The following is a 57671-nucleotide window of genomic DNA, read 5'->3' on the forward strand; positions in this document are numbered from 1 at the left end:
GCGATCGGGGAGGCGGGCAGGTTGATGTTGAAGTCACCGCGGCCAATCTGGTCGGCCACGCTGGACAGCTGCTCGATGGGGTCGCCGAAGCGGCGGGCGAAGCTGTGCGCGGTAATGAAACCGATCAGCAGTACCGCCATGCCGGTCAAACCGAGCAGTCCGGCGAGCAATTGCGCCCGTTCCCGGCTGCGTGTCTCGGTGTCGCGGATCTGGTCATAGGCGTTTTGCTGCATGTCGACCATCAGCTCGCGCACATGGTTGAAGGCCTGGCTGAGCGCGTTGTCTTCGAGCAGCGACCGCGACCATTGAGGGTCGGACGGCGCGTCCAGCTCGTCGGTGAAGCGCGCATAGGCCTCGCCGATGGCCTGATAGGCATGGCGGTCATCGGGACGCGCCGCCTGCGACAGGCCTTGGGCCAGCGCCGCCTGAAAGCTGCTGCGGGCGTCGGCCAGCGCGGCATCGTCGCGCTGGCCGCGCACCAGCAGCAACAGATGGTTGCTTAACGACTGCCGCAGTTGCTGATTGACCTCGATGACGCCGAAGTTCTCGCGGATGAGCTTTTCCTGGCTCTTGGCCATTTGCACGACGCTGACGAGTGCCAGTAGCAGCCCCAGCAGCGCTACCGTCATCAGCGCCGAGAAGCCCAGAAAAAGTCGGGTTCTCAGCTTCATCTGGAGTTTCATAGGCCGTATTGCTTGCGTTTTCGGTACAGCGTCGAGGCGTCGATGCCGAGAATTCGCGCGGCCTGTTCGAGGGTGTCGCTGGTGCTCAGAACACCTGAAATGTGTGCTTTTTCCAGCTCTTCCAGGCTGAGCGCTTCACCGATGCGCGGGGCGTTGTTGATGTTCTGATCGGCCAGGCCGAGGTGACTGACCTCGATCATCGCCTGTGGGCAGATGATGCTGGCGCGCTCGACCACGTTACGCAGCTCTCGTACGTTGCCAGGCCAGCGATAGGAGCGCAGCGCCGAGACCGCCGCGTCGCTGAAGCCTCGCGCGGGGCGGCCGTAGCTCTTGACGAAGAAGGCCAGGAAACGCTCGGCGAGGGCCACGACGTCTTCGGGGCGCTCGCGCATCGGTGGCAGGTTCAGCGTGATGACGTTCAGGCGGTACAGCAGATCCTCGCGAAAACGGCCTTCGCGCACCATTTCCTCGAGGTTCAAATTGGTGGCAGCAAGGATCCGGACATCGGCCCGGCGTGTGACGGGGTCGCCGACGCGCTCGTACTCCTTGTCCTGGATGAATCTCAGCAGCTTCGGCTGCAAGGCCAGGGGGAAGTCGCCGATCTCGTCGAGAAAGAGCGTCCCGCCATCGGCCTGGTTGACGCGGCCGAGGGTGCTTTCCGTGGCGCCGGTGAAGGCGCCGCGGTTGTGTCCGAACAGCTCGCTTTCCATCAGGTCAGCCGACAGCGACGGACAGTTGATGGTGATGAAGGCCTTCTTCGCCCGTCGGCTCCAGTTGTGAATGGCCCGCGCCAACTCGCCCTTGCCCGTACCGGACTCGCCGAGGATGAGGATGTTGGCATCGGTGTCGGCCACCTGCCGGGCGGTTTCCAGCACGTTCATCATCGCCGGGCTATAGGAGCCGAGCGCGTCGCTGCGCTTCTGCACCTCGCCTTCCAGGGCCTCCAGGCGCGCGGCCATCTGCCGGACTTCCAGTTGCTTGGCCGCCGACAACCGCAACTGCTCCGGGCTGCACGGCTTGACCAGATAGTCCGCGGCGCCGGCCTGCATGGCGTCCACCGCGGTGTCGACCGCCGAATGCGCGGTCACGATCACCACGCGCATCCAGGGCGCCAGCACACGCATCTGCTGCAGGACGTCGAGACCGTTGTCTTCGCCCAGACGCAGGTCGAGAAAGCACAGGTCGAAAACCTGGCGTTGCAGTATCGCTTCAGCCTGAGAGGCGCTGGCAGCCGTTACCACCGTATAGCCGCGATCTTCGAGGCAATAACGAAAAGTACGCAGGATCGCGGCCTCGTCATCCACCAGGAGAATGCGGCCACCAGCGTCGGTCGTTTGGTCCATGAATGCTCCATCAGGTAAAGGCTGTGTTGGCGACGGTTCGAATAAAGACGGGTCGAACCCCGGCAGTTCGGCATGCCGAGTCAGGTTGGCGACTGCTTTAGTCTACGGAAAGTCTTGCAAGTTGCACGGTGACCATGGCCATTTCCTGCACCCTGCAATCTTCCCCTAGCCGAAACGGCAATTTAAGACGCTGATTATAAAAGCAATTTCTGATCCTTGAGGGCTGGCACGTGGCTTGCGGCGATGACCGCGAACGCGCTAGATCGGCTGTCAGCCGAGCGCATCGCAGCCGTACCGGAGGACCCATGAACCAGACCATGAACCAACTCAACGAGCTGATCGAAATTACCCGAGACGGTCAGCACTTCTATCAGCATGCGCTCGATGTGGTGAAGGACGTCGAGCTGCAGCATCTGTTTCGAGATATGGCCCAGGCCAAGACCCACGTCATCCAGGCCCTTTCGGTGAAAGTCGCCGCGCATCATGAGCGACCGGCCGGCGGCGGTACCGCGGCCGGCAAGCTGCGCGAGATGTACGCCGACGCCAAGGCACGGCTCGGCCACGCAGATGCGGTTTACATCGATCAGCTTGACCAGACCGAGGAACGGATTCTCGCCGCGTTCGAAGATGCGGTGAAGACCGCCGAGCCCGATGTCAGGGCGCTGCTTGCGATCGAGTTGCCCAAGCTGCGGGCCTGCCATGAGCGTATCCATGCGCTCAATCATGGCGCGGCCAAGCGCAAGGATTAGTCCGTCGTGCAAATCGCCCGGTGCGACGTATGGGCATCGTGCAATATAAACTGACACCCCGAAAGTTATGGCTCATAAGTTGTTGTTTTTGAAGGAAAAAATTATTAAGCAAGGCTGGCATGCGGCCTGCAATGTATCCCTCAAGAACGATATGCGCCGCACGCTTAGAAGGAGTTGAGGATGAATCGTCAAGCACGCTTCTCACTGGTTAGCAAAGGTTTCCTTACTGCCGCTGTGGTCACTCTGATCGTTGGCGCGGAGCGGCCGATGTCGCAACCGCTCAGCCAGGCGCAGCATGAAGCAGCGGAACGAATCCATATGTATGACGCTCAACCAGTAGGGATCGTGCAGACCGGCCCTGCCCCGAAGACGATTGATTACGTGCAGGAGCGATCGGAGCAGCGCTGGGTTTTCTAAGCCGTGAATCCGCGACTGATAGGTGGCTGGTATCGGTCCCGCTGAAGATGTCCTGAACCGAAGAGGAGTAACACCATGCTGAGTTGGGCTATTACGTTCCTGATCATTGCCATCATCGCTGCGGTATTGGGCTTCGGTGGTATTGCTGGTACCGCAACAGGCATCGCCAAGATCCTGTTCGTGGTGTTCCTGGTGCTGTTCGTTGCCTCGCTGATTTTCGGTCGTGGCCGCGGTCCGCGCGTTTGACGCTATAACGCCGCCCGCGAGGGCGGCGGCAACCCAAGGAGGCGACACGGGCCGGATGCCGATATTCATGAGGCTTCGCAGAACGTAGCGAAGGCTCGCAGCAGAATTGGGCAGTCATTGGCGACTTCCCATCAGCCCGCGCATCGCGGGAGAACCAAGGGGTCGGGACGCTCTGTTACAGGGGAGCGACCTAGGGGTACAAGGAGTACCTCCTTCAAGGACCAGGTTCGGCGAAGGCAACCAAAGGTGGCGCTGCCACCTTTGGCTTGTGATTCTGGTGTGCGACGTCCCCGGCCGGGGACGTCGACCTAAAAACTCCGAAGGCCATTTCGTTCCGCGCCGTGCCGATGGCTCGCGTGCGGCTTCGTCGTGCTCGTCCGTTGCGTGAGCGCTTCTCGCCGTTTCATGGCTGTTCTCCTGCTGCACCGCTATCATCGCGCGCAGTCACTCGTTGGAGAATCACATGCTCAACGGCCTCTGGCTGGGCTTTTTTCTGGTCGCTGCGGTGGCTGCCCTGGGGCGCTGGCTGCTCGGCGGCGATGCGGCGGTATTCGCGGCGCTGGTGGAAAGCCTGTTCGCCATGGCCAAGCTGGCCGTGGAAATCATGATCGTGCTGTTCGGCACCCTGACGCTCTGGCTGGGCTTTCTGCGCATCGCCGAAAAAGCCGGTCTGATCGAGCTGCTGGCGCGTCTGTTAGGCCCGCTGTTCCGCCGCCTGATGCCGGAGGTGCCGCCTGGTCATCCGGCCCTGGGGCTGATCACCCTGAACTTCGCTGCCAACGGCCTGGGCCTGGACAACGCCGCCACGCCCATCGGCCTGCGTGCCATGCGGGCCTTGCAGGAGCTCAATCCCAACAAGGCGGTGGCCAGCAACGCGCAGATCCTCTTCCTCGTGCTCAACACCTCATCGCTGACGCTGCTGCCGGTGTCGATCTTCATGTACCGCGTCCAGCAGGGCGCCCAGGACCCGACGCTGGTGTTCCTGCCGATCCTGCTCGCCACGTCCGCGTCCTCGTTGGCCGGCCTGCTGGCGGTGGCGCTGGTGCAACGGCTGCGCATCTGGGATCCGGTGGTGCTGGCCTATTTCGTACCCGGCGCGCTGCTGCTCGGCGGCTTCATGGCTGTGCTCGCCGGGCTGTCGGCCACCGCGCTGGCGTCCTTGTCGTCGCTGCTGGGCAACCTGACCCTGTTCGGCCTGATCATCACCTTCATCGTCGTGGGTGCGCTGCGCAAGGTGCCAGTCTATGAAAGCTTCGTCGAAGGGGCGCAGGAGGGCTTCGACGTGGCCAAGAGCCTGCTGCCCTATCTGATCGCCATGCTCTGTGCGATCGGTGTGCTGCGCGCCTCCGGCGCCCTGGATTTCGGGCTGGACGGCATTCGCTGGCTGGTCGAGGCGCTGGGTTGGGACAGCCGTTTCGTCGACGCCTTGCCCACCGCGCTGGTCAAGCCATTCTCCGGCAGCGCGGCGCGGGCGCTGCTGATCGAGACCATGCAGAGCCAAGGTGTCGACAGCTTTCCCGCGCTGGTGGCTGCGACGGTGCAGGGCAGCACCGAGACGACGTTCTACGTGCTGGCGGTCTACTTCGGGGCGGTCGGCATCCAGCGTGCCCGGCATGCGGTGGGCTGCGCGCTCGCGGCGGATTTCGCCGGTATCCTGGCGGCGATCCTGGTGTGCTACTGGTTCTTCGGCTGAGTCGGCCGGCAAGGGTTCAGCGCAGCGCCTTGGCTCGGCGGGATGCTTGAAAAAAGAACCCGCCAATCGGCGGGTTAAGACGTGGTCCGTTGCCAGAGCCGGAATATCGGCTCGGCCAGGAACATGACCAGGAACAATCGCAACACCTGCAGCGCAGTGACCAGGGCAACCGACAGTTGCAGCGCCTCGGCCGTCAGGCACAGCTCGGTGATTCCACCCGGCATCATCCCCAGCATCAGCGAGGTCTGGTTCAGTGTCGCCGCCCAGCCCAGCATCTTGGCCAGTCCAGCCGCGGCGAGCATCGCCAGCAGGGTGAACAGCAGGATTCGCAGCATGAATCGCGGAGCGCTGCGGAAAAACGGCCGATCGAAGTGACAGCCCAGCGAGCAACCGATCAGCCATTGGCCGAACTGGCCGACGCCTGGCGGCATGCCCAGATGCAGGTCGAACAACGCGCTGGCGGCGGCGCAGACCGTCAAGGGGCCGAGCATCCAGGGATTGGGCTGGTCCAGTCGCTTCCAGACCAGCGCCAGCAGCCCGCCGGCCGGTAGCAGCACGGCCAGCCAGGGCCAGCTGACCGGTGCCGGAGGCGGGGCGTCGACCGGTGGCAGACTCCAGGTGAACAGGGCCGGGATGATCAGCACCACCAGCAGCAGGCGCATGCTGTGCGCCGCGGCGACCATGGCCGGCTGTGCATCGTGGCGGCTGGCCAGATTGACCATTTCGCTGGCACCGCCGGGCATGCTGGCGAAGAACGCCGTGGCGCGATCGCTGCCACTGCGCAACAGAATGAAGATGCCGATCAGGCTCAGCAGCAGGGTACAGAGGGCGCCGGCGAGGATCACGCCGAAGTGGCTCAACACCTGCTCCATCACCTCACTGGTGAAATGCAGGCCGATGGCGCTGGCGATCAACCACTGGCCGGTCTGGCGGCCGCGGGGCACTTCCTTGACCAGCCAGCCGCTGCAGCGCACGGCAATCACCGCCAGCAGCGAACCGACCATCCAGGGCAGCGGCCAGTTCGCCAGGCTTGCCAGCCAGCCGCCGAGCGCGCCGATCAGCGGCGTCGCCCACCATCCTGGCAGCTGGCGTGGCATATCAGGCCTGCGCTTCGTTCAGCGTGGCGCGGCGGCGCTGACGCCACCAGCGCAGGCCCGGCAGGGCCAGCATCAGCGCGGCCAGCGCCCAGAGCACCAGCGTGATCGGGCTGCCCCAGAGGATGCCCAGATCGCCCGCGGAGATCGACAGCGCGCGGCGCAGGTTGTCTTCCATCATCTCGCCGAGCACGAAGCCGAGAATCAGCGATGACAGCGGAAACTCCAGCTTGCGCAGCAGATAGCCGAAGACACCGAGCCCGACCATCAGCACCAGGTCGAAGGTGGTGCTGTGCACTGAGTAGACGCCGACCAGGCTGATCGCCGTGATCGCCGGCACCAGGACCCAGTTGGGCACGCTGAGCATCTTGGAGAACAGGCCGACCAGCGGGATGTTCATCACCAGCAGGATCACGTTGCCGATGAACAGCGAGGCGATCAGGCCCCAGACCACGTCGGGTTGCTGTTCGAACAGCAGCGGACCGGGGGTGATGTTGTACAGCGTCAGCGCGCCGATCATCACCGCAGTGGTACCAGAGCCGGGAACGCCAAGCGTCAGCATCGGGATCAGCGAGCCGCAGGCCGAGGCGTTGTTGGCGGCTTCCGGTGCGGCCAGGCCGCGCAGGTCACCCTCGCCGAACTTGCCGCTGTCACCCGCCATGCGCTTCTCGCTCATGTAGGTCATGGCGCTGGCGATGGTGGCGCCGGCCCCTGGCAGGGTACCGATGACGAAGCCGGCCAGGGCGCTGCGCACCATGGTCCAGAAGGTCATGCAGAACTCTTTGAAGTTGAACAGCAGACGGCCGCTGGCCTTGACCGCTTTTTGCCCACTGTGGGTCTTTTCCAGCATCAGCAGCACTTCACTGACGCTGAAGAAGCCGATCACCACGATGACGAACTGGATGCCGTCCGACAGGCTCACGCTGCCGAAGGTGAAGCGGTAGACGCCGGTGGTCGCGTCGACGCCGACCGTGGCCAGGCCCAGGCCGATCAGGGCGGCCATCAGCGTCTTCACCGGCTTGTCGCCGACCATGCCGCCAAGGCAGGCGATGGCGAAGATCATCAGCACGAAGTATTCGGCCGGACCGAAGGCCACGGCCCATTTCGCCAGCAACGGGGCGAACAACACCACGCCGCAGGTGGCGATGATGCTGCCAATGAACGAGCTGACCGCCGACAGCGACAGGGCGATGCCCGCCTTGCCCTGGCGCGCCAGCGGGTAGCCGTCGAGGGTGGTCATCACGGCCGCGGCATCGCCGGGGACGTTGAGCAGGATCGCCGAGATGCGTCCGCCGTACTCGCAGCCGAGGTAGACGGCCGCCAGCAGAATCAGTGCCGTTTCCGGCGGCAGGCCGAGGGCGAAGGCCAGCGGCAGCAACAGCGCTACGCCATTGATCGGGCCCAGGCCGGGCAGCAGGCCGACGATGGTGCCGACGAAGGCGCCGAACAGCGCCACCAGCAGGTTCGTCGGCCGTGTGGCGACGTCGAAGCCCTGCATCAAGAAATTCAAGGTTTCCATTTTCAGCTCTCCAGCAAGCGCAGCACGCCGAGTGGCAGCGGCACATCAAGCAACAGGTCGAACAGGCCGTAGAGCAGCGCGCCCATCAGCACACCGCTGAGCAGGCTGGGCCATAGGCGGCCGTTGAACAGCAGCCCCAGGGCAAACGCGGCCAGCGCCGTGGTAATGACGAAGCCGAGCGGCTCGAACAGCAGGGCGTAGGCCAGCAGGACCAGCACGCACAGGACCGCTCGCCGGGCCTTCGCCCAATCGAACGGCGGCGTAGGGTCGCCGTGTGGTTTGCAGAGCAGCCAGAGCGCGCCGCAGGCCATCAGAAACAACAACAGCAGCGGGTAGGCACGCGGGCCGACCGGGTCGTAGGCGAACGGCGCCTCGAAGCCCCAGGCGAGCAGCGCAAGGCCGGCGCAGGCGAGCAGCCAGGCCGCAGCAAAAACACGAACGTACATGGTGGTTACCTCGAGCGGAGCGGGCCTGGGTCCCATCCGGAACCCGCGGCCCGCAGGGTGTTACTTGACCAGACCGAACTCGGTGGCGAGTGCCTTGTAGTCGGCGACCTGCTTGTTGACGAACGCGGTGAGCTCGTCGCCGGTCATCGACAGCGGGAACAGGTCACGCTGCTCGCGCAGCTTGGCGAAGTCCTCGTCGGCCAGCAGGGTGTCGAACTGGGTCTTCCACCAGTTGAAGTCCTCGTCGCTGACCTCCGGGCCCATGTAGAAGCCGCGGATCACCGGCCAGCTGATGTCGTACCCCTGTTCCTTGGCGGTCGGGATGTCGTGAAGCTTGCCCGGCAGGCGGTCGTCGGAGAGCACGGCGAGGATGCGGATCTTGCCGGCCTCGAGCTGTGGCGCGACTTCACCCAGGCCGCTGCTGGTGACCTGTACATGGCCGCCGAGCATGGCGGTAAGGGTCTCGCCGCCGCCTTCGAAGGCCACGTAGCGCAGCTTCTTCGGATCCACGCCAGCGGCGCGGGCGATCAGTGCGGTCTGCATCCAGTCCTGCCCGCCGATGGTCGCGCCGGCGCCGAACACCACGCTGCTGGGGTCCTTCTTCACCGCGGCGATCAGCTCGTCGAGGTTCTGGTAGGGCGCGTCGGCGCGTACCGAGATGGCGCCGTAGTCGGTGCCGATGCCGGCCAGCCAGCGCACCGCCGTCTCGTCGTAACGGCCGAACTTGCCCTGGGCCAGGTTCAGCAGCGAGCCGCTGGAGAAGGCAGTGATGGTCGAGGGGTCGTCAGCGCGCTGGGCGACCACCGCGTTGTAGGCGACCGCACCGACACCGCCCGGCATGTAGGTCACGCGCATCGGCGCCTTGAGCAGGCCGGAATCTTTCAGGCCGCTCTGGGCCAGCTTGCAGGTCAGGTCGAAGCCGCCGCCGGGCTTGGCCGGGGCGATGCATTCGGGGCGTTTGGGTTCGGCCAGCAACTGGCTCGAGAGCACCAGGCAGGTCGAGAGCAGGGCGAAACGACGAATTGCGTTCTTCATGATGTTTCCTCTGTTTTCTTATTGTGGACGGCGTTACCAGATGGGCAGGCTGTAGCTGACGATCAGGCGGTTTTCATCGGCGTCACGGGCGAAGTCGGAGCGGAACATGGCGTTGCGCATACGCACCGCGACATTCTTCAGCGGACCGCTCTGCACCACGTACTTGAGTTCGACGTCGCGTTCCCACTCGCTGCCATTGCTGCCGCCGCTGTATTCGGCGTTGTCGCCAGACACGTAGCGTGTAAGGAAGGTTAGGCCAGGGATGCCGATGGAGGCGAAGTTGTAGTCGTAACGCGCTTGCCAGGAGCGCTCGTCGGCGTTGGCGAAGTCATTGATCTGGACGAAGTTGACCAGGTAGGGGTCGCCGCCATCGATGTAGGCGTAGCCGGTGTCGCCGCGCATCTGCTGATACGCCAGGCTGATCTTGTGGCCGCCCAGCGAGTAGCCGACCACGCCGTTCCAGGCCTGGTTGTCGATCTTGCCGCCATTCGCCGCGCCGGTGTCGTCGCTGATCATCAGGCGCAGGTCGGCCGACAGCGCCGAGCCTTCGCCGAGGGGCTGCACGGCCTTGAGGTTGAAGAAATGCTGACGGTAGATGTCGTCCAGCTCGGCGGTGTAGTAGGTGCCGGTGACCTGCTCATTGAAGTCGTACTCGGCGCCTGCAAAGGCGAGGAAATCGGCTTCGGCGGCGCTGGCGAAGCGCTTGTTCTTGTTGTTCAGCTGCAGGTCTTGCGAGTTCGTCGAGGCCCGGTCGATGACCTGGTCGAAGCGCCCGCCGATGAGGGTCAGGCCATCGATGTCGCGCGAGGTGAGCGTGGCGCCTTCGAACAGCTGTGGCAGCGTGCGGCTGTCGCTGGCCTTGACCACCGGGGTTTCCGGCATATGGCTGCCGTAGCGCAGTTCGGTCTCGGAGATCTTCGCCTTGGCCGTCAGCCCGAGGCGGCTGAATTCGTCCGGCGTGCTGCCGTCGTCGTGCACCGGAAGCAGGTCGGTGCCGGTGCGACCGCCGCCCGAGTCGAGCTTGATCCCCAGCATGCCCATGGCATCGAGGCCGAAGCCGACGGTGCCTTCGGTAAAGCCCGATTCGATGTTGAGCAGAAAGCCCTGCGACCATTCTTCGCGTTTCGATTGGCCGGTGCCTTCGCGAAAGTCGCGATTGAGGTAGATGTTCTGGGTTTGCAGGGTCGCGTGGCTGTCTTCGATGAAATCAGCCTGGGCCAGCGGTGCCAACGAGGCGGCTGCTACGGCGAGGGCGAGACGAGCCTGTGCGGGGTTGGTTCTGACGGCAGTCAGCATCCTTGTATCTCCACTATTGTTCTTGTTGTAGCGGCGTTGTGCCGCACCTGGTGGATCGAGCCACCTGATGGCGATCCTAGGCGGCGAAACTTTCGCCAGGCTTTCAGGGGTGAGAGCAGCGTGCGGCGTGCCTTGCCGCTACACTGGCGCCCCGCTCCGTGAGTGGCAGAGGACAGGCAATGCGGATACTTCTGGTCGAGGATCACCCCCAGCTGGCTGAAAGCGTGGCGCAGGCGCTGCGGGCAGCCGGCTGGACGCTGGATCTGCTCAATGACGGCGTGGCGGCGGACCTGGCGCTGGCCACCGAGGATTACGCACTGGCGATTCTCGATGTCGGGCTGCCGCGGCTGGACGGCTTTCAGGTGCTGGCGCGCCTGCGCGAGCGCGGCAAGACGCTGCCGGTGCTGATGCTCACCGCGCGCGGTGAGGTGACCGACCGCGTCCATGGGCTCAACCTTGGCGCGGATGACTACCTGGCCAAGCCGTTCGAGCTGTCCGAACTCGAAGCGCGGGTCAAGGCGTTGCTACGGCGCAGCGTGGCGGGCGGCGAACGCCAGCAGAGCTGCGGCGCATTGGTGTACGACCTGGATGCCCGGCGATTCAGCCTCGACAGGCAACCCCTGACCCTGACGTCGCGCGAGCAGGCGGTGCTGGAAGCGCTGATTGCCCGGCCCGGGCGGGTCATGAGCAAGGACCAGCTGGCGGCGCAGGTGTTCGGTCTGGACGAGGACGCCAGTGCCGATGCCATCGAGATCTACATCCATCGCCTGCGCAAGAAACTCGAGGGCAGTGCCGTGCGCATCGTGACCTTCCGCGGCCTGGGCTATATGCTGGAGGCCGCCGCCGATGCCTGACGCGGCGCCGCTGCGCGCCGGCAGTCTGCGCACCGGACTGCTGCGCCGCCTGGCGATACTGCTGGCGCTGCTGCTGGTCCTCAGCGGTTGGAGCGCGTACTGGAACGGGCGTGCGGCCGCCGACTCCGCCTACGACCGCACCCTGCTGGCTTCGGCCCGAGCCATCGCCGAGGGGCTGGTGGCCAGCGACGGCAAGCTGCGTGCGAATGTCCCCTATGTGGCGCTCGACACCTTCGCCTACGACAGTGCCGGGCGCATCTACTACCAGGTGCTGGACACCGCAGGCCGGCTGATCAGCGGCTATGAAGACCTGCCAGCGCCGGGCGCGGGCGTGCCTCGCACCGATGATTACCCGGCGCTGGCGCGGTTCTACGACGGCCAGTTCCGCGGCGAGGGCGTGCGCCTGGTCAGTCTGCTGCAGCCGGTCAGCGAGCCGGAGCTCAACGGCATCGCCGAAATCCGCGTTGCCGAAACCCTGGGCGCCCGCGAGCGCATGGCGCGCAGTCTGCTGACCGATACGCTCTGGCGGGTGGGGTTGCTGGCGATCACCGCGCTGCTGCTGGTCTGGCTGGCGGTCAGCGCGGCGCTGCGGCCGCTGGGCAAGCTCAGCGAGGCGGTGGAACTGCGCCAGCCGGACGACCTGCGCCCGTTGCCGCTGGTCACCGTCCAGCAGGAGCTGCGGCCATTGGTGGCCGCGCTCAATCATTTCACCGAACGCCTGCGAGGCCAGTTCGAGCGCCAGGCACAGTTCATCGCCGATGCCGCGCACGAGCTGCGCACGCCGCTGGCTGCGCTCAAGGCGCGCATCGAGCTGGGCCTGCGGGAGCAACAGCCGCAACGCTGGCAGGAAACGCTGGAGGAGGCCGGGGCGCATACCGACCGGGTCATTCATCTGGCCAACCAGCTGCTGTCGCTGGCGCGCATCGAAAGCGGCGCGCAGGCAATCGCCGAGGGCGGCGCGCAGCGACTCGATCTGAGCCGGCTGGCCCGTGAGCTGGGGCTGGCGATGGCGGCGCTGGCCCACAAGCGCGGCGTGGCGCTTGCCCTGGAAGCGGACCAGCCGGTCTGGATTCAGGGCGAGCCGACCTTGCTGAGCGAGCTGCTGAACAATCTGCTCGACAACGCCCTGGCGCATACACCGAGCGGCGGCAACGTGGTGCTGCGCGTGCGCGAGGAGGGCGTGCTGGAGGTCGAGGATGATGGTCCCGGCATTGCGCCGCAGGAACGCGAGAAGGTCTTCGCTCGTTTCTACCGTGTGCAACAACAAGGGCAGGGCGCCGGCCTCGGGTTGGCCATCGTCGGGGAGATCAGCCGGGCTCACCGTGCGACCATCGAACTGGGTCAGGGCGACCTGGGCGGCCTGCTGGTCAGGCTGCGCTTCCCGCCAAGCACCGATTGAATCAGAGCGGCTGGCCCGGCGCCGTGACCACCACCTGGTTGCGGCCGTTGCGCTTGGCGCGGTAGAGCGCTGCGTCGGCAGCGGCAAGTAGCTCCGCCGGCGTATGGGCGATCGGCGGTTGCAGCGTGGCCACGCCGATGCTGATGGTCAGATCGAGCCGGTGGTCGCCATAGCTGGGATGCAACTCGGCGACCGCCTGGCGAATCCGCTCGGCCTGTTGCTGGGCCTTGTGGCTGTCGATGCCGGGCAGTGCGATGACGAACTCCTCCCCGCCATAGCGCGCCACCAGCTCGCCGGCGCGCTGTACGCGCTGCTTGAGCGTGGCGGCCACCAGCCGCAGGCACTCGTCGCCGAACGGGTGCCCGTAGGTGTCGTTGACCTGCTTGAAATGATCGATATCCAGCAGCAGCACCGACAGTGGCTGCTCGAGGCGCTGCGCGCGCCGGACTTCCTCGTCGAGGGTCAGATCGAAGTGCCCACGGTTGGCCAGCTGGGTCAGGGCGTCGGTGGTGCTCATCCGCTTGAGCTGCGCATTGACCGCTTCCAGGCCGCGCTTGGCGTCTTCCAGCGCCCGGGTGCGCTCGGATACGCGCTGCTCCAGCACCTCGTTGGCGCGCATCTGCAGCTGCAGCGCTTCCTGCTGAGCCCGCAGGCGCGACTCGCGCTCCTGGGCCAGTGCCTCCGACGTCCGCAGCGCGTTGTGCTGTGCCTCGATGCGGCGCTCACGCTCATGGTTGATGCGCTCGGCCAGCGCCATCGACAGCAGCACGAATTCGACGAACATGCCGATCAACTGGCCGTTGAGGGTCCAGATATTCAGCGGCAGTACGCCCTCCAGGGCGAGCAGATGGGCGACGGTGAAGACCAGTAGCGTCGCCCAGGCAATGGTGAATCGGCGCGCCGAAGCATTGCCGCGGATCCACAGCGTGACGGTCACCGCGATGGTCAGGCCGCAGTGGATCAGCGCCATCGTTTCGATCGCCAGGTAGCGCGTCAGCGCCGGTGCGAACAGGATCGCCAGCAGCACCGTGGCCCAATAGGTGATCAGCAGCAGGGTGACCTGCCAGACCCAGCCACCGTAGCGGCGGATATCCAGGAAGCGACTGGCGAACACCAGCGGCGTGAAGAAACACAGCGCCGCCGACAGGCCGTAGAAGCGATGCGAGAACTTCGGCGCCTCTGGCCAGAGAAACAGTTGGCCGAAGCCGGTGATGGTCAGCACGTAGAATAACGCGCTGAGCAGATAGGTGACATACAGCAGGTAGCTGAGGTCGCGGGTAAACACGAACAGGCTGCAGTTGTAGAGCAGGATCACCAGCATGCCGCCGAAGAACAGGTTGATCATGGCGACGTCGGCGATCTTTCCGGCGAGAAAGCCGGTTTCGTCGGCAATCGCCAAGGGCAGCGCGATCAGCTCGCGCGACTGCACATGGACGTAAACCACTGCGCCTTCTTCGGCATGCAGGAGCAGCGGGAACACGTAATTGTGATCGGGCTGTGGCCGCTCACGCATCGGCAGGGTATCGCCGGCTCGCATCGGTGGGCCCCAGCGGTCGCGTTCCGGGTAGTAGAGCTGCACCCGAACGTCATCCAGCACCGGCCATTTGAGACTGAAATACCAGGTGCCCGCCCGAGCGGAGGGATTGCGCAGGGCAAAGCGCAGCCAGGCGCCGTCCGGTTGTCGCTGCAGGTTGGGCCGCTCGAGGGGCTGCCAGTCCCCGGTCGCGCCACGGACGGTGTCGAAGTCGGCCGCCGGGTGCCCGGACAGGTATTCGATGGCGCCGACTTGAAGGCCATGAATGCTTTGGGTGGCCAGCGTTGGTTTGACCTCCGCCGCGGTCAGTCCACAAACGCTCATCAGCAGCGAAAACAACACAACGACCGACCAAGGCTGGCAACCCATTCGCTAAACCCTACTTAGTTCAGTGGCGCCCGCGGCGGGCGCCGTTGGTAAGAATGTCGCGCTTCTGACGTCAAAAACGATACGGTGAATACCGCCGCGATGCCAGCGCCAGGCGTGGCGGCGAGGGAGCCGGTTGATCGCCATCATGACGCCATCTCGGCGCGTGCTGGATGCTATGAGCCGGAACGCTCGCTTGACGGGCGAGTCAGATAGCAAGCGGCAACTGACGCGGCCGGCCAGAGGCGCTTTTTCGCAAGTGATTGCAGCCGCCGTGACTCGCGATTCCGATGGCCTGCTAGACTCCCAACTTCTCGCCAATGCTCACGAGGCCGCGCGAGACAATCCAAAACAACCAATAAGGAGTGAATCCATGAAAGGCAAATCCTTGGCATGGATATTTTCCGCCGCTTTGGCGGGAACTGGGCTGGGCGGTGTGGCTCAGGCGCAAGAACAATTCGTGACCATCGGCACCGGTGGCCAGACGGGCGTCTACTACGTCGCTGGTCAGTCGATCTGCCGTTTCGTCAACCGTAACGCCGAGGATCTGAAGTGCAATGCGCCCGCCAGCGGTGGCGGTGTGGCCAACGTCAATGGCCTGCGCAGCGGCGAGTTCAATTTCGGCATCATGCAGTCGGACCATCAATACAAGGCGATGAAAGGCCTGGAGCCGTTCAAGAGCGAAGGCGCGATGGACGACATCCGTGCGGTGTTCTCGCTGCAGAGCGAAGTCTTCACCGTGCTGGCGCGTCGCGACGCCAACATCAAGGGGCTGGACGACCTGAAAGGCAAGCGCGTCAACATCGGCAACCCCGGTTCCGGCCAGCGTGACACCCTCGAGGAGATCATGGCCGAGAAGGGTTGGGACAAGTCGGTCTTCGCCCTCGCCGCCGAGCTCAAGCCGGCCGAGCAGGCCAGCGCCCTGGGCGACAACAACATCGATGCGATGACCTACTTCGTCGGTCACCCCAACGGTGCGATCCAGGAAGCCACCACCACCGTCGACGCCGTACTGGTGCCCATCTCCGGCCCGGAGATCGACAAGCTGTTGTCCGAGAAGAGCTACTACACCAAGGCCGAGATTCCGGGTGGCATGTACAAGGGCAACGACAGCGCTACTCAATCGATCGGCGGCAAAGCCGTGCTGTCGACCACCTCCAAGGTGGATGCGGACGTGGTCTACAAGCTGGTCAAATCGGTGTTCGAGAACATCGAGCGCTTCCAGCGTCTGCACCCTGCCTTCAAGGATCTGAAGCCTGAAGACATGATCAAGGTCGGTCTGTCCGCACCCTTGCATGAAGGTGCCGAGCGTTACTACAAGGAACGTGGCTGGATGTAACGGCCGCTAGGCTTGCTGCACCGATGCGGCACGTCTGCCGTATGCGGCTTTCGCCTGAGAACCCGTGAGCGTATGCCACGGGTTCTCGCGGTTTCCGTTACCTGAAAAACAGGCCTCATTTCATGCAAGACAAATCACTTTCCACGGAAGAGCTGATCGCCAAAGACGTCGGGGGGCGGATCCCCGAAGGCGCCATGGCCCAACTGATTGCCGGTCTGGCGCTGCTCTGGTCGCTGTTCCAGCTGTGGATCGCTTCGCCGTTGCCGTTCATGCTGCGCATCGGCGTCTTCAATAATACCGAAGCCCGCTCGATCCACCTGGCGTTCGCCTTGCTGCTGGCATTTCTGGCGTACCCCGCGTTCAAGCGCTCGCCTCGTGACCGGGTGCCGTTGGTCGATATCGCGCTCGGCTTGCTGGCCGCCGCGAGCGCAGGCTACCTGTTCATCGCCTACGAGCAACTGGCCCAACGCCCGGGCAATCTCACCACGATGGATCTGCTGACGGCCTGCGTCGGCATCCCGCTGCTGCTCGAAGCGACCCGCCGCGCACTGGGGCCGGCGCTGGCGGTCATTGCCGTCATCTTTCTCGGCTACAGCCTGGCCGGACCCTATATGCCGGGGCTGCTGGCGCACCGCGGTGTCAGCTTCACGGCACTGGCCAACCATCAGTGGATCACCACCGAAGGCGTGTTCGGCATCGCGCTCGGCGTTTCCACCAGTTTCGTCTTTCTCTTCGTCCTGTTCGGTGCGTTGCTCGAACGTGCCGGCGCCGGTCACTACTTCATCCAGCTGGCCTTCAGCATGCTCGGTCATTTCCGTGGCGGCCCGGCCAAGGCCGCCGTCGTGGCGTCGGGCATGACCGGGCTGATTTCCGGCTCATCGATCGCCAACGTGGTGACCACCGGTACCTTCACCATCCCGATGATGAAGCGCACCGGATTCTCCGCCGAGAAGGCGGGTGCGGTGGAAGTGGCGTCCTCGGTGAACGGCCAGATCATGCCGCCGGTGATGGGCGCCGCCGCGTTCCTGATGGTCGAGTACGTCGGCATTCCCTATGTCGAGGTGATCAAGCACGCCTTCCTGCCGGCGCTCATTTCCTATATCGCGCTGGTCTACATCGTCCATCTCGAGTCGCTCAAGCTTGGCCTGACCGCCCTGCCGCGGGCCAACGTGGCCAAGCCATGGATGCAGCGCCTGATCGGCTTCGCCTTCGGCGTTGCGTTGATTTCGGGCATTTCGCTGGCCGTCTATTACGGCCTCGGCTGGTTGAAACCGGCCTTGGGCGACGCGGCGATCTGGGTGATCGGTGCGTTGCTGGTGGTCGTTTACCTGGCACTGTTGAAAGTCGCCGCGAGCAACCCGCCGTTGCCACCGGAAGACCCCGATGCGCCGCTGGAGAAACTGCCGGAAACCCGTCCGGTGCTGCTGTCCGGCCTGCATTTCCTGTTGCCGGTGGTGGTCCTGGTCTGGTGCCTGATGGTCGAGCGCTTGTCGCCCGGCCTGTCCGCATTCTGGGGCTCGGTGATCCTGGTCATCATCCTCCTCACGCAGCGCCCGCTGCTTAGCTGGATGCGCCGGGATGGCGCCCATCAGCACGGTACCTTCATGGATGGCGTGATCGATCTGCGCGAAGGCCTGATCGCTGGCGCGCGCAACATGATCGGCATCGGCATCGCCACCGCGGCGGCAGGGATCATTGTCGGGGCGGTATCGCAGACCGGTGTCGGTCTGGTCCTCGCCGATCTGGTCGAGCTGCTGTCGATGGGGAACCTGATGCTGATGTTGCTGCTCACGGCCTTCCTCAGCCTGATTCTCGGCATGGGGCTGCCGACCACCGCCAACTACATCGTGGTGTCCAGCCTGCTGGCACCGGTGGTGGTGGCGCTGGGGCAGCAGAGTGGCTTGATCGTGCCGCTGATCGCGGTCCACCTGTTCGTCTTCTACTTCGGCATCATGGCCGACGTCACGCCCCCGGTGGGCTTGGCTTCGTTCGCCGCGGCCGCGGTGTCCAAGGGCGATCCGATCAAGACCGGTGTGGTGGCGTTCTATTACAGCCTGCGTACCGCCGCGTTGCCGTTCCTGTTCATCTTCAATACCGACCTGCTGCTGATTGACGTGGACTTCTGGCACGGTGTGGTGATCTTCATCATCGCGACCCTGGCGATGCTGATCTTCGCCGCCGGTACCCAGGGCTACTTCCTGGTTCGCAGTCGCTGGTATGAAAACCTGCTGTTGCTGCTCGTCGCCTTCACCCTGTTCCGTCCGGGTTTCTGGATGGACATCGTGCATGATCCCTACCGCGACATTCCGCCCGCGCAGCTGGTGCAGGCGCTGGAAATGGTCGACGAGGACAGCCAGCTGCGGCTGCGTATCCGCGGTGAGGACGCCGTTGGCGACGTGCGTGACTTCAGCCTGCTGGTGGCGATTCCGGACGGCGAGACCGGCGAGGAGAAGCTGGAGAAGCTCGGCCTGATGACCTACGAACAGGACGGCAAGGTGCTGATCGACAGCGTGACCTTCGGCAGCCCGGCCGCCGAGTTGGGGCTGCAGTTTGACCAGGAGATTCTGGCCGTGCGTGCGCCAACCGATCGCCTGGCCAAGGAGTGGATGTGGCTACCGGCGCTGTTGCTGTTCGCCCTGGTGGTCTGGATGCAACGGCGGCGCAAGCGCGAGTGATCGCTTCGCCTCGCTAACCCGACCCCGGCCATGCCCAGCATGGCCGGGGTTTTTCGTTTTGAGGTGCCAGTGCGCGGTAGGGTTCAGGCCGGTTTGCCGGGCGGCAAGTGCGGGTCCGCCAGTCGCGGGTCGCGCGCGGTCGGGTTCTCGTCCGTCGCCCGTGCACGGCCACCGCTGGCGCTCTCCAGCGCTGCGTAGGCCGCGCTGCAGAACAGCGAGTTCAGGCGTTTCATGTCCGCGATCAGCTCCAGGTGAGCGGCGCTGGTCTCGATGCTTTCCACCACCTGCTGATGCAGGCGATGCACATGGGCATGAGCCAGCTCGCGCTCGCGCTTGCGGAACTGGCGCTTCTGCTGCAACAGCTGGCGCGCACTGTGCGAATCGCCGGAAAGGAACACCGACAGTCCCAGGCTCAGGTTGGCGCTGAGCAGCGCATGCAGTTGGCTGAGTTCGTCCAGGCCACGATCGGAAAACGAGCGCCGCTTGGAGGTCTTCAGGTTCTGCACCTTGCCGAGCATGTGCTCGATGATGTCGCCAGCCTGCTCCAGGTTGATCGCCAGTTCGATGATCTCCGCCCAGCGCCGGCTTTCCTGCTCGGCCAGGTCCTCGCGTGGCATGCGCGCCAGGTAGAGCTTGACCCCGCTGTAGAGCGCGTCGACGTCGTCGTCCAGGCGGCGGATCTCTTCACCCGGCTCGGGGCGATTCTCGTGCAGGGTTTCGAGCAGGCGCGCCAGCATGGTTTCTACCAGGTCGCCGATGCGCAGCGTTTCGCGCGTGGCGTTGGCCAGTGCCAAGGTCGGCGTGTCCAGCGCCGTGGGGTCGAGATGACGCGGCTGGGCGATACCGCTGTCGAACACGCGCTCGGGCAGCAGGCGTTCGCACAGCCTGGCCATCGGGCCCACCGTCGGAAGCAACAGCAGGCAACGCAGCAGGTTGTAGGACAGGTGGAAGGCGATGACATGGGCCTGCCCGCTGAAGCCGAACGCAGTCATCGCCTCGACCAGCATCGGCAGAAACGGCAGCACACTCAGCCCGGCGAGCTTGTACAGCAGATTGCCCAGTGCCACCCGGCGCGCGGGCACCGGCTGCGGCGTCGCGTTGAGCCAGGCGAGCAGGCCGCTGCCGACGTTGGCGCCGATGACCACGCCAAGCGCCACGGGCAGGCTGATCAGGCCGGCGCTGGCCAGCGTCGCCGTGAGCAACACGGCGGCGAGGCTGGAGTAGGAGAGCACCGCGAACACCGCGCCCACGACAACCGCGAGCAGGGTGTCGCCGGCAAGAGAGGAGAACAGCACGCGCATGCCGCGCGCCTCGGTGATGGGCTCGGCGGTCGCGACGATCAGCTGCAGCGCCAGGATGATCAGGCCGAGACCGATCAGCACGCGCCCCAGCTGGCCGGCGCGGGTCTGCTTGCGCGACAGGAACAGGCAGACTCCGACCAGGGTAAACAATGGCGACAGCCAGGACAGGTCCAGGGTCAGTACGCGGGCCATCAGCGCGGTACCGACATCGGCACCGAGCATGATCGCCAGCGCGGTGGGCAGCCCCATCAATCCCTGGGCGACGAACGAGATGGCCAGCAGCGCGGTGGCGTTGCTGCTTTGCACCAGCGCGGTGACGCCGAGCCCCGCCGTGAACGCCAGCGGCGGATTGGCCATGCTGCGGCCCAGCAACCGGCGCAGGTGCGAGCCATACACCCGCATGATGCCGGTGCGCACGATATGCGTGCCCCACACCAGCAGGGCGATGGAGGACAGCAAGTGCAACAGCGTCAGCATCAGGCACGGCCTCCGACGAATGAATGATCCCGATGTCCACGATCCTCGCAGTACCCGCGGCAACGCAAGCGGTGGACTATATCTGGTGGACCATCGCCGGCAGCCGGCCGTTCACGAGGCTGACACCCGCGGCGACACCGCGGTTGCCGTGGCCCGCCTCAGTTCGACGAGTAGTAGCCGACGCCGAGCACTACGTCGTTCACGCGGCGAATCAAGGTGTGTTTCTTCTCGACCGCGTTGGTGGCCGGGTTGCGCCAGACGTAATCGACCGTGCCGGTGCCTTTGTCCTTGGCCAGCGCGATCATCTGCTTGAACAGCGGCGTACCGGCGGCATCGGTGATGTCGCGCACGTCGACGCCGACCAGGTTGGGCGATGCGCCGCTGGCGCGGTATTTACCGTCCTCCAGGCCGATGGCGAAGACGTACTCGTCATTCATCACGAAGCCACCCTGCGGGTCGTTGAACGCCTTGAATGCCGCCTCGGCACCGGAACGTTTGACCAGCGCAACCGCCTCGTCGAGCATCTTTTGCGCCTGTTCGGCGGAGGAGCGCGGGATGTAATAGCCCACCGCGATGATCCGGTCACCCACCTTGCGGTACAGGCTGGTCTTGTTCTCTACCTTGTTGTCGGCCGGGTTGCGCCAGTGGTAATTGACCTGGCCGCTGTCAGCCGTCTTGGCACCCTCGACGATCTGCTGAATGAAGGGTGCGCCGGCGGCGTCCTTGAGGCTCATCACGTTGAGTCCGACCAGCGCCCGAGACGCGCCGTTGGCCAGCATGGTGCCGGCGCTGTCCAGTACGAAGACATAGTGCTGACCATCGACGAAGCCACCCTGATCGTCGTTGAACGCGGCGAGCGCCCGGTCCGGCCCCTCGGCCTGCAGGTGGGCGGCGGCGCGGTCGAGCAGGGCGCTGGCCTGGCGCACGTGGCTACGCTCGACCGATCCCTTGGCCGGGGCGTTGTCGCTGGCGGCATAGCTCAGCGGGCTGGCGCAAAGGGCTGCGCCCAGTGAAAGGATCAGCAGGTTCCGGTTGTTCAGCTTCATTGATCTACTCCTGGCCTGAGGCCGGCGAAAGGCCGCAAAGGTGCTTGGGTCTGCCTGCTATGGAATATCCTATGGCGAGTAAGGGAATTGATATTGATCACAAGGACCGTTGGGGACCTGCGAAAGGAGTAGGAAAAAACGCCGCACCAGCGATCTGCTGCACGTCCCGCGAGCGCGCCGGAACTTGCTACCCTCTGCCGCTGATCCAGCCGAAGCCGCCCGCCCATGCTCAGCCTCTACCACGCTCCTGACCTCGAAACCCTCGGCGAACTGGCCACACGCCTGCTTGCCCAGCCGCTCGCCGATCCCTTTGCGCCGGCGCAGGTGGTGGTGCCGAGCCAGGGCATGGGGCGCTGGCTGACCCTGGAGCTGGCGCGCAAGCAGGGCATCGCCATGCAGCTGGAGATTCAATTGCCGGCCAAATTCGTCTGGGACCTGAGCCGCACCGTGCTGGGCAGCCTGCCGGAGCAATCGGCGTTCTCCCCGACGACCCTGACCTGGCGTCTGTATGGCTGGCTGTGCGAAGCGTCCAGCCTCGAACTGGCGCCACGTCTGGCGCAATACCTCGACGGCGGTGACGAGCGCCGACGCTTGTCGCTGGCGGCCAAGATCGCCGACGTCTTCGACCAATACCTGCTCTATCGCGACGACTGGCTGGCCGCCTGGGAGCGCGGCGAAACCCTCGACCTCGGCCCCGACGAAGCCTGGCAGGCGCTGCTCTGGCGTGAACTGACCAAGGACGGCCACCCGCACCGCGCACGGCTGCTCGGCGACCTGCTGCAACGCCTTTACAGCGACGAACCCTTGCCCGGCCTGCCCGAGCGCTTGCTGGTGTTCGGCATCAGCAGCCTGCCACCGCACCACCTGCGCGTGCTCGACGGCCTGGCGCGGCATATCGACGTGGTGGTCTGCGCGCTCAACCCGAGCCGCGAGGCCTGGGGCGAGATCCGCGACATTCGCGAGCTGGCCAGGCAACCGGAGAGCGGGGCTGACGATTGGTATCTCGACGTGGGCCATCCGTTGCTGGCAAGCCTTGGCAAGCAGGGCCGCGACTTCTTCGATTCGTTGTTCAGCCTGACCGCCAGCGAAGGCAGCCAGGAGTTCGGCCTCTATTCCGAAGACGAAGACCTGCGTGACGACAGCCTGCTGCACGCGTTGCAGAACGACATCCTGCGCCTGCGCACCCGGCAGCCCGATGAGCGCGTCACGTTTGGCGAGAATGATCGCTCGCTGGAAGTGCACATTGCGCACTCGCCGCTGCGCGAGGTCGAGATCCTGCATGATCAGCTCCTGGCGCGGTTCGCCGCCGACCCCGAGCTGAGCCCGGATCAGGTGGTGGTGCTGACCCCGGACATCGAGCGCTACGCGCCCTTCATCGAAGCCGTCTTCGCCCCGCGCGAGGGCAGCCCGCGGATTCCCTACAGCCTTGCCGACCGCAGCCTGCGCGCCGAAATGCCGCTGATCGAAGCCTTTCTCGAATTGCTGATGCTGGCGCAGAGCCGCTTCGCCGCCGAGGAAATCCTCGCCTGGCTGGAGCAGCCGGCCATTGCCCGACGCGCCGGAATCGAAAGCGAAGACCTGCCGCTGCTGCGCGACTGGTTGCGCGACGCCGGCGTGCGCTGGGGGCGCGACGGCAGCCAGCGGGCCCGCCTGGGGCTGCCGGACGAATCGGCCTTTACCTGGCGCCAGGGGCTGGACCGCCTACTGCTGGGCTTTGCCGCGCCGCCGCAGCTGGCCGGAGACAGTGCGCCATTGCTCGGCGAACACTGGCCACTGGATGCGCTGGAAGGCGCGCGTGGGCAGTTGCTCGGTCGCCTGGTGGAGTTTGTCGAGCGCCTCGGCAACCTCGCCGATCAGCTGGCGCGACCACGACCGTTGGCCGAATGGGCCGACGATCTGCAGGTGCTGATCGACACCCTGTTCGATGAGCGCGAAGCCGGCGACACGTTGCTCTTGCTCTCCCAGGCCTGCGCGGCGTTGCGCGAACAGGCGCTGGCGGCCGACCTGACCCGGCCCATCGACCTGGAGCTGGTGCACCAGCAGCTCAGCGCCGCGCTGCAGCAGGGCGGTGGCGCCTCGGGCTTTCTCACCGGCGCCGTGACCTTCTGCACCATGGTGCCGATGCGCAGCCTGCCGTTCCGCGTGGTCTGCCTGCTGGGCCTGGACGATGGCGCCTTTCCGCGGCGCACGCCGCCGTCGGGCTTCGACCTGATCGGGCGCCACCCGCGCCGTGGCGACCGGGCGCGGCGCCTCGACGACCGCTATCTGCTGCTGGAAACCCTGCTGTCGGCGCGCGAAGCGCTGTACCTGTCCTATGTCGGCCGCGACCCGCGCGACAACGCCGTGCTGCCGCCTTCGGTGCTGCTCAGTGAGGTGCTCGAAGCCGTCGATATGACCGCCACGCTGACGCCTGCTGATCCGGCATCCGGGGGCGCTGACGAGCCCGCGGCCAAGACGGTCAGCCAGAAGATCCTTGTCGCCCACCCGTTGCAGCCGTTTTCGCCACGGAATTTCCGCGATGCGCCTTGCGCCGGCTTCTCGCTACCCTGGTATCGCGCCGCCCAGCGCCTCGCCGAGCCGCCGCAGACCCAGCCGCAGCCGTTCGCCAGCTTGCTCGCGGAACCCGACGAGGCGTGGCTGACCATCGAGCCGTCGCAGCTGTTGCAGTGCTTCCGTCATCCGGCGCGCTTCCTGCTCGAGCAGCGTCTCGGTCTGCGCCTGGCCGACGACCAGGAATCGCTCGCCAGCGACGAGCCTTTCGACCTGGAAATGCCGGCCTGGAACGGCCTGCGGCGGCTATCCCTACAAGCGGTGGAACACGGCTGGAGCGATGACGACGAGCGGCGCATGGCCTGTGCCGCTGGCTGGCTGCCCACCGGCGAGCTGGGCCAGGCGCTGTGGGGCAAGCTGCGCGGGCCGGTGCGTGCCTTCGCGCCGCGGCTGTTCGAGCTGCGCCCGGACGCCGTGCCCGAGCCGCTGCCGGTGGACATCACCCTGGCCGGTATCCGTGTGCATGGCTGGCTCGACGGCGTGACGCCGGCCGGCTTGTTCGGCTGGAAGCTCGGCAAGCTGGGCGAGTGGGATCTGCCGCCGTTCTGGCTGCGCCACTTGCTGCTCAACCTGTCCGCCACGCCCGGTATCGAACGCAACAGCCTGATGCTGTCGCCTGCCGGCGATTGGCAGCTGGGGCCGCTGGCCAATGCCGCCGAGCTGCTCGAACCCTGGCTCGCGGCCTATCGCTGCGCCATTCGCGAGCCGCTGCCGCTGCTGCCGCGCAGCAGCCACGCCTTTGCCAAGGGCTACCGCAAACCGGCGCGCGGCAGCGAACCCATCGAGACGGCCCGCAAGCGGGCGCGGGAGGCCTGGGTGGGGGCTGAGTTCAGCCCCATCGCCGCCGAGTCCGAAGACCCCTGGAATGCCTTGGCCTTCCGTGATCGCGATCCGCTCGACGAGCGATTCGAAACCCTGGCCCAACGGCTGATAGGCCCGGCGCTGGATGCATTGGCGAATGGAGAGGAGCAGAGCGATGACGTCTGAAGCATTGTGTCTCCACTTGCTGCCGTGCCTGTTCGGCGGTCAGGGTTTCGCCCCTGACGGGCGAGTCACTTTCTCTTTGCTTGTGCAAAGAGAAAGTAACCAAAGAGAAAGCACACCCCGCATCCGGCCCCGGCTGCGCCGGGGTTCCCTCGCTCCATCCCTGCTCCGGCGGCACGCAGCGAAGGGCCATCCCTGGCCCATCGCTGCTCTCGCGGCATCCATGCCGCTCGACCGCCTGCGCAGCGATTCCACTCGGCCTCCTGAGGGGCCCCGGTCCGCGGCGCCAGCTTATTTCCGTATCCGTGTCTCCGGTGTTGGCATCACCCGCACGCACTGTCAGGCCCCGCATGAATCCCCTTCAGGAGGCCGAGCGCAGGCGTTGTGTAGGGGGACGCGAGGCATGGATGCCGAGCGAGGAATGACGGGGCAGGGACGCCCCGTCATGACGTGCCCCCGGAGCAGCGCCGGAGCGAGGGAAGTCTGGCCGCGCAGCGGCCAGACCCGGATGTTGGGGCGCGCTTTCTTTTGCTTACTTTTCTTTGCGCGGGCAAAGAAAAGTAAGGCGCCCAGCGGGGCGCAACCCGAGGGTGTGGCCAGCACTGCAAAGTCGGCTTTGGCTCGGAGGATCATGCCATGAAACTCGACCTGCTCGACTCCCCCTTCGATGGCCGCTCGCTGATCGAGGCCAGCGCCGGCACCGGCAAGACCTGGACGCTCACCGCGCTCTATGCGCGTTTGCTGCTGGAGCGGCAGCTGTCGGTGGGGCAGATCCTCGTGGTGACCTACACCACCGCCGCCACCGCCGAGCTGCGCGAGCGCATCCGTGCGCGGCTGGCCGACCTGTTGGCGGTCTATGACGGCACACCCAGCGATGACGACTTCCTCAATCGGCTGCATGCGCGCTACCCGGACGAAGCCTCGCGGCGGCGCCTGTTGCTGGCCGTGCACGGCTTCGACGAGGCGGCGATCTTCACCATCCATGGCTTCTGTCAGCGCGCGCTGCAGGACGCGGCGTTCGAGGCCGGTGGCGATTTCGACAGCGAGCTGACCGCCGACGACCGCGAGATCATCGATGCGTTGCTCGCCGACGCCTGGCGCAGCGAGCTGGCCGACGCCGATCCGGCCTGGGCGCGCTTCCTGGCCAAGAGCCGGATCACACCCCAGTGGTTACGCCAGCGGCTGCGCAGCCATCTGGGCAAGCCCTATCTGCGGGTCGAACCCCAGGGCGCACCGGTCGCCGCTGATTTGCGCCCGGTGGAGGCTGCCTGGCAGCGCGCGGCTGAATTGTGGAAAAGCGCCGGCACCGCCTGGGTTGCCGAACTGCTGGCCCATGGCGGCCTGAGCCAGAGCACCCACAAGAGCATCAAGTTTGCCCCCTGGCAGGCGGAACTGGACGCCTATTTCGCCGACCCGGCCGTGATGTTCGACCTGCCCGAGGGGGCCGCCAAGTTCGGTGTCCGTGCGCTGAGCAAGGCCTGCAAGAAGGGGCATGACGCGCCCGTGTGTGAGCTTGCCCATGCACTGGACGCGCTGGCCGATCAGGTTGCCGAGGCGTTGCCAGCGGGCAAGCAGCGACTGATCGCGCTACAGGTCGCGCTACTGGAACGGCTCAACCGAGAGCTGCCCGAGCGCAAGGCGGCGCAGCGGCTGCTGGCTTTCGATGATCTGCTCAACCGTCTGGATCAGGCGTTGCAAGGCCCGGTCGGCGAAGACCTGGCCGCTTCGTTGCGTGCGACCTATCCACTGGCGCTGATCGACGAATTCCAGGACACCGACCCGATCCAGTACGCCATCTTCGACCGTATCTATGCCAACGCCAGCGAGGCGTCGCTGTGCTTCGTCGGCGATCCCAAGCAGGCGATCTACGCCTTCCGCGGTGCGGACCTGGCGACCTACATGACCGCCAAGCAACAGGCCGACCGCGAGCCCTTCAACCTGCCGACCAACTACCGCTCGACGCCCGCGCTGATCGCCGCCCTGAACCAGCTGTTCAAGCACCCTCAACCTTTTGCCCAACCGGATCTCCGCTATCCGGCCGTCGGCGCGGCCGACAAGCCGCGCGCCACGCTGCGTCTGGTGGAAGAGGGCGAGGCGGCGCCGCTGTCGCTGGTCTGGCTCGGCGACGATCCGCTGGGCAAGGGCGAGGCCGCGCAACTGGCGGCGAGCGACACCGCACGACGCATCGCCCTGCAGCTGGCGGCTGCCGCCGAAGGCCGGGCAGGCTTCGACAAGGACGGCCGGTTCACCCCGCTCAAGGGCGGCGATATCGCCGTGCTGGTGGCCAACCATCGCCAGGCCGGGATGATCGCCGATGAGCTGGCCGCCCGCGGCGTGCCCAGCGTACGGCGTGGGCGCGACAGCGTCTGGCGCAGCGAAGAGGCCGGTGAGCTGGCCGCGGTGCTGGCCGCCTACGCCGAGCCCGGTCGCGAAGGCTTGCTGCGTTATGCCCTGGCCACCCGATTGCTGGGCCGCAGCGCCGCCGATCTGGCCCGCTGCCAGGACGATCAGCAGCAGTGGGATGCCGAGCGCGAAGCCGCCGAGCGCTATCACCAGCTCTGGCAGCAGCAGGGCTTTATGCGCGTGTTCCGTGCCTGGCTCGACGAGCAGGCGGTTGCCGAACGGCTGCTGGCGCGGGTCGATGGCGAGCGGCGGCTGACCAACCTGCTGCACCTGGGTGAGCTGCTCCAGGCCGAAAGCCTGTTGCGCCCCGGGCTGGAGCCGCTGCTCGCCTGGTTCAACGCGCAACGCGGCAGCGAAGGCGCTGGCGAGGAAGCCCTGCTGCGCCTGGAAAGCGATGCCGAGCGGGTGCAGATCGTCACCATCCACACCAGCAAGGGCCTGGAATACCCGTTGGTGTTCTGCCCGTTCCTGTGGGACGGCAAGCTGCTCGGCAAAAACCGCGACAGCGCTCGCTGCCACGGCGCTGATGGCCAGCCGTTGCTGGATCTTGGCAGTGATGAATTGGAGGACAACCTCGACCGCGCTCGTGAGGAAGTCTTTGCCGAACAGCTGCGACTGGCCTACGTCGCGCTGACCCGCGCCCGTGACAGGCTTTGGCTGCATTGGGGGCCAGTGTGCCTGTGCAAGCCGAAGAAGGACGGCACGCTCGCCGACGAAGGCCTGCACACCAGTGCACTGGCCTGGCTGCTGCACGGCCGCGAGCTGCCGGGTGAGCATCCGCTGAGTGAGCTGGGCATCCATCTGGCGGACCTCAACGGCGGCAGCCTGCGCCAGGCCATCGAGCGACTGGCGCAGGGAAGCGACGGTCATATGGCCTGCCTGCCGCTGGAATCACGCGAGGCCAGCGCGCAGGGCCCCGGCCGGGCCGCGCCACCGCAGCAGCTGTCGCAGCTCAATCGCAGCCTGCACAGTGCCTGGCGGATCGGCAGTTTTTCCGGCCTTGCCGCCGGCATGCACATGGAGGCGCCCGACCGCGACGCCCTGGCCATCCCCGATGCTGGCGAGCCGGGCAGTGGCTTCTTCGCCTTTCCCCGCGGTGCACGGGCCGGGACCTGCCTGCACGCGATCCTCGAAGATTGGGCGCGCGGCAAAGGGGCATTGCCTGATTTGGTCGAACCTGCGCTGCAAGCCTACGGCCTGCCACTGGAATGGAAGCTGATCGCCACCGAACATCTGCAACGGGTGCTCGACACCGATCTGGACGATACCGGCCTGACGCTCGCCGCGTTGCAATCGGCCCGACGCCTGCCGGAACTGGGCTTCACCTTTCCCGTACGGGATCTGGACGTGGCGCGGCTGCGCACTCTGTTGGTCGATCCGGCCAACGGCCTCGCCGCCCCCTTGCGTGAGGCGGCGGCGCGGCTGGAGTTCGACAGCCTCAAGGGCTTTCTCAAGGGCTTTATCGACCTGACCTTCGAGCACGACGGCCGCTGGTACATCGCCGACTACAAATCCAACTGGCTCGGCCCGGATGCCAGCTACTACGGTGGCGAGCGGCTGCTGCAGGCGCTGGCAGGCGAGCATTACTACCTGCAATACCTGATCTACCTGGTAGCGCTGCGCCGCTTCCTGCGTCAGCGCCTGGCCGATTTCCGCGACGAGCAGCTGGGTGGAGCCTTCTACCTGTTCCTGCGCGGGATGCCCGAGGCGGGTGTGTATTTCGCACGGCCCGATGATGCCTTGCTCGATGCGCTGGATCGCCTGTTCGAGGAGGGGCGATGAGTGCCTGCACGGCCCTTTGGTCATTATTTTTTAGGAGCGTCCGATGACCTTCGCTGATCTGCCGCTTGGCCCGCTGGAGCGTGCGTTCGTTGCGAGCCTTCAGCGCCTCGAACCGCTGACGCCAGATGAGGTGCTGGTCGCCGCGGCACTGTGCTGTGAGGCGCTGGCAGCCGGAGATGTCTGCCTGCCGCTTCAGCGATTCGCCGGCCAACGTCCCTGGCCGGAGGTCGATCTCAGCCTGCCGTCGCTGGAGAAATGGCGGGCCCAGCTGGAGGCCTCGCCGCTGGTCGGCAGGGCGGACGACTACTCGCCGCTGACCCTGGTCGGTGACCGGCTCTATCTCGCCCGTTACCAAGCCTACGAACAACAGCTGGCCGAGCAATTGCTGACCCGCGCCGCAGACGCACCGGACGTCGACGAAGCGCGGCTGAGCGACAGCCTGGCGCGCTTGTTTGCCTTCAACCAGCAACGCCCCGACTGGCAGCGATTAGCGGCGGCCCAGGCGGTACGTCGGCGCCTTGCGGTGATCTCCGGCGGCCCCGGCACCGGCAAGACCACCACCGTGGTGCGCCTGCTGGCAGCGCTGCTGGAGCAGCCGGGCGGCGAGCGCCTGGCCATCGGCCTCGCCGCCCCCACCGGCAAGGCGGCGGCGCGTATGGCCGAAGCGATCCGTAACGCCAAGGCCGAGTTGCCAGTCAGCGATGCCATAAAGGAAGCCTTGCCGGACGACGCACGGACCCTGCACCGCCTGCTCGGCAGCCGCGGCGACAGCCCGAAAGTACGCCACGACGCGGCCAACCCGTTGGCGCTGGATGTGTTGGTCGTCGATGAAGCCTCGATGGTCGACCTGGCGCTAATGGCCAAGCTGGTCGCCGCGCTGCCACCGAAGGCGCGGCTGATCCTGCTCGGCGACAAGGATCAGCTGGCGGCGGTAGAGGCCGGCGCGGTGTTCGCCGAACTCTGCGAAGGGCGCGGTTTCGATGCCGAGGCGGCCGCGGATCTCGAGCGCATCACCGGCCAGCCCGTAGCGGTCGAGACGCCGCGCTCGCGCCTTGGCGATGCGGTGGTGTTGCTGACCCACAGCCACCGTTTCGCCGGCGACAGCGGCATCGGCGAACTGGCGCGGCGGATCAATGCTGGCGACGCCAAGGGTACGGTTGCGCTGCTGCAGGAGGGGCGCGCAGATCTCGCCTGGAACGAGGCGCCCAGCCCCGCGGCGCTGATCGAACGGCTCGAGCAGGGCTATTCGCCCTATCTGCAGGCCGCGCGGCAGGCTGATCCATCCGCTGCGTTCGAGGTCTTCAACGGCTTCCGTGCGCTGACCGCCCAGCGTGAAGGCGCCTTTGGCGTCAGCGGCATCAACGAAGCGCTGGAGGCGCGCTTCAAGCGCCGCTTCGGAGTGGCGAGCCGCGAGCGCTGGTATCCCGGCCGCGCGGTGATGGTGCGGCAGAACGATTACGCGCTGGGCCTGTTCAACGGCGACATCGGTCTGTGTCTGAAAACCGAACAGGGCCTGCGGGTGTTCTTCGAGGGCGACGAGGGCTTTCGCGGCTTCGCACCGGCGCGGCTGCCGAGCCATGACAGTGCCTTTGCCATGACGGTGCACAAGAGCCAGGGCTCGGAGTTCGCCGAGGTGTTGCTGGCGCTGCCCGAGCAACCCAGCCCGTTGCTGACGCGTTCGCTGTTGTACACCGGCATCACCCGGGCCAAGCGCAAGGTGGAGATCTGGGCACTGCCGGCACGGCTGGCCGAAGCGGTCATCACCCGCGCCGAGCGGGCTGCTGGGCTCGCCGAACGACTAAGCTTGGGGGAGGTAACGCGCACGCCCACGCCGCCCGGCATGCCGACGCCCGCCGGTGCGCCAGCCGGTGATCAACTCAGTTTGTTCTGATGAACGCGGCTACCCGAGGCCGGCGCTTGCTCCGGCCGCAAACCTGCCGCTTGCGGGGTTCCGATTGCGCGAAGGCCGCCGCAGACGCATGCGGCGGGTTCGGGTAGGGTGCATCAGCCGTTCAGGGGGAGATCGATCGTGTCGATGACGGGACACTGGAGCCTTGGGTTGCTGCTGAGTGTGGCGCTCAGCCTCGGCGCTCATGGTGCGGACGTGCGGCTGGTGACCGGCGACGATTATGCCCCGCTCACGGGAAAGTCGCTCGCGGGGTCCGGCGTGTTGTCGGAGGTGGTGCAAGCGGCCTTCGCCCGTAGCGCCATGCCCTCGACGCTGGCCTGGCAGCCCTGGAATCGGGGCTACCTGATGACGCTTCGCGGTGAATACGACGCCACCTTCCCCTATATCCATACCGAGCAGCGCGAGCGTGATTTTCTTTACTCGGCGCCCCTCTATGTATCCCGGCAACACCTGTTCAGCCGTGCGGAGGATGCCTTCGAGGAGGAGCGGCTCACCCACGGAGGCCGGCTGAGGCTGTGCCACCCGCTGGGTTGGCAGCTGCCACGCAACATACAGGCGCAGGTCGAGCAGGGGAGACTGATCCGCCATTCGCCGCCTGGCCTGGCCAGCTGCGCGCAGCTGTTGCTGCTCGGACGCGACGACCTGTTCGTCGCGGACCTGCTGCTGGGGCGCTACGCGCTGGCGGCGACCGGCGCCCCTCGCCAGCGTTTTCATGTCTCTCGCTCGGTAGTGGGCCGGCAGACGATGCATCTCATCGTGCCGCGTAGCCGTGCGGGCGCCGAAGGGTTGATCGAGCGGTTCAACCAGGGGTTGGCTGACTTGCGTGCCAGCGGGGACTATCAGCAGCTGGTCGACGCCATCCTGGCGGACGGTGCGCTGGCGGACGCGCAACCGTCCGAGGAGGCACGCTAGTGGCGGTGAGCGGCCCGGGCGAGCCGTACTCGATTTACCTTTGGCCAAGGTTCGCCTGGCTGGCGTGGCGAATCGGGCCTCAGCCGTCGAGTAGCGTCAGCACCAGCGGCAAACTGGCGGCGGCCAGCAAGGTCTGCAGGGTGATGATGCCCGCCATCAGGTGGCTGTCGCCGCCAAGCTGGCGAGTCAGAACGTAGGCGGTCGGCGCGGTGGGCAGGGCGAAAAACAGCACCAGAATAGTGGTCTCCATCGCCGGCAAGCCGATCAGCCGTGCCACGCCATACGCCAGCAGCGGAACGCCCAGCAGCCGCGCGGCGCTGTTCCAGCCCAGTGCCGGGACTTCCCCTCCGAGCTCCTTGGGCTTCAGCGCCGCGCCCACGCACAGCAGGCCCAGCGGCAGGCTGGCCGCTGCGAGCAGGCCAAGCAGGCGGTCGGTACCGCCAGGCAGGCCCAGCCCGGAGACGTTCACCAGCGCGCCCGTCACGCAGGCCAGGATTAGCGGGTTCTTCGCGATCGGCAGCAGCAGGCCGCGCAGGCTGACGCCACGCTCGGCGGTCAGCGCCCAGACCGACATCACATTCACGGTTGGCACCATCAAGGCCAGCATCAGCGCCGCCATGGCCAGCCCTTCCTTGCCGAACAGACTGCCTACTGCGGCGAGGCCCAGATAGGTATTGAAGCGCAAAGCGCCCTGGGCGAAGGCACCGAAGCGCGCCGCCGGCCAGCCTCGCAGCCGCTTCAACAGCAGCAAGCCCACCCATGCCAGCCCCAGTCCGAGCATGACTGCGCCGGCCAGGCGCGGCAGCGCGGGATTGCCTAGAGGCGCGGTGGCCAGGCTGCTGAACAGCAACGCTGGAAACAGCACGAAGTAGTTGATCCGTTCGGCGCCCGGCCAGAAGGCCTCGCTGGGAAACTCCCGCAGACGCAGGAAATAGCCGGCAACGATCAGGGCGAACAGGGGCCAGAGGGCGAGCAGTAGAGCAGTCACGCGATACATCCAACTGTGTAGGTGACCCGATAGTGGAGCGTCCCGACGGCATCGGCAAGCGAACCGTCACCGTCGCGGCCTGGACGACCGCTACCGCCCTTCACGTTCATCGGGAAAACGGTTGGTGTGATGTCCAAGTGATATCATGGCGGTGCCAGTACACGAGCGACGACGATGCAAAGCCTAGAACAGCAATCCGCCGAGGATTTCCGCGACACGCCTTACGGCAGGCAGCTGCTCGCGGGGTTTCGTCGCCTGCTGTTCGTGCCGGAGCTGGAGCGCGAATTTCGCCGTTATCTGCATCGCCAGGCACGCTTGGCACAGCGCCTCGGCGCCTGCCTGCTGATCGCCGTGGTCGGCGGTTATCTGTATGCCGAGCGGCAGCTGATACCCCACCCGGATGCGAGCTGGCTGCGCGAGCTCACGCTGCTTCGGTTGCTGGAGATGGTGCCGGGTTTCGCCGTGCTCGCCATCTCGCTGTTCCACAGGCGTTTGCGCGTCGCCGCCAATCGGTTGTTTCCGCTGTTCCTTGTCATGGTGGGGACCGTGGCGGCACGAATCGACATCCAGTACGAGATCATGCAGCCGGATATGACCTTTCGTTATGGCGCCGGCCTGCTGATCGTCTGTTCGTTCTTCTTCCTGGGCATCACCTTCTGGCGGGCCCTGGTCAGCGCCACCGCCATCGTGCTGATCGATGTGCTGATGGCCACGCTGATTCTGTCGCCTGCCGCGATGAAGGTGCACTGGATCGCGGTCAGCTATTACCTGCTGCTGCTGATGGTCGGCGCGGTCAGTCGCTATGTCCACGAATACTCGCAGCGCGAGCAGTTTCTGGTTCGGCAACTGCTCGGCTGGGTCGCGCAGCACGATGCGCTGACTGGCCTGGCCAACCGCCGCAGCTTCGATGTTGCACTCAGGCAGACGCTGTTGCAGGCACGCCGTGATGGCCAGCCGCTGGCGTTGTTGCTACTCGATCTGGATAACTTCAAGGCGTACAACGACAGCCTGGGGCATCCGGCCGGCGATGCGCTGATTCGGGTCTTCGCCGATGTGCTAGGGCGCTTCGCGCGGCGGCCGATGGATCTGGCCGCACGTGTGGGTGGGGAGGAGTTCGCCTTGCTGTTGCTCGATTGCGATGCGCAGGCCGCACAGGTCATAGCCGGCCAGCTTTTGCACGCCCTCGCCGAGCGTGCGGTGCCGCACCCGGCATCGCCCCGGAGTGCTTACGTCACCACCAGCATCGGGATCGCCATGTGGGGCGCGGGCCAGAGTGCCGAGCAGTTGTATCAAGCGGCCGATGCGGCCCTGTACACAGCCAAGCAGGCCGGCAAGAACTGCTACCGGCTCAATATCGCCGCTTAGCCGGTGGCCGCGAGGCTCAGCGGCGTGGCGTCACCGGGCGGGTACGGCCACTGCCGTCGATCGCCACGAAGACGAATACCGCTTCAGTAACCTTGCGCCACTCGCTGGACAAGGGGTCATCGCTCCAAACTTCCACCAGCATGCGAATCGAGCTGCGTCCGACTTCCAGCGTCTGGGTATAGAACGAAAGTTGGGCACCCACCGCCACCGGAACCATGAACGCCATCCGGTCGATGGACACCGTCGCGACGCGCCCGGCGGCCACGCGACTGGCCATGGCGGTGCCGGCCAGATCCATCTGCGAAACCAACCAGCCACCGAAAATATCGCCGAAGCCATTGGTTTCGCGCGGCAAGGCGGTCAGTTGCAGGGCCAGGTCGCCCTGTGGGATCGGATCTTCCTGTTCGTATTCTTTCATCGGGTCGACTCGCGGCGCGTTTGTTGTTCTAGCGCGAAAGGTCCGCGGTAGTGCGGGCCGGGGCGAGTATAACGGCTGTCGAGGGTGGCAGCGACTAAGGTGGCCTAAAGTTCAGTTTCGTCACCAGATTGTCATATTCGGTTCATAGAGTGTTCACACGGCCTGCAGACAATGGCCACCGTTGCAAACACCGACACACCCCCTGCTAGGAGCATGGAATGAAACTGAATCGTTTGATGGCGGCCCTGACTTTCGTTGCCGCTGGTGTAGGCGCAGCGAGCGCAATCGCCGCGGTCGACCCGGCGCTGCCGAGCTATGAAAAGACCTCCGGCGTTTCCGGCAACCTGTCCAGCGTCGGTTCCGACTCCCTGGCCAACCTGATGACCCTGTGGGCCGAAGACTTCAAGCGTAACTACCCGAACGTCAACATCCAGATTCAGGCTGCCGGTTCTTCCACCGCGCCGCCGGCACTCACCGAAGGCACCGCCAATCTTGGCCCGATGAGCCGTCCGATGAAGGACAACGAGATCCAGGCCTTCGAAGAAAAATACGGCTACAAGCCGACTGCGGTTCCGGTCGCCATCGACGCCCTGGCGGTGTTCGTCCACAAGGACAACCCGATCAAGAGCCTCGACATCGAGCAGGTCGACGCCATCTTCTCCAGCACCCGTCTGTGCGGCGGCGAGCAGGACATCAAGACCTGGGGCGACGTCGGTCTGACCGGCGAGTGGGCTGGTAAGCCGATCCAGCTGTTCGGTCGTAACTCGGTATCCGGTACCTACGGTTACTTCAAGGAAGAAGCCCTGTGTAAAGGTGACTTCAAGTCCAACGTGAACGAGCAGCCGGGTTCCGCTTCGGTGGTGCAGTCGATCTCCAGCACGCTGAACGCCATCGGCTATTCGGGCATCGGTTACAAGACCTCCAGCGTACGCGCCGTGCCTCTGTCCAAGGGCGGCGAAGCCTTCGAGGCCAATGAAGAGAACGCACTGGCTGGCAAGTTCCCGCTGGCTCGCTTCTTCTACGTCTACGTCAACAAGGCGCCGAACAAGCCGCTGAGCCCGATCGACGCCGAGTTCCTGAAGTTGGTGCTGTCCAAGCAGGGTCAGGAAGTGGTGGTCAAGGACGGTTACATCCCGCTGCCGAAGAAAGTGGTCGACAAGACCATGCAAGAGCTGGGTCTGAACTAAGGCCTGAAGCCTTGCGTGCGGCACCCGCCGCATGCCTGAACGCCACGCCCGCCACGCTTCTCGCGCTGGTGGGCGTCGTTGCGTCACGCCGTTGTAATTTTTCTGTCACACAGCTTGGTTAGATTAGGCGCCCAACCGGCCCCCCGGCAGTCAGTGAAACGACTCTCGCCAGATGGCGCTGCAGTTTTGACGGCCTGAGCGGCCAGGACCCTTCGCATGAACGATATAGAGACCATGAGCGCGAATTCCGATGTGCAACGGCTGGACTTCAACACCCCGGCTCTGCAGCGCAAGCGTCGCATCCGCGCGCTGAAAGACAACCTGGCGCGTTGGTACGTTTCCATTGGTGGCCTCGCCGTGCTCGGCGCGATCACCCTGATCTTCTTCTATCTCGGCCAGGTCGTTGTGCCCATGTTCCAGGGCGCCGAACTGCAGGCGCGCGATGCGCAGCAGCCTGCCTGGCTGGCCGATGCAGGCGAGCCATTGCTGTTGGCGGTGGAAGAGCAGAACAAGGTCGCCATGCGCCTCGGTGCGGATGGTCAGGTACGCTTCTTCAGCGTCCGAACCGGCGAGTCGCTGCGCAGCATCGCACTGCCGTTGCCTGCTGACAGCCACATCGTTTCGGTTGGCCAAGACACGCCGGGCAATCGCCGGATCATCCTCGGCCTGAGCAACGGCCAGGTATTGGTCGCCGAGCACAATTACAAGGTCAGCTACCCCAACGGTCAGAAAACCATCACGCCCCAGCTGGACTACCCCTTTGGCGAGGAGCCGCTCAACCTCGACCCGCAAGGCCGGCCCATCGAGCACGCGGCCATCAGCCTGAACGGCAAGACACTGATGATCGCCGGCGCCACCGCCGGCGTCCTTCATGCCCTGAGCATCTCCAGCACCGAGAACCTGCTGACAGGCGAGACCAGCCTGGAACAGACGCGTCTGGACTTGCCGCAGCTGTCCGAGCCGATCAAGGCGCTGCGCATCGACCCGCGGCACATGTGGCTGTTCGCCATCAGCGGCCGCGCCAGTGTCGACGTCTTCGATCTGCGTCGCAAGCAGCTCAATGGGCGTTATAAGCTGCTCGGCGGCAAGGGAGAAATCACCACGGTGGCCTCGCTGCTCGGCGGTATTTCGCTGATGGTCGGTGATTCGACGGGTGGCATCGGCCAGTGGTTCATGGTCCGTGGCAATGACGGCCAGGCTGAACTGAAGAACGTGCGCAGCTTCCAGCTGGACGGGCAACCGATCAGCCAGATCATTCCCGAGGAGCGGCGCAAGGGTTTTCTCGCGCTCGATAGCGCCGGCACGCTGGGGATTTTCCACAGCACCGCGCACCGCACCCTGCTGACCGAGCAGGTCGCTGACGGCGCCGCAATGGCGGCCATGTCGCCACGGGCCACTCGCCTGCTGGTGGAGTCGGGCGACCAGCTGCAACGCTTCGTGATCGACAACCCGCACCCGGAGATTTCCTGGAGCGCGCTGTGGGGCAAGGTCTGGTACGAGAGCTATCCGGAGCCCGATTACGTCTGGCAGTCGACCTCGGCGACCGGCGACTTCGAGCCCAAGCTGAGCCTTTCGCCGCTGGCGTTCGGCACCCTCAAGGCGGCCTTCTACGCGATGCTGCTGGCCGCACCGCTGGCCATCTGCGCGGCTTTCTACACGGCCTACTTCATGGCCCCGACGCTGCGGCGCAAGGTCAAGCCGGTCATCGAGCTGATGGAGGCGCTGCCGACGGTGATCCTCGGCTTCTTTGCCGGGTTGTTCCTCGCGCCTTACCTGGAAAACCACCTGCCCGGCATTTTCAGTCTGTTGCTGCTGATGCCGCTGGGCATCCTGCTGGCCGGCTGGTGCTGGAGCCGGCTGCCCGAGAGCGTCCGCCTGAGCGTGCCGGACGGCTGGGAAGCGGTGCTGCTGATTCCGGTGATCCTGCTGGTGGGCTGGGGCTCGCTGGCGGTCAGCGGGCATCTGGAAAACTGGCTGTTCGACGGTGACATGCGCCACTGGCTGTCGCATGAGATGGGCATCCCCTTCGATCAGCGCAACGCCTTGGTGATCGGCTTGGCGATGGGCTTCGCGGTGATCCCGACCATCTACTCGATTGCCGAAGACGCCGTGTTCAGCGTGCCGAAAAGCCTCACGCTGGGCTCGCTGGCGCTCGGCGCCACGCCCTGGCAGACGCTGACCCGCGTGGTGCTGCTGACCGCCAGCCCAGGTATTTTCTCGGCGCTGATGATCGGCATGGGCCGTGCCGTGGGCGAGACGATGATCGTGCTCATGGCCACCGGCAACACGCCGATCATGGACGCCAACATCTTCGAGGGCATGCGCACCCTGGCGGCCAACGTCGCGGTGGAAATGCCCGAATCGGAAGTGGGCAGCACTCACTACCGCGTGCTGTTCCTCGCCGCGATGGTGCTGCTGATGTTCACCTTCGTGATGAACACCCTGGCCGAGCTGATCCGCCAACGCCTGCGTCGCAAGTACGCCAGCCTGTAAGACAAGGCGCGCCCGTGGGCGCGCAGAAACGTAGCCGCGAGTGGCTGCGACAAGATTTCGACAAAGGTATCGATCCGTGAAAAAGGATTCGCTGAAAACCTGGATCAAGAGCGGCACCCCCTGGGTCTGGATGAACGCGGGCGCCGTGTCCATCGCCGTGATCATGACGCTCGGCCTGCTGGCGGTGATCGCCGTGCGCGGCCTCGAGCATTTCTGGCCGGCCGACGTGGTGGTCGCCGACTACAAGGTGCCCGGTGCCGAGCCACGGGTGCTGGCCGGTGAGGTGGTGCAGGCCGAAGAGGTGCCCCGTGCACGCCTGGCCGCCAGCGGTCTGCCGGTGGATGTCGAGGGCGGCGAATTCATGACCCGCGAGTTGCTCAAGGTCGGCAACCGCGAGGTCTACGGCGCCGATTTCTCCTGGGTCATCGGCGAGTGGCTGAGCGATACGCGTACGCCGGCCGATCTGGTCGCGCTGGAGCGCCGCGAGTGGGGCAACTTCTATGGCGAACTGCTGAACGTCAAGGAAGCGGGCCAGCTGGTGGCCGAAGGTGATGCTGCCTGGGCCGAGCTGCTGCAGCGGATCGACCGCGTCAACGACCTGCACGAGCAGATTGCGAAGCTGGAGCAGGTCGACATCGGCCGCATCAATTACGGCCTCGAACGCCTGCGGCTCAAGACCCGCAAGCTCGAGCTCGACGACAAGCTCGATGCGGCCGCTCAGGCTGAGCTCGATGCCGAACGTGCCCAGTGGGACGGCGAATACAAGGCCCTGGAGGGCGAGCTGACGGCGCTCTACCAGGACTTCAACCGCGACAGCATCACCATGCGCACCATGGACGGTCAGGAGAAGGACATCAGCCTCGGCAAGATTGTCCGCGCCTATCGCCCGAACGCCATGTCGACGGTCGACAAGCTGGGCTTCTACTTCGCCAAGCTGTGGGAATTCGTCAGTGACGAGCCGCGCGAGGCGAACACCGAGGGCGGCATCTTCCCGGCGATTTTCGGCACCGTGCTGATGACCCTCATCATGGCCGTGATCGTCACCCCGTTCGGCGTGATCGCCGCGGTCTACCTGCGCGAGTATGCCAAGCAGGGCATCCTGACCCGCATCATCCGCATCGCGGTGAACAACCTCGCCGGCGTGCCGTCGATCGTTTACGGCGTGTTCGGCCTGGGCTTCTTCGTCTATGTCCTGGGTGGCTCGCTCGATCGCATCTTTTATCCCGAAGCGGCGCCGGCGCCAGTGTTCGGTACGCCCGGCCTGATGTGGGCCTCGCTGACGCTGGCGATCCTGACGCTGCCCGTGGTTATCGTGGCCACCGAGGAAGGCCTGGCACGTATCCCGCGCATTCTCCGCGAGGGTTCGCTGGCACTGGGCGCAACCAAGTCCGAGACGCTGTGGAAGGTGGTCCTGCCGATGGCCAGCCCGGCCATGATGACCGGCCTGATCCTCGCGGTGGCGCGCGCCGCTGGCGAAGTCGCGCCGCTGATGCTGGTGGGCGTGGTCAAGCTGGCACCGAGCCTGCCGCTCAACGGCAACTACCCCTACCTGCACCTCGACCAGAAGATCATGCACCTGGGCTTTCATATCTATGACGTCGGCTTCCAGAGCCCCAACGTCGAGGCGGCGCGGCCACTGGTTTACGCAACGGCGCTGCTGCTGGTGCTGGTGATCGCGATCCTCAACCTCAGTGCCGTCGTGATTCGTAACCATCTGCGCGAAAAATACAAAGCGCTCGACCACTAATAGCCGACAGACACGCTGGAGGCCGGCGCTGCACGGGTGCAGCCCGCGCTTCTAGCCTCCAGCGATACGGAGACATCCCATGTCACAAGCAAAGACGCATTCCATCGATATATCGGCGCTGGGTCGCGACAAGCGCGCGCTGAATCTGGCCAGCGAAGCCGTGGCCATCGAAGTGCCGGACCTGAGCCTCTACTACGGCGAAAAGCAGGCGCTCCACAACGTCAGCATGAACATCCCGCGTCAGCGCGTGACGGCCTTCATCGGCCCGTCCGGTTGCGGTAAATCCACCCTGCTGCGCTGCTTCAACCGGATGAACGATCTGGTCGATGGTTGCCGCATCGAAGGCGCCATCAACCTCGACGGCCGCAATATCTACCGCAAGGGCGAAGACGTCGCCGACCTGCGTCGTCGCGTCGGCATGGTGTTCCAGAAGCCCAACCCGTTCCCCAAGAGCATCTACGAGAACGTGGTCTACGGCCTGCGCATCCAGGGCATCAAGCAGAAGCGCGTGCTCGACGAGACCGTCGAATGGGCGCTCAAGGGTGCGGCGCTGTGGGAAGAAGTGAAGGATCGTCTGCACGAGTCGGCACTCGGCCTTTCCGGCGGCCAGCAGCAGCGCCTGGTCATCGCCCGCACCATCGCCGTGCAGCCCGAAGTGTTGCTGCTCGACGAGCCCAGCTCAGCGCTCGACCCGATTTCCTCGTTGAAAGTCGAAGAGCTGATCTACGAGCTCAAGGCCAAGTACACCATCGTCATCGTCACCCACAACATGCAGCAGGCCGCGCGGGTGTCCGATTACACCGCCTTCATGTACATGGGCAAGCTGATCGAGTACGGCGATACCGATACCCTGTTCACCAATCCCGACAAGAAGCAGACGGAAGACTACATCACCGGCCGCTACGGTTGATGCCATGGGAAATCTCCTCTGGCTTTGTCGGGCGCGCTTGCCGTACTACTCGTACTGTCAGCGCGCGCCCTCCGCACCAGTGAAGATTTCCCAAGGGCCTCAACGTTAACTCGACAATTTTCCAGGTGCGCTGCGCACCAGAGCCGCCTAGCGGCAGCCTCCTCGGAGCGAGAACAATGATCAGCAAAGACAGCCACACGCAACACATCTCCCAGCAGTTCAACGCCGAGCTGGAAGAGGTGCGCAGCCATCTTCTGGCCATGGGCGGCCTGGTGGAGAAGCAGGTCAACGACGCGGTCACCGCGCTGATCGAGGCCGATTCCGGGCTGGCGCAGCAGGTGCGTGACGTCGATGACCAGATCAACCACATGGAGCGCGACATCGACGAGGAGTGCATTCGTATCCTCGCTCGGCGCCAGCCAGCGGCGTCCGACCTGCGGCTGATCATCAGCATCTCCAAGTCGGTGATCGATCTGGAGCGCATCGGTGACGAGGCGACCAAGATTGCCCGCCGTGCCATCGAGCTGTGCGAAGACGGCGAGTCGCCGCGCGGCTACGTCGAGGTCCGTCATATCGGCGACCAGGTGCGCCGCATGGTGCAGGAAGCGCTGGATGCCTTCGCCCGTTTCGACGCCGAACTGGCGTTGTCGGTGGCGCAGTACGACAAGACCGTCGATCGCGAGTACAAGACTGCGCTGCGCGAGCTGGTCACCTACATGATGGAAGACCCGCGCTCGATCTCCCGTGTGCTCAGCGTGATCTGGGTATTGCGTTCGCTGGAGCGGATCGGCGACCACGCGCGCAACATCGCCGAAATGGTGATCTACCTGGTGCGCGGCACCGACGTGCGCCACCTGGGCTTGACGCGGATGGCCGAGGAAGTCGCCAACAAGCGCGACTGATCCCTCGTCGGGCGCCTGGCTCAGCGATCAGCGCTGCGCCAGCGCTTCGCTGAGGTAATCGATCAGCACCCGCTGCTTGGGCGGCAGGTGCTGGTTCTGCCGCCACAGCAGCCAGGCCGCGCCCTGGTAAGAGCCGGTGTAACGCCATTGCGGCAGCACTTCGCGCAAGCGTCCTTCGGCCAGCGCTTGCGCCGCGGTGAACTGCGGCAGGACGCTGATACCCAGGTCCGCCAGCACCGCTTCCAGCCGCGCTTCGCTGTGGTTGCAGACATAGCGCCCGCGCACCGTCACCACGTCCTGTCGCTCGCCATCGCTGAAGTGCCAGCGATTGTCGCCGGCCTGTTCGCCCAGGTACACGCAATTGTGCCGGAGCAGATCCTGCGGATGCTGCGGCGTCCCCTGCTGCTCGAGATAAGCCGGGCTGGCGCAGAGCAACTGACGCACCGGTCCCAATGGTTTGCCGGCCAGGCCCTCGGGCGGTTGCTCGGTGACCTTTACCAGCAGGTCGAAGCCGTCTTCGATCAGGTCCGGGCTCTGGTCACTGATCTGCAGCTGCACGTCGACGTCGGCGTAGCGGCGCAAAAAGCCTGGCATCAACGGGCTGATCACGAACTTGCCATAGGCCTTGGGCACGCTCAGGCGCACCAGCCCGCGCGGACTGCTCATCAGGCGCTCGCCGATGGCCAGTGCCTGGTCGGCGGCGTCGAGCATGCTCCGGCAATGGGCGTAGAACTCGCTGCCGGCTTCATTGAGCCGCAGTTGCCGCGTGGTGCGTTCCATCAGCCGGAGCGACAGCGCTTGCTCCAGGCGCGCCACCTGGCGGCTTACCGCCGAAGCGGTCATGCCCAGCTGGCGGGCTGCTGCGGAGAAGCTGCCGGTCTCGACCACCTGTACGAACACCGCCATGCCAGGCAGCAACGCGGTTCGCTCATTCGTTCTCATGCTGAACAAGTCCTTTGCTGGATCGCTGGATTATCAGATGCAGCGCATCAATGGACAATCGATGCATTCAGCTACGAGGCGCTTCGGCATGGGATTCGGGGAAGGTGTAACGCGACGCAACCTCTGGCTGGCTGACGCCATGCTGCTGACGGTGGCGGTGATATGGGGCAGCAGTTATACGGTGGCCAAGGAGGCGCTCGGGTACTACCCGGTCGTGGGATTTCTCGCGGTTCGCTTCGGGTTGACCTTCATCCTGTTACTGCCGCAGCTGCGAGGTGACGGTTGGCGCGCCGTTCGGCCGGGCGTGCCGCTGGGGCTGGTGATGCTGGGAATCTTTCTCTGCGAAACCTGGGGCGTGATGCTGACCAGCGCCAGCAACGCGGCCTTTCTCATCAGCCTGTGCGTGGTGATCACGCCGTTCATGGAATGGCTCTTGCTGCGCCAGCGGCCGGACAACAGGCTGTTCCTCGCCTGCGCGCTGTCGCTGGCGGGCGTCTGGCTGCTGACTGGCGGGCCGCAGCTGTCGCTCAATCTCGGCGATGCGCTGATGCTGGCCGCCGCGTTGCTGCGTGCGCTGCTGGTCTGCCTGACCCGGCGATTGACGGCCGGCCGGGAAATTCCGGCACTGGCGCTGACCGCGGTGCAGAGCGGAGTCGTCGCGGCGGGCTGCATCCTGCTCGGCGTGTCGCTGCCCGGCGGACTGCCGGCGCTGCCGGTGGAACCGGAATTCTGGTTTGGCACCCTGTATCTGGTGCTCTTCGCCACGTTGTTCGCCATGTTCGCGCAGAACCGCGCGCTGGCGCGCAGCAGTGCCACGCGGGTATCGCTGCTGATGGGCTGCGAACCGCTGTTCGGTGCCCTTATCGCCGGGTTCTGGCTGGGGGAGCGGCTGGGTTTGCAGGGCTGGATCGGCGGGCTGCTGATTATGATTGCGGCGCTGGGGACCTTGCGTCTCGGTCGTCAGGATTCGTCGGGCGTCGAGGTGCAGCACCAGCGCATTGCTGGACGCGAGGCGGTGGGCTGAAGCCCACCCTACGCCGAGATCGGTGATGTGCAACTCGACGTGATGGCACCTGGGCTTGCAGGGCCTCGACCGTGGTTTGTCCTCGGCATTCTCCAGTTTCCGTAGGGTGGGCTTCAGCCCACCATGAACTACTGCCACGCCGAAAAGGTTTTCAGCCCTTGCGCAGTTCGGCTTGCAGCGCGTCGAGGGCCGCCTGGCGCTCTACGTCCTGCGGCAGGGCGCCGGGATTGAGCGATGACCACCGCGGGTGTGCGCGGCAGCGGTGCAGCGCCTCGGGCAGTTTGCCCTCGCGCCAGGCCTTGTCGTCCGGTGCCTCGAGGCGAATCGCTTCCATCGCGGCATGGCCACGGGCGGCGAGGGCGATCAGCAACTGCCGCTGACGCAGCGCAAGCAGCCGCAGCACGGCATCGTCGACGGTGAGTTCGCGTTGGCCCTTGAGCTTGCCCAGCAGGCGGTTGCCGTAGTGCCTGGCGGTCTGGGCACCGCCGCCGGCCAGGGCTCCGAGCAGGGCTGCGGCGCCCATGGTGATCCCGCCGACCATGAGGTCGACCCCGGCACCGGCGGCTGCGCCGGCCGCCATCCCGCCGCCGATCTTTACGCCCAGCTGCCTGAGCGTCTCCGGGTTGAACAGGTTGTCACCCCAGCGGCCGTCGAGCAGCGGCAGATCGGCAGCCGCAGCGTCCTGCGGGCGGAAGCCGTAGAGCCGCAGCAGCGCTTCGACGCATCGTTGCTCGCGCGCACGCACTGCGTCGTGCAGTTCCCGGATGGCGCCGCGCTCGAGTTCGGGCTGCGCGGCAACGCTACGGCGGCAGGCGGCGACGTCGATCAGCAGGTCGGCAATGAGCCGATTGCCCTCGCTCAGCCGCGCCGCGGCCTGGGCTTCATGATCGTCGATCAGGCGCTGCAGCTTGGGCCGCGACTGTTCCAGCAGCAGGGCCAGGCTTTCATAGAGTCGCCGCTCGCCATCGATCGGCGGCGCCACGCTGTCGAAGCGCACCAGTGCATGCAGGCCCAGCCGCGCCAGGGCTTCGCGCCACTGCTCCTCGCGATGTCCAGGCTGCGCCACGAAGTTGAGCACCGGCAGCAGCGGTTTGCCGCAGCCGGCCAGCACCGCCAGCTCATCCTTGTACTTGGCCAGCACCGGCTCGCGCGCGTCGATCACGTAAAGCCCGGCATCGCTGGCGAGCAGCTGGCGCAGCACCTTGGCTTCCTGCTCGAAACGCTGGCGCGCCTCGCTGCCCTCGAGAAACCGCGCGGTGCGGGCCGGGCCGTCGAGGCGCTCGCCGGGCCGCTCGATCCGTTCCAGATGCTCGAGCAGGGCAATGGCGTCTTCCAGGCCGGGCGTGTCGTAGAGCTCCAGCAGCGGTTCGCCGTCCACCGACAATCGCGCGCCTTCGACGTGGCGGGTGGTACTGGGCCGGTGCGAGACCTCGCCGAAGCCGACATCGCGGGTCAGGGTGCGCAACAGCGAGGTCTTGCCGACGTTGGTGTGGCCGACCAGGGCAAGTTTCAGCGGTGCGCTCATGGCAGAACCCCCGGCCGGGTGTTGGCGAAGCCTTGGCGGCACCGGAGGGCGCCGCCTGGAACCGAGCCGATCGCATCAGTCATGGCCAGTCTCCAACCAGGTCAGGGGGGCGCTACCGGAATGGGGCAGCCCAACGCTGTCCAGGGCCCGATGCCAATCCTGCAGCCGGTGGCTGTCCAGCGCTTCGCCTGCGGGCGGCTGCAGCAGCCAGACGCGGCTTTGCGCAGCGCAACGGCTCAGCTCGCCGATCAGCGCCAGTGTGCCGCGATCGGGCGAGCGCCGCGGGTCGCAGGCGATGGCCAGGCGTTCGGGCGGAAAGCGGGTCAGCTGCTCGAGCAGCCGGCGGCGTTGTTCGCGGTCGTCCAGCACGCCGGCATCGGCCACCGACCGGGGCAGCTTCGGCGGCCAGGGGTGGCTCGGGTCGAGCTCGACGGCAACCAGCACGGCGCCTTCGCTGCCGTCCAGTTGGGCGCCGGCGCTGGGCGCGTGCAGCTGCTGCGGCGCGGCATCGCTGACGCCGAGGCGCTCGCTGGGCGGTTGCAGGCGCTCGCGCAGCAGACGGTAGGCGGGCAGCTGCAGGTTCAGCCCCAGCCGGGCGCGACCCTGCCGCCAGCGCCATAGGCACAGCAATGCCAGCAGCAGGCGCGGCAAGAGGCCGTAGACCAGCACCACGCCGACCAGCCAGCCCGCCCAGCTTTGCCGCGCGGTGTCGGCGCTGCCGGCCAAGGTGCTGTCGAGCGCGCCACTGGCACGGATCTGCTCGATATCCGGCACGCTGAAACCCAGCCATGAAGGCAGCACGCCGAGCGCCTGGGTCAGGTTGATAAAGGTAGCGTCGCCTAGGATGGTGGTTTCCCAAACGAAGCCGTAGCGGCGCGTGGCGAGCAGCATCAGCAGCGTCAAGAGGGCGCTGCTCATCGCCACCAGCCACAGCCCGTGGACGCCGAAGCCGAGCAGCCAGCGACCCAGGCGGCGCTGGTCGAGTACCGCCAGCAATGCCGGCGCCAGCTGCACGGCGCGCGCGTCACGGGCGAGCTTCTGGCTGAGCCACAGCCACAGCCGGCCTAGTGCGGCGCCGCTGTCGCCGGCAAGGAAAAATCCCAGCAGCCAGCCGAGCAAGGTCAGCAGGTTCAACCCCAGCAGGCTGCCCAGCGCCCAGAATACGTTGACCGGCCGCACGCCATCCCCCAGCGCTGCCAGGGCAAGCCCGGCGCCGGTGAACAACGCCAGCAGCACCAGCGCAATGCCGGCCAGCTTCGCGCCTTGTCGCCGGTGCCGCAGCGCTTCGACCAGCCCGTCTCGGCGCGCCAGCCACAGCGCGCGATGCTCGATCAGCGCGGGCAGCTCGCCGCCTTGCGCGCGCGCCTGGCGGTTGGCTTCGGCATCGTCCAGCGGGCCGGCATGTTCTTCACGCAGGCGCACGGCTTCGGTCAGCCAGAGGCGGTCGAGTGGGTCGAGTGGCGGCAGGGGAGGTTGGGGCACGCGGATTCTCGTCAAGGGGCTCGGTCCAGAGCATAACCGCTGCCGGTCGGACGCGTGAACGACCGAGCCCGCTCATGCGCCCTGGCGGCGTCTTCCTCTTCGACTCCAGGCTGACGCCGAAGATCGATGCCCCGACTGGCTCGCCTGATCGGCACGCGGGTCTGGCACGAGCTGCTGAGCGTGTTCAAGGTCAGCAAGAACCCTGCAGACCATCGCCAACCGCCCGGGCGCGGCCGGCGTGCCGCCCCGCTTAGGTGCAGAACGCCCGCCCGCGGTCAGGCGGCCCTGATGCGCTCCTGCCAGTAGCGGCGCACGGCGAAGATCAACGACAGCGCCGTCAGCAGGATAAAGAGCCAGGTGATCGGCCCACGGAAAAAGATCATCGGGTCGCCGCGGCCGATCAGCAGGGTGCGCCGGAGGTTGTCCTCGAACATCGGCCCGAGGATGAAGCCGAGCAGGAAGGGCGCGGTGGCGAAGCCGGTGCGGTTGAAGACGTAGCCGACCACCCCGAACAGCAGCATCAGGCCGATATCGAAGGTGCTGTTGTTCACCGCGAACGAGCCGTAGACGCAGAACATCAGCACGATCGGCAGCAGGATCGCCTTCGGGATGTCAGCGACCAGTGAGAAGTACTTGATCACCCCGTGACCGACGAACAGCAGCACCGCCGAACTCAGCATGATCCCGCAGAACAGCGCGTAGACCAGCGTCAGGTTTTCCTGGAACAGCACCGGGCCCGGTGTCAGGCCGTGGATCATGAAGGCGCCGAGGATGATCGCCGTGATCACGTCGCCCGGAATGCCCAGCGACAGCAGCGGAATCAGCGTGGCGCCGGCCACGCCGTTGTTGCCCGACTCCGAGGCTGCCACGCCCTCCAGCTCGCCTTTGCCGAAGTTGCCGCGGTTGGGTGAACGGCGCTTGGCTTCGCTATAGGAGATGAACGCCGCCGCGGTCGCGCCGGTGCCGGGCACGGCGCCGATGATCACGCCAATGAACGAGCCACGGACGATGGTCTTCAGGCTGGCCTTGAGCTCCTTGAGCGTCAGTCCGGCGCCGCTCGACGCCGCCTTGATGTGCGGTGCCGCCTTCTTCAGGTAGAAGTCGATGACCTCTGGCACGGCGAACAGGCCGATCAGCAACGGCACGAAATTCACCCGGTCCATCAGGTTGTAGTTGCCGAACGTCAACCGCTGGCTGCCGTAGACCACATCCATGCCGATGGAGGCCACGATCACGCCCAGCGCGGCGGCGATCAGCCCCTTGACCGCCGATTCGCCGGCAATCGAGATGATGATGGTCAGCGAGAAGCAGATCAGCCAGAAGAACTCCGGCGGGCCGAAATTCAGGGCGATCTTGGCCAGGTAGGAAGCGAACAGGATCAACGCCAGGTTGGACAGCACGTCGGCGATGCAGGACGAGTAGAGCGCCATCTGCAGCGCCTTCTTCGCCTTGCCTTGCTGCGCCAGCGGATAGCCGTCGAGCAGGGTGCAGGCCGCGGCGGGCGAGCCGGGCGTATGGATCAGGATGGCGGTGATCGAACCGCCATACATGCCGCCCTTGTAGATGCCCACCAGCAGCAGGATGGCGGTCACCGGTTCGAGGGAAAAGGTGAACGGCAGCGCCAGGGCGACGGCCATGGTGGCGGTCAGCCCGGGAATCGCGCCCACTACCACGCCGATCAGCACGCCGATGCCGATCGCGATGAAGTTGTCGACGCTGAGGAACAGGCTCAGGACTTCGGAAAAGTGTTCCATGCGGTCACTCGCGAAAGGGGCGGGTCAGTCCCACAGCGTGCCGGACGGCAGCGGGACGTTGAGGATGTGGATGAACAGCAGGCTCACCAGCCACGGCAACGCGATCGCCAGCAGATACAACCAGGGCTTGCGTACCGGATGCGCGGCGAACAGCAGCAGGGTGCCGAGAATGCCGGCGACGATGGCGCCCAGCGGCTCGAACAGCAGCCAGTAGACGGCCAGCCCGGCGAGCATCAGCAACGGGCGCTGCAGCGGTGCGCGCTCGTCGGCGGTCGTTTGGCGGGGCGGGCGCAGGCAGCCTTCGATGATCAGCGCCAGCGACAGCACCGCCACCAGCCAGCCGGCCACGCTGGGCAACCAGCGTGGCGACTGCATGGGGTTCTCGACCATCGGCGCCTCGTCGATGTAGTTCGGCACCAGGTAGAACAGGAACACCAGCGCGGCCGCCAGCCAGAATGCGCCGAGCAGGGTGTTGACGTTGGCCCAGCGCGGGCGGCGGGCGGCGGCAGCAGTCATGGTTCACCTCCGCCTTACTTGAGCTCGGCCTGGCCGGCAACGCGCTGCCAGCGCTCGACGTCGTGCGCGACATACTCGCGGAAGGCGTCGCCTTCTTCGCTGGCCGGCTCGCCACCGATCTGCGCGACGAAGTCTTTGAAGCTCGGATCATCCATTGCCTTGTCGAGGGCGCTCTGCAAGGTCTTGACCGCCTCATCCGGCAGGCTGTCATCGCCGATCAGGCCGAACCAGGCGGTGGTGACGAAATCGCCGAGGCCCATGTCGGCGCCGATTTTCGACAGCGGCTCGACGCCGGGCAGGTAAGGCGAGGGCTCGGCCGAGGTGACCGCCAGCGCCCGCAGCTTGCCGGATTTGATGTGCGGCAGGACGGTGGGCATGTTCTCGAAGGAGACGTCGACGTCGCCGCTGAGCAGCGCCGGCAGGGCTTCGCCGCTGCCACGGAAGGGCACGTGGGTCATCTTGGTGCCGGTCATGTTCTTGAACAGCTCGCCGGACATGTGGATCGAGCTGCCGACGCCAGAGGAGCTGAAGGTCATCTCCTTGTCCTTGGCGGCATCGATGAAGGCCTGCACCGTCTTGTAGGGGCTGTCAGCCGGCACCACCATCACGTTGGGAATCTCGATGACGTTGCGGATGAATTTGAAATCCTTGACCGGATCGTAGGGCAGGTTCTTGTAGATCACCGGGCCGATGGTGTGCCCGGGCGAGGCCATGAGAATGGTGTGGTCGGCGCCGCGACCGCCGCGAGCCAGCTGCCCGGTGGCCATGGTCGAGCCGGCGCCGGCGCGGTTTTCCACCACCACGGTGCCGATCTCCTTCTGCAACAGGTCGGCGACCTTGCGCGAGAGGATGTCGGTGGTGCCGCCGGGTGCGTAAGGCACCACCAGGCGTACGTTATCGGTGGGCCAATCCGCGGCGTGGACGAAGGAGGCGAGCGGGAGCGTGGCACTCAGGGCTAGCAGGCGAACGGCGCGCTTGAACATCGAGGTCATGGGAAATCCTTCCGTTTGTAATTGTTGTAGGGCCGCGAGCGGCAAGGCGGACGGGGCATCAGCCTGTTGATCGACCGCCGGTTCGACATCCGCACCTTAATGGATGGCGTTGCCTTGGTTATCGCTCTACACCAAATCCTGTGCGGTAATCGAACACTTGGTCGGGGGTCACCGGTTGTGGTTTGCAACGGCTTGGGCCACCTTCGGCTGCGTCCCATCAACCCGAAAAGGAGACGCCGGTGAGCGTTCTGCAAGGCATCAAGGTTCTCGATCTCACGCGCATCCTTGCCGGCCCCTGGTCGACCATGGCCCTGGCCGACCTCGGTGCGGAAGTCTGGAAGATCGAAAGCCTGGACGGCGGCGACGACACCCGCAGCTGGATGCCGCCGGCCGTGCAGGGCGTCTCGACCTATTACCTCACCGCCAATCGCAACAAGCAGAGCCTGGCGGTGGACATGCGCACGCCGGCGGGCCGGCAACTGGTGCTCGACCTGGCCGCCGAAGCCGATGTCGTGGTGGACAACTTCCTGCCAGCCAGCCTCAAGCGCCTGGGCCTGGACTACGCGACGTTGTCGGCAATCAACCCCCGATTGATCCATTGCTCGATCACCGGCTACGGGCAGAACAACCCGCTGGAGAATCGCCCCGGCTACGACTTCATCATCCAGGCCGAGAGCGGTTTCATGTCCATCACCGGTGATAAGGACGGTGAACCGATGCGCCTGGGCGTGGCCTTCATCGACTTGGTCACCGGCATGAATGCGGTGCAGGGCATTCTCGCCGCGCTGTACGAGCGGGAAAAATCGGGTCGTGGCCAGGCGGTGGACGTGGCGCTGTCCGACAGCGCGTTGCATTTTCTCGCCAATATCGCCACTGGTTACCTCAACACCGGCAAGGTGCCGCAGCGCTTCGGCAATGCGCATCCCAGCATCGTGCCCTATCAGCTGTTCAATACCGCCGACGGCCGGATTGCCCTGGCGGTGGGCAATGACGAGCAGTACCGGCGTTTGTGCGAAGAGGTGCTGGAGCGGCCGGCGCTGTGCCGCGACCCGCGCTTCACCCAGAACAAGGGCCGCACCGAGCACCGCGAGGAACTCCTGCCGCAGCTGCAGGCGGCGTTCGATAGTTGGACCAGCGAGGCGCTGATCGCCGCGCTGCGCGAGCGCAACATCCCGGTGGGTGAGGTGAAGACCGTGGCGCAGGCGTTCGACTCCGAGGCGGCGCGCTACCGCGACCTGGTCATCAGCGCCGAGCATCCGCTGGCCGCTGAGGTGCGCATGGTGCGCAGCCCGCTGCGGCTGTCGCGCACCCCGACCGTGCCGCCGACGGCCCCGCCGTTGCATGGTCAGCACACCGAGAGCGTGCTCCGGCGGGTGCTCGGCAAGGGCGAAGCCGAGCTGGCCGAGCTGCGTCAGGCAGGTGCGATCGGCTGAGGCGCTCGATCTAGCGGCCATCGTCGCTTGTAGCCAGCCGGGATGCCGAACGCCCGGCCTTTTGGCCGGGCGCGATGGCGCTGGACGTCAGTCTTCGCGAACCTTCACCGCGATATCCGGCTGATCGATGAACAGCCCGTCGATGCCGGCGTCGAGGAAGGCCTCGATGTCGGCCTCGACATTGCCGCGCGCGGCGGGCGAGTCGCCCTGGCGCAGGTTGGTCGGCAGGAACGCGTTCTCGGCGCGGAAGGTGTAGGGGTGCACTTTCAGGCCCGCTGCATGGGCATTCGGCACGAAGTCGGTGGGCTGGCCGAGGTTGCCATTGGCGTCACGCGGGATGATGTAGCCCTTTTCCGGGCCGACGCCCGCCGCGTAGCGCGCAATGGCCTTGAGCCCGCTGGCGGTGGCCATCTGTGCGTAGGTCAGGTCGCTGCCACGCACCTGCTGGTCGTAGGGCTGACCGCCGCCGAACAGCTGGACCAGCCGCAGTTGCGTCAAACCGCTGAGGGTCTTGAGGTTGTCCACTTCGAACGACTGGATGTACACCGGCGCGTTGCGGCCGGCATAGCCGTTGCGATGGAGGATACGCACCAGCGGTTTTTCCATCGCCAGGCCGAGCTTCTGGAAGTGCGTCGGGTGCTTGGTTTCCGGATACAGGCCGATGCGACGGTGCTCGCTCAGCTGCAGGGTTTTCACCAGATCGATGATTTCCTGGAGCGTCGGAATCTCCAGACTTCCGTCCAGCCGTGCATTACCGGGGCGGATCGCCGGGATGCGCTCGATGGCGCGCAGTGTTTTCAGCTCGGCCAGGGTGAAGTCTTCGCTGAACCAGCCGGTGAGCTTCACGCCGTCGACCAGTTGCGTGCGCTTGCGGTCGGCGAATTCGGGATGTTGCGACACATCGGTGGTCAGCCCCAGCTCGTTGTCGTGACGGGCCACCAGCTGGCCGTCGCGGGTCATGACCAGGTCCGGCTCGATGTAATCGGCACCCTGGAGGATCGCCAGCGCATAGGAGGCGAGGGTGTGCTCGGGCACGTAACCGCTGGCGCCGCGGTGGGCGATGATCAGCGGCTGGGGTTCGTCGCGGCCGTTCTTGGCGGCGAGCGAGGCATCGGGCGTGGCGGCAAACGCGGCGATCGGCAGCAGCAGGCTGCAGGCGGCGAACAGGTGGCGCAGGGTTGTGCGGCTGTGGCGGGCCATTGCGGGCGTCTCCATGGAAGGGGAGCGGTTAGCCTGAAGCCTGACGATGACGACAGCTTGACGCTTCGGTAAAGCCAATATGACCGTTCGATGATGCCGACGTGTATCTGGCGGCGCTGACTGCTGCTCCGGCGCTCTGGTATTCTCGCTGCCATGAATCAGACCTCTCTTCCCCTGGCGATGATCGCGGCGCTTGCCGACAACCGGGTCATCGGCCTCGACAACAAGATGCCCTGGCATCTGCCAGCCGATCTCAAGCACTTCAAGGCCATGACCCTCGGCAAGCCGATCATCATGGGCCGCAAGACCTGGGATTCGCTCGGCCGGCCTTTGCCGGGGCGACTGAACCTGGTGGTCAGCCGTCAGCCGGACCTGCAGCTCGAAGGTGCCGAGACCTTCACCTCGCTCGACGCCGCGCTGCTGCGCGCCGAGCAATGGGCGCGCGAGCAGGGTGTCGATGAGCTGATGTTGATCGGCGGTGCGCAGCTCTATGCCCAGGCGCTGCCCCGGGCGCAGCGGCTCTACCTGACCCGCATCGAAGCCAGCCCTGAGGGCGATGCCTTCTTCCCGGCCTATGACGAAGCCGAATGGGCGCGCATCGACAGCCAGGCCCACCCCGCCGAGGGCGCCGCACCGGCGTATCGGTTCGAGACCTGGCAGCGGCGCTGAGCCGAGCCTTCCCCACCTGATCTTGACCGGCGCCAAGTCTTCACCTGGCGCCAGCGCCTATGCTTTCCCTCCGCTCGCCACGAGACAGATGTCATGCAGGACCCCAGAACCGACGCGGTGCTGACCGATGTCGAACGCGACGATGCCGAGCCGGCCGAACGCATTGCCGCGATCTTCGTACGCCATCCGCTGTGGGAGGATGCGTTGGCGATGCTGCTCGGCACCGCCATGGTGGCGCTCGGCGTCGCCTTCTACAGCCATGCCGGCCTGCTCACGGGCGGTACGGTCGGGCTGGCCTTCCTGCTCAAATATGTCGCCGGCTGGCCCTTCGGCCTGGTGTTCTTCACCCTGAACATCCCCTTCTACCTGCTGGCGATCTGGCGCATGGGCTGGGGCTTCACCCTGCGCACCGTGATCGCGGTAGGGCTGGTGTCGCTGCTGGCGGAGCTGACCCCGCAGTGGATCCGCTTCGCTGAACTGAACATCTACTACGCGGCGCTGTTCGGCGGCTTCGCCATGGGCGTCGGGCTGCTGATGCTGTTCCGTCACAAGGCCAGCCTGGGCGGGGTGAACATCCTGGCGCTCTATCTGCAGGCGCGCATTGGCCTGCGTGCCGGGACCTTTCAGATGGGCATCGATGCGTTGATCGTGCTCGCCGCCGTGTTCATCGTGCCGCCGGAGAAGGTCGCGCTGTCGGTGCTCGGCGCGGTGGCGCTGAACCTGGTGCTGGCGGTCAACCACCGGGCCGACCGCTACATGGGCGTCAGCTGAGGCTCAGCCGAGCGTGACCAGCTGCGCCCGTGGCTGGCCGTCCTCGATATCCAGCAGGGCCAGGCTGATCGGCAGCGTGAAGCGCCGGCGGCCGGCGCTGCCGGGGTTGAGGTAGAGCACGCCGTTGAGTTCCTCGATCTTCGGCTGGTGGGAATGCCCGGCGATCACCACGTCGATGCCGTCGGCAACCGGATCGATCGCCATGGTCTTCACATCGTGCGTGACGTGGATGCGCAGCCCGCCGAGCTGCAGGTCGAGCTGCTCGGGAATGGCCGCGGCCCAGTCGCCGCTGTCGACATTGCCGCGTATCGCCTCGAGCGGCGCCAGCGCGCGCAGTCCTGCCAATACCTCCGGCTTGCCGATGTCGCCGGCATGAATGATGCGCTCGCAGCCGCCCAAGGCCGCCAGTGCCTCGGGCCGCAGCAGGCCGTGGGTGTCGGATATGACGCCGATGCGCATAAGGCCTCCGGTCAAATTCATCGATACCCGACTATAGGCAAGCGAGGCTTGGCCGCGGTTCGATATTGCGGCAGGCTGGCGGCCGCCGAACGAAGAGGAGCGAGTCAATGGAACAGGTCGATTGCGTGGTTATCGGTGCCGGCGTGGTGGGGCTCGCGGTCGCGCGGACGCTGGCGCAGGCCGGCCGTGAGGTGGTGATCCTGGAGGCCGAGGCCGCCATCGGCACGGCTACCAGCTCACGCAACAGCGAAGTGATTCACGCCGGTATCTACTATCCGCAAGGCTCGCTCAAGGCGCGGCTGTGCGTGGCCGGGCGCGATGCGCTCTATGCGTTCTGCGACAGTCACGGTGTGCCCTATCGCCGCTGCGGCAAGCTGATCGTCGCCACGGACGCGTCGCAACTGGCCGGCCTCGAGACGCTGCAGGCGCACGCCCGAGCCAATGGGGTGGACGATCTGCAGCGCCTCGACGGTGCACAGGTCAATGCGCTGGAGCCGCAGCTCAACGCCGTGGCCGGGCTGCTGTCGCCGAGCACCGGCATTGTCGACAGTCACGCCTTGATGCTGGCGTTGCAGGGCGATGCCGAGGCGGCCGGCGCGCTGCTGGCGCTGCATGCGCCGGTCACGGCGATGGCGGTCACCGCGACGGGATTGCGCGTCGAGGTCGGTGGTGACGAGCCCATGACGCTGCTCGCCAAGAGCGTGATCAACTGCGCCGGGCACGCGGCACCGCTGATCGCCGCGCAAACCAAGGGCCTGGCGGCGGAGTCGGTACCGCCGCGCTATTTCGCCAAGGGCAGTTATTTCAGCCTGGCGACCGCCACGCCGTTTCGCCATCTGGTCTATCCGCTGCCCGAGCCCGGTGGGCTGGGGGTGCATCTGACGCTGGACCTGGGCGGCCAGGCGCGTTTCGGCCCGGACGTCGAGTGGGTCGACAGCCTCGATTACGCAATGGATGAAAGCCGCGCGGCCCGTTTCTACGCCGCGATCCGCCGCTACTGGCCAGGCCTGCCCGATGGCGCGCTGCAGCCGGCCTACACCGGCATCCGTCCGAAGATCAGCGGCCCCGGCGAGCCGGCCGCGGATTTCCGGATCGACGGCCCGGCCACGCATGGCATTGCCGGCCTGGTGAACCTGTTCGGTATCGAATCGCCCGGGCTGACCGCGGCCTTGGCGATCGCCAATGAGGTGAGCCTGCGCCTCGCTCAGGAGGCGCGGGCGGCCGGATCAGACGGGGGCTTGCTCGTCGTTCACCGGCGACTCGGGCAGGAACCAGTTCATCAGCAGCGCGCAGATGCCGCCGGTGGCCACGCCCGATTCCAGCACGTTGCGCAGCGCCGCCGGCAGGTTCGCGAGGAATTCCGGCACCTGTGAAACGCCGAGGCCCAGTGCCAGCGACACCGAGATGATCAACAGGGCGCGGCGATCCAGCCGCACGCCGGCGATGATGTTGATGCCGGCCGCGGCCACCGCGCCGAACATCACCAGCGCGGCGCCACCGAGCACCGGCTCGGGCACCGCCTGCAGCACGCCGGCGACCGCCGGGAACAGCCCGAGCACCACCAGCATCGCGGCAATCCACAGGCCCACGTAGCGGCTGGCGATACCGGTCAGCTGGATGATGCCGTTGTTCTGCGCGAACACCGAGCTGGGGAAGGTGTTGAACAGGCCGGCCAAGAGCGAGTTGGCGCCGTTGACCAGCACGCCGCCCTTGATCCGCTGCATCCAGACAGGCCCTTCGACCGGCTGGCCGGAAATCTTGCTGGTGGCGGTGATGTCGCCGATGGCTTCCAGCGAGGTCACCAGGTAGATCACCACCATGGGAATGAACAGGCTCCAGGAAAAGCCGAGGCCGAAGTGCAGCGGCATCGGCACCTGGAACAGCGCCGCCTCGTGCATGCCGGCAAAATTCAGGCGGCCCAGGTAGGCGGCCAACGCGTAGCCAATGGCCAGCGCGATGATGATCGCGCAGCTGCGCATCCAGACCACCGGCAAGCGGTTGAGCACGACGATCGCCGCCAGCACCACGCCGGACATCAGCAGGTTCTCGCGGCTGGCAAAGGTGCCGTCACCCATGGCCGCGAAACCGCCGCCCATGCTGATCAGGCCGACCTTGATCAGCGTCAGGCCGATCATCAGCACCACGATGCCGGTGACCAGCGGCGTGATCAGCCGCTTGATGAACGGCAGCACGCGCGAGACGCCCATCTCGATGAAGGAGCCGGCGATCACCACGCCGAAGATCGCCGCCATCACGCCTTCCACCGGCGTGCCCTGCTTGACCAGCAGCACGCCGCCGCCGATCAGCGGGCCGACGAAGTTGAAGCTGGTGCCCTGCACGATCAGCAGCCCGGCGCCGAGAGGGCCGAAGCGTCTGCACTGCAGGAAGGTGGCGATGCCGGAGATTACCAGCGACATGGAGACGATGATGTTGGTGTCGCGCGGCGACACGCCGATGGCCTGGCAGATCAGCAGGCCGGGTGTGACGATCGGCACGATGATCGCCAGCAGGTGCTGCAGCGCGGCGAGAAAGGCGATCCACGGCCGGGGACGGTCGTCGAGGCGGTACAGCAGATCGTTGGCGGGGCGCTGGTCGAGGGCGTTCATGTTCGTCCTTGGCGGAGAAAACGCGCGAGTTTACTGACTGCAGCGAGGTGCGGACAGTGCCCGCTGCGGCCGGTGCCTGCGGGCGTGCTGTGCGCTGAAAGACGAATGCGGGGGGATGTGCTTGATGGCTATCGCTGCGCGCCGCATGGGCTCCGCGCGAAACAGCGCGATGCCCGCGTTATGCGAGCATCGCTTGAATCGGGGCGGGCGAGGTAGCGCCCGCCGAGACGGCGGGC

Annotated in this window: 43 protein-coding genes and 1 pseudogene (1 of these 44 only partly in view); 23 read left to right on the top strand and 21 right to left on the bottom strand. The window is 65.9% G+C overall.

All coding sequences use genetic code 11. The annotated features are described in order from the left end of the window. Together KVO92_RS12305 and algB are read right to left on the bottom strand one after the other, a co-directional pair. Window positions 1–683, bottom strand: partial view of a KinB sensor domain-containing domain gene (locus KVO92_RS12305; protein ID WP_217475929.1) — the beginning only. The gene continues 1111 nt to the left of window position 1, outside the view; 683 of the gene's 1794 nt are visible here — the first part of the coding sequence; the start codon lies at window positions 681–683; its stop codon lies off the left edge, out of view. Beyond that, window positions 680–2026: a sigma-54-dependent response regulator transcription factor AlgB gene (gene algB, locus KVO92_RS12310; RefSeq protein ID WP_217475930.1), complete on the bottom strand. Its 1347-nt coding sequence runs from the start codon at window positions 2024–2026 to the stop codon at window positions 680–682. The genes KVO92_RS12305 and algB overlap by 4 nt, the downstream gene beginning before the upstream one ends. A gap of 305 nt (window positions 2027–2331) precedes the next feature. Here algB and KVO92_RS12315 point away from each other — a divergent pair, with 305 nt between their 5' ends. The 4 genes from KVO92_RS12315 (at window position 2332) to KVO92_RS12330 (ending at window position 5131) form a co-directional block, all read left to right on the top strand. Continuing rightward, window positions 2332–2775, top strand: a complete 444-nt coding sequence (locus KVO92_RS12315; RefSeq protein WP_217475931.1) for a ferritin-like domain-containing protein — start codon at window positions 2332–2334, stop codon at window positions 2773–2775. A gap of 180 nt (window positions 2776–2955) precedes the next feature. Continuing rightward, window positions 2956–3192 (top strand): hypothetical protein, encoded by a 237-nt coding sequence (locus tag KVO92_RS12320; RefSeq protein WP_217475932.1) that lies wholly within the window; start codon window positions 2956–2958, stop codon window positions 3190–3192. 75 nt (window positions 3193–3267) lie between these two features. After that, the gene (locus tag KVO92_RS12325) at window positions 3268–3438 is read left to right on the top strand and encodes a DUF1328 domain-containing protein (protein ID WP_003282841.1); all 171 of its coding nucleotides are present in this window, start codon (window positions 3268–3270) and stop codon (window positions 3436–3438) included. A gap of 463 nt (window positions 3439–3901) precedes the next feature. Further along, entirely contained in the window at window positions 3902–5131 is a 1230-nt protein-coding gene (locus KVO92_RS12330; protein ID WP_217475933.1) for a nucleoside recognition domain-containing protein, read from the top strand. Window positions 5132–5205: 74 nt separating this feature from the next. Here the strand turns inward: KVO92_RS12330 and KVO92_RS12335 are convergent, their stop codons facing one another. From KVO92_RS12335 to KVO92_RS12355, 5 genes are read right to left on the bottom strand one after another with little or no spacing between them, the layout of a single operon-like run. Then, complete coding sequence (locus KVO92_RS12335) at window positions 5206–6228, bottom strand: AbrB family transcriptional regulator (RefSeq protein ID WP_217475934.1); 1023 nt, start codon at window positions 6226–6228, stop codon at window positions 5206–5208. A gap of 1 nt (window position 6229) precedes the next feature. Beyond that, window positions 6230–7744 (bottom strand): tripartite tricarboxylate transporter permease, encoded by a 1515-nt coding sequence (locus tag KVO92_RS12340; RefSeq protein ID WP_217475935.1) that lies wholly within the window; start codon window positions 7742–7744, stop codon window positions 6230–6232. A 2-nt stretch (window positions 7745–7746) separates the two neighbouring features. Beyond that, the gene (locus KVO92_RS12345; RefSeq protein ID WP_217475936.1) at window positions 7747–8190 is read right to left on the bottom strand and encodes a tripartite tricarboxylate transporter TctB family protein; all 444 of its coding nucleotides are present in this window, start codon (window positions 8188–8190) and stop codon (window positions 7747–7749) included. Window positions 8191–8250: 60 nt separating this feature from the next. Beyond that, window positions 8251–9225, bottom strand: a complete 975-nt coding sequence (locus KVO92_RS12350) for a Bug family tripartite tricarboxylate transporter substrate binding protein (RefSeq protein ID WP_217475937.1) — start codon at window positions 9223–9225, stop codon at window positions 8251–8253. A gap of 33 nt (window positions 9226–9258) precedes the next feature. Then, entirely contained in the window at window positions 9259–10521 is a 1263-nt protein-coding gene (locus tag KVO92_RS12355; RefSeq protein ID WP_217475938.1) for an OprD family porin, read from the bottom strand. Window positions 10522–10700: 179 nt separating this feature from the next. Here KVO92_RS12355 and KVO92_RS12360 point away from each other — a divergent pair, with 179 nt between their 5' ends. Further along, on the top strand, window positions 10701–11375 hold the full coding sequence (locus KVO92_RS12360; protein ID WP_217475939.1) for a response regulator: 675 nt from the start codon (window positions 10701–10703) through the stop codon (window positions 11373–11375). Next, complete coding sequence (locus KVO92_RS12365) at window positions 11368–12774, top strand: sensor histidine kinase N-terminal domain-containing protein (protein ID WP_217475940.1); 1407 nt, start codon at window positions 11368–11370, stop codon at window positions 12772–12774. Before KVO92_RS12360 ends, KVO92_RS12365 begins: the two co-directional genes overlap by 8 nt. A 1-nt stretch (window position 12775) precedes the next feature. On the opposite strand, the gene KVO92_RS12370 is transcribed toward KVO92_RS12365, so the two are convergent. Further along, window positions 12776–14677: a sensor domain-containing diguanylate cyclase gene (locus KVO92_RS12370; RefSeq protein WP_254621423.1), complete on the bottom strand. Its 1902-nt coding sequence runs from the start codon at window positions 14675–14677 to the stop codon at window positions 12776–12778. A gap of 370 nt (window positions 14678–15047) precedes the next feature. On the opposite strand from KVO92_RS12370, the gene KVO92_RS12375 reads away from it, so the two are divergent. Together KVO92_RS12375 and KVO92_RS12380 are read left to right on the top strand one after the other, a co-directional pair. Continuing rightward, complete coding sequence (locus tag KVO92_RS12375) at window positions 15048–16013, top strand: TAXI family TRAP transporter solute-binding subunit (RefSeq protein WP_217475941.1); 966 nt, start codon at window positions 15048–15050, stop codon at window positions 16011–16013. A 122-nt stretch (window positions 16014–16135) separates the two neighbouring features. Then, window positions 16136–18688 carry a TRAP transporter permease gene (locus KVO92_RS12380; protein WP_217475942.1) on the top strand — a complete coding sequence of 851 codons (2553 nt, stop codon included), beginning with the start codon at window positions 16136–16138 and terminating at the stop codon, window positions 18686–18688. A gap of 83 nt (window positions 18689–18771) precedes the next feature. Here the strand turns inward: KVO92_RS12380 and KVO92_RS12385 are convergent, their stop codons facing one another. Together KVO92_RS12385 and KVO92_RS12390 are read right to left on the bottom strand one after the other, a co-directional pair. Continuing rightward, window positions 18772–20466: a Na/Pi cotransporter family protein gene (locus tag KVO92_RS12385; RefSeq protein WP_217475943.1), complete on the bottom strand. Its 1695-nt coding sequence runs from the start codon at window positions 20464–20466 to the stop codon at window positions 18772–18774. 158 nt (window positions 20467–20624) lie between these two features. Next, window positions 20625–21512 (bottom strand): cache domain-containing protein, encoded by an 888-nt coding sequence (locus KVO92_RS12390; protein ID WP_217475944.1) that lies wholly within the window; start codon window positions 21510–21512, stop codon window positions 20625–20627. Between the two features lie 225 nt (window positions 21513–21737). Between KVO92_RS12390 and recC the strand changes: the two genes are divergently transcribed. From recC to KVO92_RS12410, 4 genes are all read left to right on the top strand, one after another. Further along, entirely contained in the window at window positions 21738–25049 is a 3312-nt protein-coding gene (recC, locus tag KVO92_RS12395; RefSeq protein ID WP_217475945.1) for an exodeoxyribonuclease V subunit gamma, read from the top strand. Window positions 25050–25682: 633 nt separating this feature from the next. Continuing rightward, complete coding sequence (gene recB, locus KVO92_RS12400; RefSeq protein ID WP_217475946.1) at window positions 25683–29231, top strand: exodeoxyribonuclease V subunit beta; 3549 nt, start codon at window positions 25683–25685, stop codon at window positions 29229–29231. 43 nt (window positions 29232–29274) lie between these two features. Next, window positions 29275–31122, top strand: coding sequence for an exodeoxyribonuclease V subunit alpha (gene recD, locus KVO92_RS12405; protein WP_217475947.1), 1848 nt, complete (start codon window positions 29275–29277; stop codon window positions 31120–31122). A gap of 144 nt (window positions 31123–31266) precedes the next feature. Next, the gene (locus KVO92_RS12410; protein ID WP_217477240.1) at window positions 31267–32052 is read left to right on the top strand and encodes a substrate-binding periplasmic protein; all 786 of its coding nucleotides are present in this window, start codon (window positions 31267–31269) and stop codon (window positions 32050–32052) included. Between the two features lie 79 nt (window positions 32053–32131). On the opposite strand, the gene KVO92_RS12415 is transcribed toward KVO92_RS12410, so the two are convergent. Next, a complete protein-coding gene (locus KVO92_RS12415; protein WP_217475948.1) occupies window positions 32132–33049 on the bottom strand; it encodes an AEC family transporter in 918 nt (305 codons plus the stop codon). A 165-nt stretch (window positions 33050–33214) separates the two neighbouring features. Between KVO92_RS12415 and KVO92_RS12420 the strand changes: the two genes are divergently transcribed. Continuing rightward, complete coding sequence (locus KVO92_RS12420; protein ID WP_217475949.1) at window positions 33215–34405, top strand: GGDEF domain-containing protein; 1191 nt, start codon at window positions 33215–33217, stop codon at window positions 34403–34405. Between the two features lie 16 nt (window positions 34406–34421). On the opposite strand, the gene KVO92_RS12425 is transcribed toward KVO92_RS12420, so the two are convergent. After that, window positions 34422–34823, bottom strand: a complete 402-nt coding sequence (locus KVO92_RS12425) for an acyl-CoA thioesterase (protein WP_102846839.1) — start codon at window positions 34821–34823, stop codon at window positions 34422–34424. A 218-nt stretch (window positions 34824–35041) separates the two neighbouring features. On the opposite strand from KVO92_RS12425, the gene KVO92_RS12430 reads away from it, so the two are divergent. The 5 genes from KVO92_RS12430 to phoU all read left to right on the top strand — a co-directional run bounded on the left by KVO92_RS12430 (window position 35042) and on the right by phoU (window position 42062). Next, a complete protein-coding gene (locus KVO92_RS12430; RefSeq protein ID WP_217475950.1) occupies window positions 35042–36010 on the top strand; it encodes a PstS family phosphate ABC transporter substrate-binding protein in 969 nt (322 codons plus the stop codon). 216 nt (window positions 36011–36226) lie between these two features. Next, window positions 36227–38503, top strand: a complete 2277-nt coding sequence (locus KVO92_RS12435) for an ABC transporter permease subunit (protein WP_217475951.1) — start codon at window positions 36227–36229, stop codon at window positions 38501–38503. Between the two features lie 76 nt (window positions 38504–38579). Continuing rightward, window positions 38580–40250, top strand: coding sequence for a phosphate ABC transporter permease PstA (gene pstA, locus KVO92_RS12440; protein ID WP_336512637.1), 1671 nt, complete (start codon window positions 38580–38582; stop codon window positions 40248–40250). Between the two features lie 79 nt (window positions 40251–40329). Continuing rightward, window positions 40330–41160, top strand: coding sequence for a phosphate ABC transporter ATP-binding protein PstB (pstB, locus tag KVO92_RS12445; RefSeq protein WP_217475952.1), 831 nt, complete (start codon window positions 40330–40332; stop codon window positions 41158–41160). Window positions 41161–41336: 176 nt separating this feature from the next. After that, entirely contained in the window at window positions 41337–42062 is a 726-nt protein-coding gene (gene phoU, locus KVO92_RS12450; protein ID WP_217475953.1) for a phosphate signaling complex protein PhoU, read from the top strand. A 27-nt stretch (window positions 42063–42089) separates the two neighbouring features. On the opposite strand, the gene KVO92_RS12455 is transcribed toward phoU, so the two are convergent. Beyond that, window positions 42090–43004: a LysR family transcriptional regulator gene (locus KVO92_RS12455; RefSeq protein ID WP_217475954.1), complete on the bottom strand. Its 915-nt coding sequence runs from the start codon at window positions 43002–43004 to the stop codon at window positions 42090–42092. Window positions 43005–43092: 88 nt separating this feature from the next. Here KVO92_RS12455 and KVO92_RS12460 point away from each other — a divergent pair, with 88 nt between their 5' ends. Further along, window positions 43093–44028, top strand: a complete 936-nt coding sequence (locus KVO92_RS12460) for a DMT family transporter (protein ID WP_254621424.1) — start codon at window positions 43093–43095, stop codon at window positions 44026–44028. Window positions 44029–44179: 151 nt separating this feature from the next. Here KVO92_RS12460 and KVO92_RS12465 read toward each other — a convergent pair whose 3' ends face one another. From KVO92_RS12465 to KVO92_RS12485, 5 genes are all read right to left on the bottom strand, one after another. Continuing rightward, the gene (locus tag KVO92_RS12465; RefSeq protein WP_217475955.1) at window positions 44180–45553 is read right to left on the bottom strand and encodes a GTPase/DUF3482 domain-containing protein; all 1374 of its coding nucleotides are present in this window, start codon (window positions 45551–45553) and stop codon (window positions 44180–44182) included. A 75-nt stretch (window positions 45554–45628) separates the two neighbouring features. Beyond that, entirely contained in the window at window positions 45629–47035 is a 1407-nt protein-coding gene (locus KVO92_RS12470) for a DUF2868 domain-containing protein (protein ID WP_336512638.1), read from the bottom strand. Window positions 47036–47310: 275 nt separating this feature from the next. After that, entirely contained in the window at window positions 47311–48789 is a 1479-nt protein-coding gene (locus KVO92_RS12475) for a tripartite tricarboxylate transporter permease (RefSeq protein ID WP_217475956.1), read from the bottom strand. Between the two features lie 24 nt (window positions 48790–48813). Then, a complete protein-coding gene (locus tag KVO92_RS12480; RefSeq protein ID WP_217475957.1) occupies window positions 48814–49305 on the bottom strand; it encodes a tripartite tricarboxylate transporter TctB family protein in 492 nt (163 codons plus the stop codon). Window positions 49306–49319: 14 nt separating this feature from the next. Then, window positions 49320–50297, bottom strand: coding sequence for a Bug family tripartite tricarboxylate transporter substrate binding protein (locus KVO92_RS12485; RefSeq protein WP_217475958.1), 978 nt, complete (start codon window positions 50295–50297; stop codon window positions 49320–49322). Between the two features lie 239 nt (window positions 50298–50536). On the opposite strand from KVO92_RS12485, the gene KVO92_RS12490 reads away from it, so the two are divergent. Continuing rightward, window positions 50537–51730 carry a CaiB/BaiF CoA transferase family protein gene (locus KVO92_RS12490; RefSeq protein WP_217475959.1) on the top strand — a complete coding sequence of 398 codons (1194 nt, stop codon included), beginning with the start codon at window positions 50537–50539 and terminating at the stop codon, window positions 51728–51730. An 87-nt stretch (window positions 51731–51817) separates the two neighbouring features. Here the strand turns inward: KVO92_RS12490 and KVO92_RS12495 are convergent, their stop codons facing one another. After that, window positions 51818–52930 carry a glycerophosphodiester phosphodiesterase gene (locus tag KVO92_RS12495; protein WP_217475960.1) on the bottom strand — a complete coding sequence of 371 codons (1113 nt, stop codon included), beginning with the start codon at window positions 52928–52930 and terminating at the stop codon, window positions 51818–51820. Window positions 52931–53083: 153 nt separating this feature from the next. Here KVO92_RS12495 and KVO92_RS12500 point away from each other — a divergent pair, with 153 nt between their 5' ends. Both KVO92_RS12500 and KVO92_RS12505 read left to right on the top strand, forming a co-directional pair. Then, window positions 53084–53599, top strand: a complete 516-nt coding sequence (locus tag KVO92_RS12500) for a dihydrofolate reductase (protein ID WP_217475961.1) — start codon at window positions 53084–53086, stop codon at window positions 53597–53599. Between the two features lie 93 nt (window positions 53600–53692). Further along, window positions 53693–54370, top strand: a complete 678-nt coding sequence (locus KVO92_RS12505; RefSeq protein ID WP_217475962.1) for a YitT family protein — start codon at window positions 53693–53695, stop codon at window positions 54368–54370. A gap of 3 nt (window positions 54371–54373) precedes the next feature. Here the strand turns inward: KVO92_RS12505 and KVO92_RS12510 are convergent, their stop codons facing one another. Continuing rightward, window positions 54374–54829 carry a metallophosphoesterase family protein gene (locus KVO92_RS12510; protein WP_217475963.1) on the bottom strand — a complete coding sequence of 152 codons (456 nt, stop codon included), beginning with the start codon at window positions 54827–54829 and terminating at the stop codon, window positions 54374–54376. A 65-nt stretch (window positions 54830–54894) separates the two neighbouring features. Between KVO92_RS12510 and KVO92_RS12515 the strand changes: the two are divergent. Then, window positions 54895–56019: pseudogene (locus KVO92_RS12515) on the top strand (NAD(P)/FAD-dependent oxidoreductase); the annotation flags it as partial. A 36-nt stretch (window positions 56020–56055) separates the two neighbouring features. Here KVO92_RS12515 and KVO92_RS12520 read toward each other — a convergent pair. Further along, on the bottom strand, window positions 56056–57435 hold the full coding sequence (locus KVO92_RS12520) for a nucleobase:cation symporter-2 family protein (protein WP_217475964.1): 1380 nt from the start codon (window positions 57433–57435) through the stop codon (window positions 56056–56058). Between the last annotated feature and the right edge of the window lie 236 nt (window positions 57436–57671).

The sequence above is a fragment of the Stutzerimonas stutzeri genome (assembly GCF_019090095.1).
In the GTDB taxonomy this organism is placed as follows: Bacteria; Pseudomonadota; Gammaproteobacteria; order Pseudomonadales; family Pseudomonadaceae; genus Stutzerimonas; species Stutzerimonas stutzeri_AN.

What these genes read in the sequence shown, in the direction of transcription:
- algB (WP_217475930.1), bottom strand. Translation starts at nt 2,026, where the DNA reads ATGGACCAAACGACCGACGCTGGTGGCCGCATTCTCCTGGTGGATGAC.
- KVO92_RS12315 (WP_217475931.1), top strand. Translation starts at nt 2,332, where the DNA reads ATGAACCAGACCATGAACCAACTCAACGAGCTGATCGAAATTACCCGA.
- KVO92_RS12320 (WP_217475932.1), top strand. Translation starts at nt 2,956, where the DNA reads ATGAATCGTCAAGCACGCTTCTCACTGGTTAGCAAAGGTTTCCTTACT.
- KVO92_RS12325 (WP_003282841.1), top strand. Translation starts at nt 3,268, where the DNA reads ATGCTGAGTTGGGCTATTACGTTCCTGATCATTGCCATCATCGCTGCG.
- KVO92_RS12330 (WP_217475933.1), top strand. Translation starts at nt 3,902, where the DNA reads ATGCTCAACGGCCTCTGGCTGGGCTTTTTTCTGGTCGCTGCGGTGGCT.
- KVO92_RS12335 (WP_217475934.1), bottom strand. Translation starts at nt 6,228, where the DNA reads ATGCCACGCCAGCTGCCAGGATGGTGGGCGACGCCGCTGATCGGCGCG.
- KVO92_RS12340 (WP_217475935.1), bottom strand. Translation starts at nt 7,744, where the DNA reads ATGGAAACCTTGAATTTCTTGATGCAGGGCTTCGACGTCGCCACACGG.
- KVO92_RS12345 (WP_217475936.1), bottom strand. Translation starts at nt 8,190, where the DNA reads ATGTACGTTCGTGTTTTTGCTGCGGCCTGGCTGCTCGCCTGCGCCGGC.
- KVO92_RS12350 (WP_217475937.1), bottom strand. Translation starts at nt 9,225, where the DNA reads ATGAAGAACGCAATTCGTCGTTTCGCCCTGCTCTCGACCTGCCTGGTG.
- KVO92_RS12355 (WP_217475938.1), bottom strand. Translation starts at nt 10,521, where the DNA reads ATGCTGACTGCCGTCAGAACCAACCCCGCACAGGCTCGTCTCGCCCTC.
- KVO92_RS12360 (WP_217475939.1), top strand. Translation starts at nt 10,701, where the DNA reads ATGCGGATACTTCTGGTCGAGGATCACCCCCAGCTGGCTGAAAGCGTG.
- KVO92_RS12365 (WP_217475940.1), top strand. Translation starts at nt 11,368, where the DNA reads ATGCCTGACGCGGCGCCGCTGCGCGCCGGCAGTCTGCGCACCGGACTG.
- KVO92_RS12370 (WP_254621423.1), bottom strand. Translation starts at nt 14,677, where the DNA reads ATGGGTTGCCAGCCTTGGTCGGTCGTTGTGTTGTTTTCGCTGCTGATG.
- KVO92_RS12375 (WP_217475941.1), top strand. Translation starts at nt 15,048, where the DNA reads ATGAAAGGCAAATCCTTGGCATGGATATTTTCCGCCGCTTTGGCGGGA.
- KVO92_RS12380 (WP_217475942.1), top strand. Translation starts at nt 16,136, where the DNA reads ATGCAAGACAAATCACTTTCCACGGAAGAGCTGATCGCCAAAGACGTC.
- KVO92_RS12385 (WP_217475943.1), bottom strand. Translation starts at nt 20,466, where the DNA reads ATGCTGACGCTGTTGCACTTGCTGTCCTCCATCGCCCTGCTGGTGTGG.
- KVO92_RS12390 (WP_217475944.1), bottom strand. Translation starts at nt 21,512, where the DNA reads ATGAAGCTGAACAACCGGAACCTGCTGATCCTTTCACTGGGCGCAGCC.
- recC (WP_217475945.1), top strand. Translation starts at nt 21,738, where the DNA reads ATGCTCAGCCTCTACCACGCTCCTGACCTCGAAACCCTCGGCGAACTG.
- recB (WP_217475946.1), top strand. Translation starts at nt 25,683, where the DNA reads ATGAAACTCGACCTGCTCGACTCCCCCTTCGATGGCCGCTCGCTGATC.
- recD (WP_217475947.1), top strand. Translation starts at nt 29,275, where the DNA reads ATGACCTTCGCTGATCTGCCGCTTGGCCCGCTGGAGCGTGCGTTCGTT.
- KVO92_RS12410 (WP_217477240.1), top strand. Translation starts at nt 31,267, where the DNA reads ATGACGGGACACTGGAGCCTTGGGTTGCTGCTGAGTGTGGCGCTCAGC.
- KVO92_RS12415 (WP_217475948.1), bottom strand. Translation starts at nt 33,049, where the DNA reads ATGTATCGCGTGACTGCTCTACTGCTCGCCCTCTGGCCCCTGTTCGCC.
- KVO92_RS12420 (WP_217475949.1), top strand. Translation starts at nt 33,215, where the DNA reads ATGCAAAGCCTAGAACAGCAATCCGCCGAGGATTTCCGCGACACGCCT.
- KVO92_RS12425 (WP_102846839.1), bottom strand. Translation starts at nt 34,823, where the DNA reads ATGAAAGAATACGAACAGGAAGATCCGATCCCACAGGGCGACCTGGCC.
- KVO92_RS12430 (WP_217475950.1), top strand. Translation starts at nt 35,042, where the DNA reads ATGAAACTGAATCGTTTGATGGCGGCCCTGACTTTCGTTGCCGCTGGT.
- KVO92_RS12435 (WP_217475951.1), top strand. Translation starts at nt 36,227, where the DNA reads ATGAACGATATAGAGACCATGAGCGCGAATTCCGATGTGCAACGGCTG.
- pstB (WP_217475952.1), top strand. Translation starts at nt 40,330, where the DNA reads ATGTCACAAGCAAAGACGCATTCCATCGATATATCGGCGCTGGGTCGC.
- phoU (WP_217475953.1), top strand. Translation starts at nt 41,337, where the DNA reads ATGATCAGCAAAGACAGCCACACGCAACACATCTCCCAGCAGTTCAAC.
- KVO92_RS12455 (WP_217475954.1), bottom strand. Translation starts at nt 43,004, where the DNA reads ATGAGAACGAATGAGCGAACCGCGTTGCTGCCTGGCATGGCGGTGTTC.
- KVO92_RS12460 (WP_254621424.1), top strand. Translation starts at nt 43,093, where the DNA reads ATGGGATTCGGGGAAGGTGTAACGCGACGCAACCTCTGGCTGGCTGAC.
- KVO92_RS12465 (WP_217475955.1), bottom strand. Translation starts at nt 45,553, where the DNA reads ATGAGCGCACCGCTGAAACTTGCCCTGGTCGGCCACACCAACGTCGGC.
- KVO92_RS12475 (WP_217475956.1), bottom strand. Translation starts at nt 48,789, where the DNA reads ATGGAACACTTTTCCGAAGTCCTGAGCCTGTTCCTCAGCGTCGACAAC.
- KVO92_RS12480 (WP_217475957.1), bottom strand. Translation starts at nt 49,305, where the DNA reads ATGACTGCTGCCGCCGCCCGCCGCCCGCGCTGGGCCAACGTCAACACC.
- KVO92_RS12485 (WP_217475958.1), bottom strand. Translation starts at nt 50,297, where the DNA reads ATGACCTCGATGTTCAAGCGCGCCGTTCGCCTGCTAGCCCTGAGTGCC.
- KVO92_RS12495 (WP_217475960.1), bottom strand. Translation starts at nt 52,930, where the DNA reads ATGGCCCGCCACAGCCGCACAACCCTGCGCCACCTGTTCGCCGCCTGC.
- KVO92_RS12500 (WP_217475961.1), top strand. Translation starts at nt 53,084, where the DNA reads ATGAATCAGACCTCTCTTCCCCTGGCGATGATCGCGGCGCTTGCCGAC.
- KVO92_RS12505 (WP_217475962.1), top strand. Translation starts at nt 53,693, where the DNA reads ATGCAGGACCCCAGAACCGACGCGGTGCTGACCGATGTCGAACGCGAC.
- KVO92_RS12510 (WP_217475963.1), bottom strand. Translation starts at nt 54,829, where the DNA reads ATGCGCATCGGCGTCATATCCGACACCCACGGCCTGCTGCGGCCCGAG.
- KVO92_RS12520 (WP_217475964.1), bottom strand. Translation starts at nt 57,435, where the DNA reads ATGAACGCCCTCGACCAGCGCCCCGCCAACGATCTGCTGTACCGCCTC.